Source organism: Burkholderia sp. Ac-20365 (genome assembly GCF_017104715.1).
Taxonomy (GTDB): domain Bacteria; phylum Pseudomonadota; class Gammaproteobacteria; order Burkholderiales; family Burkholderiaceae; genus Paraburkholderia.
This window is the reverse complement of the sequence record NZ_JAAGPI010000039.1, coordinates 1-55674: the sequence shown is the minus strand read 5'-3', so window position 1 is coordinate 55674 and position 55674 is coordinate 1. Positions and strand designations below refer to the sequence as shown.

The following is a 55674-nucleotide window of genomic DNA, read 5'->3' as shown; positions in this document are numbered from 1 at the left end:
AATGCGCCGCACGGCGGGGTCGCCGGATCGTGTGCCTGTTTCATTCGTGCTCAGTGTGGTTCGTCTCGCGCGGCACCCGGATTGCGACGTTGTGCGGGCCTGGTTTCGTCGAATGTAGCGGGCAGTTGTGGCGCTGGTATAGCACGAAGGCGACATCGGCATGGCATAAAACGACTTTCTTGCGTGCTGGTCGCTCTGCGCGATCTCCACGACGGCGCTACCATGAGCGCTCGCTGTGCGTTGAAGCGGCGCCCAGGCCGCGTAATGATCGCCCGTCAAAGGAGCCGCCGGTCATGCTGAAGCACGTGAGCACCGAACTGCTGGACATCGCCTACGAAGAATCCGGTCACGCTGACGGTTGGCCCGTCGTGCTGATGCACGGCTTTCCCTACGACATCCATGCGTACGACGAGGTATCGCCGTTACTCGCCGCGCAGGGCGCGCGCGTGATCGTGCCGTATCTGCGAGGGTACGGGCCGACGCGCTTCCTGTCGGCGGACACCGTGCGCTCCGGCCAGCAGGCCGCGCTCGGCGCCGATCTGCTCGCGCTGCTCGACGCGTTGAAGATCGAAAGCGCGCTGCTTGGGGGCTACGACTGGGGCGGGCGCGCGGCGTGCATCGTCGCGGCGCTTTATCCACAGCGCGTGCAAGGGCTCGTCACGGTCAACGGCTACAACATCCAGAACATCGCCGCGTCCGGCAAACCTGCGTTGCCGGAAAACGAAATGCGTCACTGGTATCAATACTATTTTCACGGCGAGCGCGGGCGCGCGGGCCTCACGGAAAACCGCCGCGCACTGTGCCGTCTGCTCTGGACGCTGTGGTCGCCCACATGGCGTTTCGATGACGCGTGCTATGCGCAGACCGCAGCCTCGTTCGATCACCCCGATTTCGTCGATGTCGTCATTCATTCGTACCGGCATCGCTATGCGCTGGTGGACGGCGACCCGCGTTACGACGCGATGGAACGGCAACTCGCAGCGCAACCGCCCATCACCGTGCCGACGATTGCGCTCGACGGAAGCGCCGACGGTGTGATGGGTATCGATGGGACGGCCCATCATGCGCCGCATTTCACCGGGCCTTATGAATTTCGTGTGATCGACAACGCGGGACACAATCTGCCGCAGGAAGCGCCTGCCGCGTTCGCCGATGCTTTGCTCGCAGTGCGATCGCGCGCATGACTAACATGCCTGTGCTTTCTGCGGTCTTCGATCCAGGCGCGCGCAGCGTGTGGTAACTTTTGACGCTTCGATTACCGACAGAAGAGCGTTGCTTATGAAAGTCGCCGTGATGGGCGCGGGCGCGGTGGGCTGCTATTACGGCGGCATGCTGGCGCGCGCGGGACATGAAGTCGTGTTGATCGGACGCCCGCAACACGTCGAGGCGATTGCGCGCCACGGCTTGCGCCTTGAAACTCAATCGTTCGACGAACACATTCCCCTCGCCGCGAGCACGCAGGCGAGCGCGGTGCAGGGCGCGCATGTCGTGCTGTTCTGCGTGAAGTCGACGGATACGGAAAGCGCGGCGCTGGAAATCAAACCGTTTCTTGCGCCGGATGCGCTCGTGCTGTCGTTGCAGAACGGCGTCGAAAACGCGGACGAAGTACGGAAGGTCGTGTCGCAGCCGGTGGCGGCTGCCGTCGTCTACGTCGCAACGGAGATGGCCGGGCCGGGACATGTGCGGCATCACGGGCGCGGCGAGCTGGTGATCGAGCCGTCGAAAGCGAGCGCCGAAGTTGCGCAGACGCTGATCGCAGCGGGCGTGCCCACCGAAATCTCCGACAACGTGCGCGGCGCGTTATGGGCGAAGCTGATCCTGAACTGCGCATACAACGCGTTGTCGGCGATCACGCAGTTGCCGTATGGCCGGCTCGTGCAAGGCGAAGGCGTGACGACCGTGATGCGCGATATCGTCGACGAGTGTCTTGCCGTCGCGAAGGCGGATGGTGTGACGATTCCCGGCGACGTCGACCAGGCCGTGCGCATGATTGCCGAAACGATGCCGGGACAGTATTCGTCGACCGCGCAGGATCTGTCGCGCGGCAAGCGCAGTGAAATCGATCACCTGAATGGCCTGATCGTGCGACGTGGCGAAGCACTTGGCGTCGCCACGCCGTCCAACCGTTTGCTGCATACGCTCGTCAAGCTGATCGAAAGCAAATAGCGCGGGCTGCTGTCAGAGCTATCCGGCATTCGCCAGATAGTCGAACGCGACCTCACCGATATCGAGCGTGAGATTGGCGACGACCTGGCGCGCGCCGACCACGCGCCGCACGGGTAGATCCGCAACGGGCGCGAGCGCGTGATGCCGCAATTCGAGCGCGGCGGGCCCCGCCCACGCGCCGAGTACGGTCACGTCGCGCAGAAAGAAACGCACCAGTTCGCACACGCGCGCCGTGCCGTCCACGTGCGGTATCACCTTCAGCAGATAGTTCGGCGTGTCGGCGAGTTTGGCGCGCTCGGTTTCCATATCGAGCGTCCAGTGCTTGTAGCCCATCGTGCCCGTTGCGATGCGCTGCGTGCCGTAATCGAGCGTGCCGAGCAGCGTGTCGTTGCCGTCCACGCTGATATGCGGACGGGCGAGTTTCTTCGGAAAGCCCCATATTTCGCGGCCCGCCGCGATTGGCCCTTCGTCGTCGAGATACATCGAATGCGTGTAGTTGCCCAGGCGGCCCTCTGCGTCGCGCACGGAAATGACCTGGCCGCTTTCGGTGTAATCGCCGAATCCGGATGAGTCGGGCATGCGGATGAACTCGTAATGCACCAGCGCGTTTTCCGGCTTGAGCGGTGCCGGCACGGCGGCGGCGATCGCGTCAGGATCGGATTCGTACGAAATAATGAAGTACTCGCGATTCACAAATCGAAACGGCGGACGCGGAAAAGCGGGATTGTGTACGGGCATCGCAAACGCATTCTTGCGGATCGAATCCAGGTCCATGGACGTTCTCCCGGTAGGCAGCGCACACTGCGCGCGTCAATAGTAAAGCGATTGTGCGCGCAGTGGTGTTTCCATTCGATGGCAATGTGAGTGCGCCCGTTTCTGGTGCTTCGGCGCTACGAAAAGGTCGATTTTTAGCGATGCGCGAGAATGTTGACGAGCTTGCCGAACGGATCGCGGACATAGAAGCGCCGCACACCCCAGGGCTCGTCGATGGGGCCGTATTCGATCGCAAAGCCCGCAGCTTTCATCGCGTCATGCATGGCGTCCACGTCGTCCACTTCGATCGAAAGATCCGGAACGGGCGTGCCGGAGCCACCTTCCCGCGCGAAGCTGATTTGTACGGTCATTGGTTCGGTGGAGCCGTAAGTGCGAATCCAGCCGTGATCCATCAGCAGATCGAGGCCGAGGATCTCCTGATAGAAGCGCTGTGCCTGTGCCGTGTCGTGCACTTCGATGTTCGAGACGATCCGCTTGACCTTCATCGTTGCTACCTCGCGTGATCCGTTATTGAAGCGCCTGTTCTTCTCGATAGAGCGCGATCTCTTCCGCTAATGCCATTGCGACGTGCGGACGCTGCACGATGCGATGGTAGTACGCATCGACAGCGGGCCATTGCGAAAGATCGACGTCGCAGTACTTTGCCCAATTCAGCACAGTTGTCAGGTACGCGTCGGCTACCGTGAAGCTGTCGACCAGATACTCGTGCGTCGACAGATGCGTCTGCAGGTAGTCGAGGCGGCGCGCAACCTTTTGACGCGTGTAATCATGCGGCGCGGTGGGATCGAGTAACGGCACGAAGATCGCCTTGTGCAGTTCCGTGCTGATAAAACCGAGCCATTGCTGAAGCTGTGCGCGCTGCGGCGTGCCTGCCGGAGGCGCCAGATTCGCTGCCGGAAACTGGTCGGCGACATAGGGCAGGATAGCGGTGTTCTCGGTCAACAGCCAGCCTTCGTCGGTGCGCAGCACGGGTACCTGGCCGAGCGCATTGATCGGGTAGAAATCCGAGCCGTCGCGCAGCTTTTTCTTTTTCGTATCCACCTGAATGAAGCCGGCCTGCGCGCCGGCTTCGTACAACGTAATGCGTGTGGCGAGCGAGCACGCGAGCGGCGAGAAGTACAGATCCATGATGATTGTCTCCCGGTCTACCGATTGTTTTTGTACTATAGTGAACAAAAATCGACAGTGTCAAATATTTATATGCGAGACAGTATAAAAATCGAGAAGCGAGCGCGCGGAAGGCCGCGTGCATATGATGCGGACGACGCGCTCGGCCACGCAACCGATGCGTTCTGGCTGGGCGGTTATTCAGGCACGTCGCTGGATGCATTGAGCGATGCGACGGGCATGAACCGTCCCAGCCTGTATGCCGCATTCGGCGACAAGCACGCGCTGTATCTGAGTACGCTGGAGCGTTATGTCGAAGCAGGCGTGCAGGGGATGCAGCTTGCGCTGCGCGACGATATCCCGCTCGCGCAAGCTTTACAACGCGTCTACGACGCGGCGCTCGCACTCTATCTGCCCGCGGGTGAGGCGCCGCGCGGATGCTTTCTGATTGGCACGGCTGTGGTCGAATCGAAAGTGGACGACGAGGTGCGCACCAGATTGGCGCAAGGTCTCAAAGCCTTCGATCGTGCGTTCGAAAAGCGCATCCGACGCGCGCAGGCAGACGGCGAGCTTTCAGCCGATGCAGACGCCACAGTGCTTGCGCGCGTTGCATCGGCGATATTGCATAGCCTTGCATTGCGCTCGCGAGCGGGCGACTCGCGGGCATCGCTGCGAGCCATGGCGGCGCAAGGTATTGCACTGATTTGTGGTACGCGCAAGCAGTTGCAGAAATAATCGACTAGTGAGCCTTTCATGAAGTTGTCGGGTACAGCGTTTGCGGTATTAAGCGCGTACTACCTACTTCATGGAGGAAGTCATGAAACTGCTCAAGCAAGCTGCCATTCTGGGTGCCGTTATGGGTATGTCTGCCACGGCTTTCGCGCAAACCACCGTTGAGCCGAATCAGCCGGCCACGCGCGCCGAGGTGAGGCAGGATCTGATGAACGTCGAAAGCGAGGGCTACAGGCCGGGTGATGGCGATCGCACGAATTACCCTGCTAATGCGCAGGCTGCAGAGCGTCGTCTTTCTGATCAGCAGGGTCAGGGAGAGAGTTATGGCGGTGTGGTGAGTGGAACCGCAGCATCCGGTATGCCGATGGGGCGTGCCAATGATGGCACTAAGGGTGTGTATTTTGGGCAGTAGGTTTTTTGCTGTTTGCTTTTGGTTTGGTTGTTGTCGTTTTTGTCGCTGGCATCCGCGGTTTGTTATCGGTTCTTCAAGCGTCGCCCCTGTGCGGGGCGGCACCTACTTTTCTTTGCCGCGGCAAAGAAAAGTAGGCAAAAGAAAGCCGCTGAACACCGCCAATTCTTGACCTTTGCCCACGGGCCCCCAACGGCCCCGTCCCGTCCCCGACAGCATTCTTCTCGACGCCTGCTGCCAACGCTTCGGCTAAGCGCCTCACCCGCTTCACACTCCCCCGTCGCCACATGCGCGATCGCATCGCCCACGTTCTATGGCGGCAAACTGTGTGTCGGCTGTCGCGGCTTGTGCGCTTCACTCCAGACTGAAAAGCAAGGTCGGTGTCGTAGAAACGCTGACGTGTGAAGCACTACGACCTACACACAGTTTGCCACCTGGGCGGCATTAACCAGTCGCTGCCGCTGTCTGCACTCCGAGTGATTGAAGCGGGTGAGGCGCTTAGCCGAAGCAGCTGGCAACGGGCGGTGAATGAGAAGTTGCCGTGCGAAGGAGAGGACCCGTTGGGGGCCCTCAGGCAAGAACAAGCGCTTGCGGTGTTAGCCCGCTTTCTTTGCTTACTTTCTTTGCGGCGGCAAAGAAAGTAAGTGCCGCCCCGCACAGGGGCAACGCGTGAACAAGGCAAAACAAAACGCGGATGCCAGCGCAAAGCCATAAAAACCAAACCAGCGTCGCAAGACAAATCAAGGTCACTACCGCCACGCGGATGCCAGCGAAAGCAAAGGCCAAAAGGCAAAAAACCAAAAACCAAAAACCAAAAAGCAAAAGCAAAAGCAAAAGCGAAAACCAAAAAAAAAGCCCGCTCGAAAGCGGGCCGAACATGCGCCTGACGCGGGGACCGCGTCCGGTTTCCTACACTGTCTGTCGCGCGTCGCCTAAGTTATCGAATCAGGCAGCGTGCGAGCCATTCGCCACACTTCGCGTCATCACATTCACATTACTTTCGGCCGTATCAACGGCCTGCTGCACGGTCTTCCAGACGCTTTCATAGAACGCGTTCGCCGCCGTAATGGCAGAGTTCATCGCCGTCACCGCGACCTCTGCACCGGCAGGCGCACGCTGCGCAGCATCGCTCAGATCGGCCTGAACGGTGCTGACCTGCGCTTCGTATTGCGCTGTCGCGTGCCTGACAATGGCCGCCTGCGTACTCGCGACGATATCGAACACCTGACGGTTATAAAGCGCCGTGCGTTCGATCACGGATAGATCGCCGCGTCGCACGCTCGCCGCACCCGGCAACTCGCCGTTGGCGAGCGCATCCATCGCGCGCTGCGTACCATCACGCAACACGCCAAAGTTCAATTGAACGAGCTTCTCGATGCCGCTCACAACCTCGTTCGTCATGTTGAAGAAGGTCTGAACCCCGGCTCTCTGTGCAGCGGTGATGTCGTCGATGGTCGTGAGCATCGAATAGCCTCGCAAGGTTGAATGCACGAACAGAACAGCCGGCATCGATCGATGCGTAGATCGACCCCGCCCGTCAAATGGGAAGCAGCTGGTTATCTGTGTTTCGTCTGAGCCTGATTGGACTGCGTCATATGGGCGCGCCGAGCCGCGCAAGCAGCGCATGTCCGCGTTCGGTAAGGCGCGGAGGCATACTGGCATGCGACAAGCCGATAGTGATGAACTCGCGGTCGGCGAGCGCAATCAGATCGGCCTGGTCGAAATCGGACTGAGTGGTCGCGTCCTTTATCAGCATGAGCGTCGCAAATTCGTGTGGGCTCAGCACGTGGTTCTCCTTAGGGCGCAGCATCATCGCTTGCGGCATTAATGACCTGCAAATGCTTTCGCAAGCGGTAAATATATTATGGAAGTCTCCAGCCCGTTCAATGCTTATGGCATCGACGGGGCTCTCATCCTAATGCCGCGATTTTGAAAATTCAATCGGAATTAACAGCGCGTTGCAAAGTATTTTTGTCTTATGGATAAGCGGCAACTATTGCGTGCCGGTTTCAGGCGTTCCGGAAAACGGTGCCGGCCCGCGAAGCAAAGTTGGCCATCAGACGCTAATCCTTTGCCGACAAAGGAAGAACCGGTGCTGTACCGCACTGGCCAGGCGCTAATGAACGTACGATCATGCTTTAAAACGTTTTAATGCGGGGCAGCTCAAATCTGAATCACAGATAAAACCATGCTTTAAAGATGAACGGCGTTTGAGCATGCAGGGAATAATAATATTAATCATACGTGGCAGGCTATTGATTGATCGAAGTCAGTAAATGGTCACAGTTTGACCGGTTCATCAGCGCGCATTTTTATTGCGCGCGGGGCGGGCGGGTGCGTGGCGATTCAGGTCCGATCGACCGCTAAAGCCCCGCCGTTCGCGCCCCTTCTCGCCCAAATCGATTTTCTCCGTGCTATTTTTCTACCCGTCAGGCCGCGCGGGAGAGGCGGCCGGCTGTCGGAACGCGCTTCGCGCGGTTCCGACGACTGGGCAACGTCTGCCGCTGCAGACGGTTTTGCCGCCAAACAATGACAGGGCACAGGAAATGGATCGCTTCGAGGCAATGGAGATCTTCACTCGCGTGGTGGACGCGAACAGTTTCTCAAAGGTGTCGGAATCGCTCGACTTGCCGCGCGCAAAGGTGAGCCGGACAATTCAGGCGCTGGAAGAGCATGTCGGCGTGCGTCTGCTGAACCGTTCGACGCGTCAGGTGAGCGTCACGGAAGACGGCGCGCTGTTTTATGAGCGATGCGTGCGCATCCTCGCGGAAGTGGCCGACGCGGAATCGTCGCTGTCGAACAAGCGCGAGAGCCCGGCGGGCACGATTCGCGTCGATACGTCGGGCACGCTTGCGCGCGCGCTGCTGCTGCCATCGCTCGATGATTTCTATCAGCGCTTCCCCGAAATCGACGTGCGCCTTGGCCTCGCGGATCGCAACATCGATCTGATTCAGGACGGCGTCGATTGCGTGATCCGCATGGGCATGCTCGAAGAGTCGAGTCTGGTGGCAAAGCGCATCGGTAGTGCGCGCATCGTCACGTGCGCATCGCCCGCCTATCTGGAGCGGCACGGCACGCCGAAGACGCTCGAAGAACTCGCCACGCATCAGGCCGTGAATTACGTGTCGGCACGTTCGGGCAGAACGTTTCCGTTCGAATACAACGTCGGCGACGAAGTCGTGAAGGTGCAGATGAAGAGCGTGCTCGCCGTCAACGACGGCTCGGTCTATATCAACGCGGCTGCATTGGGCCACGGCATCATCCAGCCGTCGCGCTTCATGGTGGCCGAGCAGATCAAACAGGGCGCGCTGCGCGAGATCCTCACCGACTACAACAGCCCGTCCACGCCGCTTTCGATCGTCTATCCGCATCGCCGCAATCTCAGCTCGCGGCTGCGCGCGTTCGTCGACTGGGTGTCGGAGGTCGCGCACAAGAACCCCGACCTGCGCATCAAGGACAAGGACTGACGCGCGCGTTGGCCTGCTGCGCGGTGAGCGCAGCAGGCAGGCCGGATCAAACGTTTTTCATGGGTTCAGCGGGGCGCGGCGCGTCTTCATACGCGCCCCAGATCGACTGATCGAAGTTGACGACCGAGCCCGTCATCAAGCCCGATTCATCGCTTGCGAGAAATGCGACCGCGCGTGCAGCTTCGGCGGGATCGATCAGACGGCCGAACGGCTGCGCAGCGGCCGCCTGTTGTAGCCAGTCATCGGCGGCACCGTGAAATTCGCGCTGGATGCGGTCTTCTCCGTCCGATGCCATCCAGCCCAGATTCAACTGGTTCACGCGAATGCGATTGCGCAACAGCGCATACGCGGTGTTTTGCGTGAGCGTCCCAAGCGCGCCCTTCGACGCGCAATACGCGGAGATAAACGGTTGCCCCGCCATCGCCGACATCGAGCCGATGTTGACGATCGCGCCTTCCGTGCGCTCACGCAGCATCACGCGCAACGTCTCCTGCATCAGAAAGAACGGTGCGCGCACATTGGTCGCGAACATGCGGTCGAACAGCGCGGGATCGGTATCGAGAATCGTGCCGCGATCGGTGAGCGCGGCGGCATTCACGAGCACGTCGATGCGCCCGAATTGCTCGTCAGCGGTCGCGACCACCTTGCGGCAGTCGTCGACATTCGACAGATCCGCCTGTGCGAACACGACCTTGGCGCCGTGCGCTTCGCCAATGCGGGTCAACTCGCGCGCTTTCGCTTCGCCTTTCTCTTTGGCCCGTCCGCAAATCACGACGCCGCGCGCGCCGCGTTCGATGAACAGTGCGGCAATGGCCGCGCCGAGTCCTTGCGATCCACCCGTGACGATCGCGATCTTCGAATCGAATTGCGCCATGCATTGTCTCCTTCAGAGGTGTGTTGCGATGGATAGTGGATACCGCGTCTTGCTGCGCGCGCGGCGTCGATGCGATCATTGCGCGTATCACGATCACAATGAAACCGACCATGTCCGAGACGCGCCGCCGCAAGACGAGCATGACTGACATCGCCCGCGCAGCGGGTGTCAGCGAGGCGACAGTCGATCGGGTATTGAACGGGCGTGGCGGCGTATCGCGCGACAAGGAAACGCGCGTGCTCGAATGGGCGCGCAAGCTGAAGATCGATCGCGCGCTGGAGTCTGTGTCCGTGCGCTGGCTGCGCATCGCGATCCTGTTGCAGCAGCCCGTTGCGCAGTACTACGTGCATCTGAAGCAGGGCTTCGAACTTGCGCAGAAGACCTTCGAAACGCAGCGCGTGATATGCGCCGTCACCTACTTCGACAGTCTCGAGCCGCAAGCCGTGGTCGAAACGATCGAACGCGCAAGTCGCAAGGCCGATGCGCTGGTGATCGTCGCGTACGAGCACCCGGACATCACGGCCGCGCTGCGTCATGTGAGTCATAGAATGCCCGTCGTCACGCTTGCAAGCGATCTGCCGGGCACGGGACGGCTCGCATATGTAGGCATCGACAATCGCTGCGCGGGGCGCGTGGCGGGCGAACTGATGGGCCGCTTTCTCGGCGACACGGGCGGCAAGGTGCTCGTGATGACGGGCATGCATGACTTCCTCGGCCATGAGGAGCGCGAAAGCGGTTTTCGTTCGGTGTTGCGCCGGCGCTTTCCGAATTGCGACATCGTCGAAACGGTCGAGAGCCGCGAGCAATCGTCGATGACGGAAAGTCTCGCGCGCGACGCGTTCCGCCGCTATCCGGACCTGCGCGGCATCTACAACATCTCCGTCGGCGATGAAGGCATCGGCAACGCGCTGCGTGCGCTCGACCGCGTGCACAAGACCGTGCTGATCGGGCATGAACTCAACGACACGTCGCGGCGCCTTCTGATCGAAGGCGTGCTCGATGCCGTGCTCGACCAGAATCCCGTCGGCGAAGCGCTGCACTCGATCAGTGTGATCCTGCGTCACTATCATCGCGATCCCGGCGTGACGTTGGCGCAGCAGATTCCCGTGACGGTGCTGTTGCGCGAGAACCTGCCGATTACGGACTAGCTTGCGTCGAGCGCGGCTGTTTGGTCCTGCACGACTTCATTCCATAGATCGCGTATCCAGTCGTGCATCAAGAGCGATTCGGCCCAGCGGTCCGTCGTATCGTTGCCGTCGCGTCCGATGATCGCGTAAGGCTTCGGCCCCAGTTCGCAGGTGAAGACGAGTGTGTCATCAGGGCCGGCGCGCTTGCGCCATGATGCAAAACCATCGCGCCACCAGCGCAAAAACAGATCGACCCACATGCGGTGCGGCTCGAACGAGATTTCGATCTGCACCTGTTCGCGGCTCGCGACGCGCCCATGAAACGCCCACGAATGCGCGATGATCCGCTGCATCGCCGCTTCGTTTTCTTCGTTCACGGGCCATGCGAATTCACGGCCGACGAGGTAATGCGACAGATCGCCGAGCAAACGCAGATTGGGCCGCTCATCGAGCAGATCGAGCATGAAATGCAGGTCCGTCGTCATGCGGTCGCGATGCGTTTCGATGTAGACGGGAATGTCCACCTGTTCCGCGAGCCGTTGCCAGCCGTCGATCAATACGAGTGCATCGGCAAGACGGCGCGGCCGCGCGTCAGGTTGCAAGTCGATGTGATGCGCGCCGAACTCGACAGCGATTTCGAGTATCGGCTTCAGGTCATCGACAGTGCGCGGAAAGCATTGCGCCTCGGCTTGCAGACCATGTTGCGCGAGTACTTGCGAAAGACGTCGTGCATTTTCGCGTGATCCAAACGATGTGCTCACACCTTCGAAACCCGCTTGCGCGATCATCGCGAGGTTCTCTTCGAGCGAGCGCTCGAAGCCGTCGGTATGACGCCGCTCCATCGCCCATAACGACTGATACACGGCGAGCCGTTGCGTCATGCTGCCTCCGCGGCGACGAGTCCTTTGAGCTTTACGTTGCGGTCTTCGAGCAATGCAGGCTCGATGCACGCACGTTGCCCGATCAAGGTCTGTGCGATGCGCACGTCGCGCGCGATCTCGCTGACCTTGCCGACACCGCTTGCGCCAACCAGTACGCCATCGCGATCGAGTGCGAAGAAAATGCGCGACGTGTCGCCCGTTTCGCGCACGACGCTTTGCACGCCGAACGCGGGCATGCCGGCAATCTGGATCGTCATGTCGTATTGATTCGACCAGAACCACGGCACTTCGGAGTAGGTTTCGCCGCGCTCCAGCATGTTGCGCGCGACGATGCGTGCGTGATCCTCGGCGTTCTTCCAGCATTCCAGCCGCATGCGTCGCCTGAAGAGGCGGTGCGGAAACGAGCACACGTCGCCGGCTGCGAAGATGTGCGGGTCATTAGTGCGCAAGGTGTCGTCGACAGCGATCCCATCCGCGACGTCGATGCCTGCCGCCTCCGCCAGTTCCGTGCGCGGTTTTACGCCGATGCCGACCACGACGCAATCGCAATCGATCTGCGTGCCGTCCTTGAGCTTGACGCCTGTCACACGCGTGCTGCCCAGCAGTCGATCGATCTGCGCGCCGAAGTGGATCTTTACGCCCATCTCGCGATGCTTGTCGATCAGATAGCCCGCGACGATTTCCGGCACAGCACGCATCAACGCACGCGCGCCCGCTTCGATCACCGTCACGTCGCAACCCCGCGCCACCGCCGATGCCGCGACTTCGAGACCGATGAAACCCGCGCCGACGATCACGATGCGCTGTGCAGGCTGCAAGGCTTCGGCAAGCGTATTCGCGTCGCTTGCCGTGCGCAGAAGGTGAACGCCCGCGAGATTCGCACCTTGCACGTCGAGCCGTCTTGGTTCGGCGCCTGTTGCAATCAGCAGGCGTTGGTAGTCGATCGTGCGTCCATCGTGCAACACGACCTTGCGCGCCGCGCGGTCGATCTGCTGCACGCCTGCGTCGATGCGCAAGTCGATGCGCTTGTCCAGATAGAAGGCGTCGTCGTAGAACGCGCATTGCGCCGTGCTGCGCTCGCCGAGCAACACCGCTTTCGACAATGGTGGCCGGTCATATGGCGCGGCACCTTCATTGCCGAGCAGCGTGATCTCGCCGTCCCAGCCGTTCTCGCGCAATGCGGCGGCCGTGCGTACGCCGCATTGGCCGGCACCGATAATCACCATCGCGGCTTGCGTGCTCATGATGCATCCTGCGCGGGCAGGCCAAGCAGCACTTCGCCATTCTCGACACGCACCGGATACGTTTTCAGATGCACGCACACGGGTGCGCTCTTTGCCTTGCCACTGGGAATGTCGAAACGCCCCTGATGCAGCGGACATTCGATCTCGCGATTCACGACGAAGCCATCGGCAAGATGCGCATGCTCATGCGTGCACCAGCCATCCGATGCGTAAAAGCCCTCTGCGATCCGATACACGGCGTAGCTCGCGCCAGCGTGATCGAAACGCATCACGTCTTCTTCGTCGATATCGTCGGGTGCGCCGGCGGCAATCCAGTGGACCTTTGCGTTCGTTTCGACGCTCATCGCTGTCTCCTTGAATGTTCTGTTTCTGTCTCTATCGATCACACAGTCGGAACGATCCGCTCGATCACATGCGTTGGATCGGTACGTTGTTTCCATAGCGCGGGCAGCATCTCGCGATACGCGGCATAGACGCTCGGATACGCGGGCGGCAACTGGTCCTTGATCGCTTCATGAAGACGCGGCAGCGCATGAAACGGCACCATCGGCAGCAGATGATGTTCGAGGTGATAGTTCATGTTCAGATAAAGAAAGCGGAACACGAAGTTGGTATGGATGGTGCGCGTGTTGAGCCGGTGATCCTTCACATTGACGGCGAGTCCCGCATGCTGCGTAAGACCAAGCAGTTGATGCAGCCAGCCGCCGTAGAAGCGTGGAGTCCACACGAACATCAGCGGCAGGAAGCTGTGCATCGCGATAGCGAGTGCAATCGTTGCGATCACGACGGCCAGATAGATGCGGCACGACCAGATCATCTTGGGTTTTTCGCTGGCGGGCAGAAACGCGTCGGTCGCGGCATCGACGCGGCCGAATGCGTGGCGCACGACCTTTTTGATTTCCAGCGTACAGCCGACCAGCCCGAGAAAGTCCGCGATGATGGGCAGCACCTGCGTCGGACGCGTCACCTGGATTTCAGGGTCGCGTGTCTGGAAGTACGTATGCGTGTGATGCCGCGCATGACTCCAGCGCCACCAGTAGCCTTCGCGGATCGTCATGAATGAGGACAGGTGATAAAACGCGTCGTTGATCCAGCGCGTCTTGAACGGCGTGCCGTGCGACAGTTCGTGCCAGCGCGCGTCGCTCGATGAATAGATCGTGCCGTACACGAAGAACGCGGGCACGGCCCACCACGTTCCCCATGTGAACGCCGCGAGCGCGCCGGACGCGACGAGCAGCACGAACCACGGAATGAAATTGCGCAGACCCGCTGCGTCGTCGCGCTTCATCAGTTCCTTGAGCACCGCGCGCGGAATGCGCGGCTGGTACCACTGCTCTGCGATGCGTGCGTCGAAAGCGGGATCGGTAAGGCGAGGGGCAGAAGTGCTGTCGACGGCCGAGGGCGAGGACATAAAGCGTCTCCTGATCTTGGTGTGTTTGCGGGATTTCCCTCAGCTAGAAGCTTCGGGAACACATTCCGTTTGCACAAAGATAGTTGAAGGAGACAGAAGCCTCACGCCGAAAAATGATGGGTTTCCATCAAGTCGCGCCGAGCAGGCGCGGGCGCTGAGAAATAGGGGACTTACGGGCGCAGCAGATCATACCCGCCGAACACGACGACTCCGCTCAATGCAATGAGCGCAACCGAGTGCTGGCCAAAATAAAGGAGTGCGGCGGCGGACCACGTGGTCAGACAAAAGGCGGCAATGCGTTTCATGCTGGTACTACTCGACTGAAGATAAACAACTGCAATTTACGGGTTTTCCCTGTATATCACAGTTGAGCCGAATACATGCCTCGCGCCGCCCCGAATGAAAAAGGGCGGCATGGCCTTTGAAGCCATGTCGCCCTCCAATGGCAATCGCGCGCCATCAAGCACGCGCATCGCCTTCAAATCAGAAGATGTTGCGAATACCCACCGACACGCCCGTCTGGTTCGACGTGCCCGGCAGTTCCACCGTCGCCGCGCCCGTGACCTTGTTGAAGTCGACGGTGCCGTACACTTCCGTGCGCTTTGACAGCGCATATTCCGCCACGGCCACGCCCGTGTAGCGGTTGCCGCTGCCCACCGCGCCGCCGCCGATCGCAGCGTTCTTCATGTGGTCGTAGTAGAACGCGCCCGTCAGCAGCAGTGCGGGCGTGGCTTGCCACGTCACGCCTGCGAACGGACCGTCGTCCTTGCGGCCCGAGCCCTTCAGGATATCGACACCGAGCGTCAGGTCGCGCTGCGACAGGGTGCTGTCGACAAAGCCCGTGTCGTCCTTCGAATGGATATAGCCGACGTAGAACCTGGTCGTGCTGAACGCGTAGACGGCATTCGCGTTATAGATGGTCTGCTTGTGATTCGAGTTGTCGCTGTTTTGCTGCACGCCTGCGCCGATGCTCAGCGAACCAAACGAGTACGAAGCCGTGAAGCCGTACATGTTGCCCGCGCCGAGGTGCCCGGGGATCTGGCCGGAGAAGCCGTCCGCGCCCGTGGACGTCGAGTTGGTGCCGAACGAGTACATGGCCTTCACGTTCAGGCCGCCGAACTTGCCGTCGTACTTCACGGCGTTATCCGCATAGAGACCCGCGCCGAGCGCGACGGGCAGCCATGCGTTTTCGAAGTAGTTACCGACTGTCAGAGGATCGTAGGTATCGCCGAGCAGATCGAACAGCGGCGTCTTCTGACGACCGAGCGTGAGCGTGCCGTAGTTGCTCGACAGGCCGACATAGGCCGCGCGATTGAACAGGCGCTTGCTATCCGATTGCGCACCGCTTTGCAGATCGATGCCGCTTTCCAGCTGGAAGATCGCCTTCAGGCCATTGCCGAGATCTTCCGAGCCTTTAATGCCGAAACGGCTATTCGTGATGGCGCCGTTGGTCATGAAGAGCTTGCCGTCGTTATTCGCATTCGAATGCGTGAGATAGCGAATGCCGACATCCGCGACGCCATACAGCGTCACCGAGCTTTGCGCGAATGCGCTTTGGCATGCGAGAGCGAGGGTGGTCGCGCCTAACGCCGCAACTGTCCGATTGATTTGCCTGGTCATGGGTATTGTCTTTTCATGTGTTGAGAACCCTGCACGAGCGAATTGTTGTTATGCGCTGCGGGTGGCGGAAATGCATGGCATCTATGGATGTCTTATGGCTCCGCGCGCACCTTGTCTCATACAGGCCCGCGGACTTTTATCACATCGATTTCGGCGACGCTCTGAACGTGACAGGAGTGTTGCATTCATGCCGAAAGTGCACGTCACCGGATTGCAAACAACAAAAAGGGCGGCCCGAAGGCCGCCCTTTTGACAACTTCTCTAATCGGTCGGGTCGCTTATGCGCGATCGATCGAGTACTTTCCCGGACCCGTCACGAACAACAGCAGCAAACCGCCGATGATGCTGATGTTCTTGTAGAAGTTGATCATGTTGATGTATTGCTCCATACCCGTCTGCGTCCAGAAGTGATGGCCAATGAACGCAGTGGCGAGTGTGTACGCCGCAAGCAGCAGCGCAAGCACGCGCGTCTTGAAGCCAACAGCAATCACGATACCGACTGCAAGCTCCATCACGATCGCGATCACTGCGGCCAGCGCTGGAACGGGTGCACCCGTCGATGCCATGTACTGCTCGGTGCCCGAGAAACCCGTGAGCTTGCTCCAGCCGAATAGCACGAAAAGCACCACGAGCAGCACGCGTGCGACGAGCAGCAGTGCATCCTTGCGTTGTTCGATAAACGTGTTCATGTTCAATCCTCTTTCATTTAGCCGGGTCCAGGCGTTCGCCGCTCAGGACCACAATTCCGATACTTCGTTGTTGCGCAGGTCGAATACGAGTACTTCCGCGTCGTGGCCTTCCGTGAATTCCAGGCGGCGTTCATTGCGAATACGCGCACCGTCGCCTTCATTCAGTTCGACGCCATTCAGCTTCACACTGCCGCGTGCCACATGCACATACGCATAGCGATCCGCAGCGATATCGACGCCTGCCGTTTCATTGCCATCGAACAGACCGGCATACACACGTGCGTCCTGGCGCAATTCGAGCGAACCGTCCGTGCCTTCCGGCGACAACACCAGCCGCAGCGTGCCGCGCTTGTCCTGCGCCGAAAAGTTCTGCTGCTGATAACGCGGCGTTGCGTTCTTCACCGACGGCGCGATCCAGATTTGCAGGAAGTGCACGGAGTCGCTGGCCGAGTGATTGAACTCGCTGTGTGCGACGCCCGTGCCTGCGCTCATCAGTTGCACGTCGCCGGGGACGATCACCGAACCCGTGCCCATCGAATCCTTGTGCTCGAGCGCGCCTTCCAGCACGTACGAGAAGATTTCCATGTCGCGGTGCGGATGCTTGCCGAAGCCGCGGCCGGGTGCGACGCGGTCGTCGTTGATCACCAGCAGATCGGAGAAGCCGATCTGCTTCGGATCGTAGTAGTTCGCAAAAGAAAACGTATGACGCGAGCTGAGCCAGCCGTGTTCGGCGCGGCCGCGTTCATTGGCGTGTCTGATGTCGATCATTTTCCTTCTCCGTTATCTGATTGGCTTTTGCCTCTCGCGACACCGGCGGTGCCGTTGTCTGAAGCAGTGATGAAAGTGTAGGTCAATCAGAGTGGCTATAATCGACGTCAAACGGGAATCACTGTCCTATTTGAGTTGACAAAAAGGGTGCCAGGCCAATGCAGCTGGACGATCTGAAGATCTTCGTCGCCACCGTCGACGCGCGCAATTTCACAGCGGCCGCCATCCGCCTGCATCTGTCGAAGCAGTTCGTCAGCCGCCGTGTGATGGCGCTGGAGGCGAGCCTCGGCGTGCGGCTGCTGGTGCGCAACACGCGCAAGCTCGCGGTGACGGACCTCGGCTACGAGTTCTATCAGCGGGCCACGCGCATCCTCGGTGAAGTCGAGGACGCCGAGCAGGCGATGACATCGGGTCGTTCGGACCCGCGCGGCCTGCTGCGCGTCAGCGCGCCGATGTCGTTCGGAATGATCCATCTGTCGCCGCTCGTCGCGGCCTTCCTGCGCGCAAATGCCGACGTGCGCATCGACCTGGAACTGAGCGACCGGGTCGTCGATGTAGTTGGAGAGGGTTTCGACATGGCGCTGCGTATCGGCACGCTCGCGGACTCGACGCTGATCGCGCAGAAGCTCGCCGAGATGCGCATGGTCGCGTGTTGCAGCCCCGCGTATCGCAAGGCGCGGCGCCCGCCCGCAACGCCCGACGATCTCGCGCGTCACGCGTGCCTGCTGTATGGGCAGGAAGCGCGCAGCGGCTGGGAGTACATCGTCGATGGCGCGAGCAAGACTATTGAAGTGCACGGCCCGCTGCGCGTGAACAACGGCGAGGTGATCCGCGATGCCGCAATTGCAGGGCTCGGCATTGCGCGTCTGCCGGAGTTCATCGTGTGCGAAGCGTTGGCGAGCGGCAAGCTGGTCGAAGTACTCAGCGATTTTGTCTCGCCGCCGTTGACGTTATATGCGGTCTATCCGCAGCATCGCCAGGCATCGGTGACGATTCGTGCATTTACGCAATATCTGCGCGAGCGTTTCGGCAAAGCCACACGTAAATAACTCGTTGCTTTAAAGCTGATTGAAAGCTTTGCGCGCATTGAATAACCGCTCGTTACGCTGCAAGCAACAATAAAGGTTTTCACAGATAATGCGCGTACCTTTGCGGGCGCGTGCAACAGGCGTGCGTGAAATGGGCGGCTCGTGTGAATCCACGTCCACACATATTGTTCGGGCGCACCAGCAAAGCGGATTCAATCAGATAGACCAAAGAGGGACATACGTGGAACCTACCGAACCGGCCGGCCGTTCTTGGCTCTGGCTCATCTTGCTGATCCCCTATATCGCGCTGTTGTGGCTGCCTTTCTATAACGACACACGCCCTTCATTCGCTGGCTTTCCTTTCTTCTACTGGTATCAGTTCCTGTGGGTTCCGCTCACGTCGCTGCTGATCTACGTCGTGTACCGGGGCATTAAAAAATGAGTGAATTGAACCCTGTGAACCCGGTCGCGATGACCGTCTTCATCGCATTCTTTCTTCTCGTCACCGTCCTCGGTTTCGTGGCCGCGCGCTGGAAAGCGGGCGATCTCACGCAATTGCACGAGTGGGGTCTGGGCGGCCGTCAATTCGGCACGATCATTTCGTGGTTCCTGGTAGGCGGCGATTTCTATACGGCCTATACGGTGATCGCGGTTCCCGCACTGGTCTATTCGGTTGGCGCGTATGGCTTCTTCGCGCTGCCTTATACGATCATCGTGTATCCGTTCGTGTTCGCGGTGATGCCCAAGTTGTGGAAGATCGCGCACGCGAAAAACCACATCACGGCAGCCGACTATGTGCACGGCGAGTACGGCGGCAAGTGGTTTCCGGCGGCTGTCGCGCTGACGGGTATCGTCGCAACGATGCCTTATATCGCGCTGCAACTGGTCGGCATGCAGGTCGTCATCAAGGGTCTCGGCATTTCGGGTGAAGCGCCGCTCGTGATCGCGTTCATCATCCTCGCGCTCTATACGTATACCAGCGGCCTGCGTGCGCCGGCGATGATCGCGTTCGTCAAGGACATCATGATCTATATCGTCGTGATCGCGGCGGTGTGGCTGATTCCCGTGAAGCTCGGCGGCTATGGCCATGTGTTCGACGCGGCAGATACCTACTTCAAGGCGAAGGGCGGCGCGACGGGCATCATCCTGAAGCCGACGCAGTTCACCGCGTATGCATCGCTTGCGCTCGGCTCGGCACTGGCTGCGTTCATGTATCCGCACACCATGACGGCGGTTCTGTCGTCTTCGTCGATGCAGACCGTGCGCAAGAACGCGATCTTTCTGCCCGCGTACACGCTGCTGCTCGGCCTGATTGCGCTGCTCGGCTATATGGCAATTGCAGCAGGCATTCACGTGAAGTCGGCGTCCGACATCGTCCCGACACTGTTCGGCACGCTGTTCCCGGCGTGGTTCGTCGGTTTTGCAGCGGCGGCGATTGCGATCAGCGCGCTGGTGCCAGCGGCCATCATGTCGATCGGCGCGGCGAACCTGTTCACGCGTAACCTGTGGCGTCCGCTGGTGTCGCCGGACATGGCACCCGCGCAGGAAGCATCGACGGCGAAGATCGTGTCGCTGGTCGTGAAGTTTGGCGCGCTGCTGTTCATCGTGTTCCTGCCGACGCAATACGCAATCGACCTGCAACTGCTCGGCGGCGTGTGGATTCTGCAGATCTTCCCGGCCATCGTGTTCTCGCTGTACACGCGCCGTCTCAACACGCCGGGCCTGTTCCTCGGCTGGCTGGTGGGCATCGTCGTCGGCACGGGGCTCGCGATTTCGCAGGGTCTCAAGCCGGTGTTCGCGCTGCATGTCGGCGATTCGACGTGGCCGCTTTATATCGGCCTGATCGCGCTGGTCGTGAATGTGATCGTGACGTTCGTGGTTTCGATGGTCACGCCGAAGCGCGCGCCCGTCTGATTTCAAGCTTTAGCTGAACGCATCGGCCGAACCTGCCCGCGCAAGCGGCGCGGTTCGGCCGATGTCTTTTCCAGCGCCAGGCGTCACAGCGCGCGCTGCCAATTCTTGCAAAACGTCAGGACGTCCGCGCTGTTTTGGTAGGATGCAGCCTTTTCTGCCGATGGTGCGTTAGCGTGAGACAGTCGATACTGTCGTTTCTCCGGGAAATATCCGTCTGGGCTTGGGCCCTTGCCAAACCGCCCGTCATGCGCGTGGTGCAACGTTTGCGCCACCCGACGTGGCGCGGCGTGGGTTTGACGGCCGTCGCGGTTCCCGCGCTCGTTCTGCTGTATGTACTGATCCTGATTCCGTTCACGCCAGGCATCGGCGATATTCGCAAGGCGAAAATCGAGCAGCCCGCGCAGATCTATTCGGCCGACGGCAAGCTGCTTGCCGAGTTCAAGCCGACCAACCGCGTGTGGATGAAGCTCTCCGACATCTCGCCGCACGTCGTCGATGCACTAATCTCCACCGAAGACCACCGCTTCTACGAGCACCACGGCATCGACTTCAAACGCACGGCGGGCGCGGCCCTGCACACGTTTTCGGGCGACCGCCAGGGTGGCTCGACGATTACGCAGCAGCTGGCACGCAATCTCTATCCCGACGATATCGGCCGCGCGCCGACGCTCACGCGCAAGATCAAGGAAGCAATCACCGCCTTCAAGATCGAAGCCGTCTATACGAAGAGCGAGATTCTCGAAACGTATCTGAATACGGTGCCGTTCCTGTACAACGCGTACGGCATCGAAATGGCGGCGCGCACCTATTTCGACAAATCCGCCGACAATCTCACCGTGCTCGAAAGCGCGACGCTGATCGGCATGCTGAAGGGCAACAGTTACTACAACCCGGTGATCAATCCCGAGCGTGCGCTGGACCGGCGCAATACCGTGCTTGGGCAAATGGTGAAATACGGGCGCCTCACGCAAGTGCAATTCAATTCGCTCAAGGCGCGGCCGCTGCGCGTCGATTTCGAGCGTCAGATGGAGCCGCCCGGCCCCGCGCCGCATTTCGCGCAGCAATTGAAGAAGTGGCTGATCGCGTGGGCCGATGCGAACGACTACAACATCTATTCCGACGGCCTCGTCGTACGCACGACCATCGATGCGCGCCTGCAAACGATGGCGACCCAGGCGCTGACCTTCCAGGGCAACCAGTTGCAGTCGATTGCAAATGCAGCGTGGAATGCGCGCGGCGGATGCACCGGTCACAAGGATGTGTTCGACGCGTTCATCCGTGAGACGCCTGAGTATCACAGCGCAAAAGACTCCGGCATGAGCGATGAAGATGCGCTCAAGCATCTGTCGGCGGATCGCGCGTTCATGAAGGCGCTGTGCGACAGCAAGACGCGTGTGCAGGCTGCGTTCGTTGCGATGGACCCGCGTACGGGCGAGATCAAGGCGTGGGTCGGCAGCCGCGACTTTACGCAGGATCAGTACGATCACGTGTCGCAGGCGCGCCGTCAGCCGGGCTCGACGTTCAAGCCTTTTGTATATGGCGCAGCCTTCGAGCAAGGCGCGAAGCCCGAGGACACTTACCCCGATCAGGCGGTCGAAATCCCGCTGGCAGGCGGCGAAATCTGGCGTCCGAGCGACGAAGACGCGCCGAGCGGCCGTCCGATCACGTTGCGCGACGGCCTCGCGTATTCGCGCAACCGCATCACCGCGCAACTGATGGAATCGGTCGGACCCGCAAAGGTCGCGCGGCTTGCGCGCGCGATGGGCGTGCGCGAAAGCCAGCTCGACGCCGTGCCTTCGCTCGCGTTGGGCACGAGCCCTGTCTCGCTGAAGGAAATGGTGTCGTCGTACGGCACGATCGCGAACGAAGGCGCGTATGTCGCGCCGATGCTCGTCACGCGTATCGAAGACCGCAAGGGCGAAGTGCTCGCCGAATTCCAGCCGTCGCGCCCCGATCGCGTGATGCCGATTGCCAGCGCGCAAACGCTGCTCGATGTGATGCGTTCGGTGGTCAACAAGGGTACGGGTTCGGCCATTCGCACGCGCTTCGGCATTCGCGCCGACGTCGCGGGCAAGACGGGCACGACGCAGGACAATGCGGACGGCTGGTTCATCCTGATGCATCCGCAACTCGTCGCGGGCGCGTGGGTCGGTTTCAACGACAGCCGCGTCACGCTGCGCAGCGACTACTGGGGGCAGGGCGCGCATAGCGCGTTGCCGATCGTCGGCGACTTCTTCCAGCGTTCGCTGCGCTCGCGCATCGTTGATCCGCGTGTGAAGTTCGCGGAAGAGCCGCCGCCGGGCATGTTCGATACGTTGCGTATGAAGCTGCGCGCGTGGATGGCGTACCTGTTCCCGTCGTCGGCGAAGACGGAGACGCCGGCGCCTGCACCGCGGCCGAAGCCGCGTCCAGTGCCCGCGGCGCCCGTGGTGGAGAGCGCGTCGCCCGTTGCAGAGGCTTCGGCACCGACGGATGCCGAGCCGCCGCAGATCATTGCGCCCGCATCGCAGCCGCCCATTCTGCCGTCGCCGGGTGACGCAAGTGCAGCGGCTGCGGCGAGCGCGCCTGCAGCCGTCAATGGCGGCGTGCAAGCGCCTGCGTTTGCCTCGGCACCCGCCGCAAGCCCCGCCAGCGCGCCCGCTTCACAGCCTTGAACTGAAGCTTATTTCTTCGATTTGCGCTTCGGCGCGGGTGCCGCAGGCGCAGGCGCGGACGGTTCGACGATCGGGTACGTGTGCGGCGTGTAATAGCGCCCTATCGGCTCGCGTCCGTTGAACTTCTCGAAGTACTCGTGCCAGTAATTCGTCGCCGCCCAGATCGCTTCGGGGCACGACGCCCGCGATTCGAGCCCAGGCGTCAGATCGAAATTCGCAGCCGCACAAACGGTTTCGATCATGCATGTCGACGGCAAGCCGTAGTTGTCGTGCAGTGGATTCGGCGTGCGCGCCGCGCCCCACGCATAGGCAAGCCAGCGCAGCACGTGTTCGAGCGCATCGAGCGTCGCGCGCGACTGCTCGAAGTCCGCTACCTTCGCGACGACCTTGTCCTGCGCAACGGGCAACGCGATGACCGCGATGTTCGGATAGCGCGCCGTATCGTCGAAGTCCGTCAACGGACGTGCGACCACACCATTCACGCGCGCCGCAAACGCGGGCCCTTCAGGCTGATGTAGCGGAACGTGCAATGCTTGCGCCTTCCTGAGCGTCGCGCCCGAGAGGCGCACGAGAATCGATTCGGACCAGAACGACGGCAACATGTCGTGCCGCAAGTGAGATTGCGCGACGCGCACGCGAAACGCCAGCGTATCGCTGCCGCCGAGCAGCACGACATAGGTCCACTCATCGGGGCCGCCCGCGTTCATGTCGAGCACCGCGCGTTCGCCCCATTCGGTATTGCTCTCGCCGTCCTTGCGCTCGAACTGGGCGAACTGCGGATTCGACTGTGTGGTCGTCGACCGTACGATCTTCAGCATGTGCTTGCCTCGTCTTTTTTAGTTAACGCGCGCGCAGTTCGAAGCGCGTCGTGGATACCGATTGTGAAAGTGCCTTGTCGCTGGAAATGCCGTAGTACGTCACCTGCATATCGACGCCGCTGCCCACGCGCGTGAACGACAGAATCGCAACCTGATCGCCGCGCTGGCCGAATTCCTGCTTGAGCGCGAAGCGGTGATTTACTCCGAAGCGGTCGGGCACATCTTCAGGATCGGCATGGCGCGGCCATGCAGTGCCGCCACCAAAGATGCCTTTGACCGAATTGGCCGTTTCTTTTGCGGTGTCGAGAAAGGGCGTGCGTATCAGTCGCGACGGCGATGCAATGACTTCATAGAGCGTGGTGTCCGTCTGCAGATCGTGGCCCGATGCGACGCGCCCCCAATGCACGTCGCCCGTCATGTAGGCGATGGGAATGCCGTTATCGGCGAGACGGCCGAGCGTGGCCTGCAGCACGTCGAATTGCGCGTAGTTCGGCATTTCGGCGTCGAAGGTTTTCTTGCGCCAGTTGCTTTCGGGCGGATCGATGAAAAGCGCCTGGCCAGAGGCGAGCAGGCCGACCACGGGTTGCCCTGCAGCGTGCGCGTTGACGAGATCCTGTTCCCATGTCTGCATCGCGGCGACGGCTTTGGGACCCATCAGCGATTTGAACGTGCTGTCGCGGTCGCAGCGCATATCGACGAACAGCATCTTCAACGGCTCGACGTCGAGCCGGATTGCGCCGCCTGCGCCGCCCGGCGCGCCGCCGATCTGGTAGTCCTCGTACAGTGCGCGCGCCGTGTCGCCGAGCAAGTGGCGCGACGCGTCCGTCCACGTATCGGGCAACTGCTTTTGCGCGAACGGGTAGTTGTTCCAGAACTCGTGATCGTCGGGAATGCACACGACGGGCGCGCGCTCCAGCACCGATTGCAACCCCGGCACGCGCAGCGCAGCCGAGAGCCAGTTGAGGTAGTACTTGTTGGCCAGCAGCCGCGCGCGGTCGGGGTTCTGATCGGGCACGCGCTGCGTGAGAGGGAGATCGAGGTACACCTGATCGCCCGCAAGCACGGTCAGATGCGGTTGCACCTTGATCTGCGAGACGATCGTGCCGAGCAGCCCGTCCATATCTTCCGGCTGCGAATAGCACGACGACAGCAGGATGTTGAAGCTGCCGTCCATCAGCGTCGGCACTTCTTTGGGTAATGACGTGCTCGCGAATTCGAACTGCTCGCCGCCCGCGTCGATACGAATCTGACGCGGACGCGATTCTTCCGGCACCGCAAAGCGCAGCACGCATTGATGATTGATCGCCTGGCCGGCGTCGTCGACGCTGAAATCGCGGATAGGAAAGAACGCGGGCGGATCGAGCGGCACGGCCGCCTGCCGGTCGATGGAAACCTGCGGCACGGGCGGCGCAGCCACGCCGAATATGCCAACCCACAATTGCAACAGGCCCGGCTTGCTGGCCTGCACATAAGCCGTCAGTAGCATCGATGTCCCTCGTCTTTTTCGTCTTATGAAAGCTATTTGTTGGGTTTGAATAAGACGAGGCTAGTCGATGCAAACTGAATTGCAAAAGGAAATTGCTTTAGTGGATTGCCCGTTTAACGATTGGCGACACGACGGCTTTACGCAAAGCGCTCTTGCTGAAGTATGCGGATCATTGAATGCGCGTTGCGTTGTGCGGCGTCTTCAAAGCAGTTGTTGAAGATCACATGCGTGCGGCCCGCGCGTTTCGCGATCTCGCGCACCGGTGCCGCAATCTCTTCCAGCTCGCGTTCCGTGTAGTCGTAATTAAAACGGCCGGCTGCCGTCGTGCTGCCGCTCCAGGTCTGCGCATTGCGCCCGTGCAGCCGCACGATCGCGAGTTCGGGCGAGGTCGCTTCCCAAACGGTGTGCGCGCGGTTCGGTACGCCTTCGGGGGCATCCATGATCACGTGCACGAGGCCGTGCTCGCGTTCGAATGCGAGCGTCGATTCGCGGTGCCTGTCGTCAAGCCAGCTGGCATTGCGGAATTCGAATGCCGTCAGATACGGCGACATCCGGTCCGCGCAATGCCGCACGTGCGCGATGTCGCGCGGCGCGGTCGAGATCCACGGGGCGAACTGGAACAGCACCGCGCCGAGCTTGCCTGCTACGCGCAGTGGTTCGAGCGCTTCGAAGAAGCGCCGCCACATTTCGTCGACGATATCGGGCGGTACGTCGCGGTAGTACAGGTTGCGTTTGTCGTTCTGCGGAAGCAGCGCCTGAATGTCGGACGGAAAGAACTTGCGCTCGGTCTGATGCCCGGTGAAGAGCCGGAATGCCTTGACGTTGAACGTGAAGTGCTGCGGCGTGCGCTCGGCCCATTGCGCGCTCGTCGCGGCATTGGGCATCGCGTAGTAAGACGCGTCGACTTCGACCATCGGAAACTGGCTCGAATAGAAACGCAGGCGCGCTTCGGCGCTCGTGCAGCCCTTCGGATAAAAGCGGCCGGATTTGATGAGCGTGGCGTCCGTCCATGACGCCGTCCCGACTTCGATCGACATGGTGTGTCTTCCGTGCAGGTCAGTGCGGCCATCGTACTGCATGTGCATGCACCGCATAGACGGGCGGCGCGGGCCGATGTGTGCGCCGCGCCGCATTGGTGCAAACCCGCGTTAAGAAGAATTTGCGCACGACCGTTATAGAAAGTGGAAGCCATTCGAAGATGCAGTCATTCCACGCACTGTGGCTGTCACGCGGCGGTCGGCGCCGCAGAGTACATCCGGGCAGTTGCCGTGCAGCGGAGCACTGGCCTTCGAATGGGTCCATCCGCGATTCATTGCGGTTTCGGCTAGCGGTTTTCCGTGCGCATTCGCGTCCGCGCCGATGTTACGCGTGCGCTTCGTGTAACCAGACATAAGTGCTACGATGCCTGGGTGACGACGATGGAGGTGGAAATGGCAACCTATGCTATCGATGCCGTACGCATTAACCCTACGACTGACCGCGTCACCCACGTCCGTTGGGCTCTCGTCAATCCAAAAACGAATGAATGGCTTTCGCCGCACGAGATCGTCGACGTCGCCGACGTCGTGACGGCTATTCACGCGGGCAATGCCGTGTGGTCGCTCTTCACGCTGGGCGGCATGAATCTGCTGGGCCCCAAGATCAAGACGGTTTCTCACACCGACGGTCACGACGGAATCGATACCGACGTGCCGGACGGCCACATCGAAAAATTCATCGACGATCTGCCGCGCGTCTGAGCCTTCAGGCGCGATGTTCTAAGGGCGTTGCCCGATATCCGTTTGCGCGCGCGTGCCGCGTTCGACGCGGTTGCCGCGCTTTGCGACGCGCTTCGTTCAGCGTTCCATGTTGCGGTGCGGCTTCGCACAAATAATTTCACGTTCCGGCACTACATTCCATTGCGCTCGCCGCGCTCTGGATCAAGGTGCATCACCCATTTCCAGAAAATAATTCAATCGACGCATCCACACGCTCTGGAGGAGACACAGCCATGACGCATATGTATGAAGCGGGGCTCGCGCGCCGCGAGGCTAATTACGTTCCGCTCACGCCAATCGATTTCATCGCGCGGGCGGCCGACGTTTATGGCGACCGGCTCGCCGTCGTGCATGGCGACATTCGCCGCACGTGGCGCGAAACATACGAACGCGCGCGGCGCCTTGCGAGCGCGCTGCAACGCGTGGGCGTTGCGAGCGGCGATACCGTCGCGGCGCTTCTGCCCAACATCCCGCCGATGATCGAAGCGCATTTCGGCGTACCGATGGCGGGTGCCGTGCTCAATACGCTGAATACGCGGCTGGATATCGCGTCGATCCTGTACATGCTGCGTCATGGCGAGGCGAGAGTGCTGATCGTCGACAGCGAATACGGCGAGCTGGCGCTGCGCGCCGCGCGCGAATTGCCGCAGCTGCGCATTGTCAGCGTCAGCGATGCGCTACCCGCCGAGCAACATCATTTCCCGAACGCAACTGACTACGAAGCGTTCCTGCAGGAAGGCGATCCGCAATTCGCGTGGGTGGCGCCCGCCGACGAGTGGGACGCCATCGCGCTCAACTACACGTCGGGCACGACGGGCGAGCCGAAGGGTGTGGTCTATCACCATCGCGGCGCGTATCTGAATGCGCTCAGCAATATCCTCGAATGGGATATGCCGAAGCATGCGGTGTATCTGTGGACACTGCCGCTTTTCCACTGCAATGGCTGGTGTTTTCCGTGGACGGTCGCGGCGCGCGCGGGCGTCAACGTGTGTCTGCGCAAATTCGATCCGAAGCTGGTGTTCGATCTGATTCGCAGCGAACGCATCACGCATTATTGCGGCGCGCCGATCGTGCAAAGCGCCTTGGCGAATGCGCCCGCCGAATGGCGCGAGGGCATCGATCACCGCGTGTCGACGATGGTCGCGGGCGCGGCGCCGTCGCCGGCCGTCATTGCGCGCATGAAGTCGATTGGTTTCGATCTGACGCACGTGTACGGATTGACCGAGGTGTACGGACCCGCTTCCGTCTGCGCAAAGCAGGACGCGTGGGACGCGCTCGACGACGACGAACGCGCGCGGCTCAATGCGCGACAGGGCGTGCGTTATCACCTGCAGGCAGCTGTCGACGTGCGCGATCCCGATACGCTGGAACCCGTGCCGCGTGACGGCGAAACGATCGGCGAACTGATGTTTCGCGGCAATATCTGCATGAAGGGTTATCTGAAGAACGAGCGCGCCACGGAAGCCGCATTTCGAGGCGGCTGGTTCCATACGGGCGACCTCGGCGTCATTACCGAAGACGGCTACGTGCGCATCAAGGACCGCAGCAAGGACATCATTATTTCCGGCGGCGAGAACATATCGAGTATCGAGATCGAGGACGCGCTGTACCGGCATCCCGCTGTGTCGGTTGCGGCCGTGGTGGCGATGCCCGATCCGAAATGGGGCGAAGTGCCATGCGCATTCGTCGAACTGAAGGAAGGCATGGAAGCAAGCGCGGATGACATCATTGCGCATTGCCGGCAATTGCTCGCCGCATTCAAATTGCCTAAAGCGGTCTTCTTCGGCGAATTACCAAAAACGTCGACAGGCAAGATCCAGAAATTCGAATTGCGTGCGCGCGTGAAGTCGTCGAGTGCGATCGATCAGGAACAGCACAAAACCTAGCATGCTTATGATGTGATCGTCGCAAACGTAGAGCCAGTGCCGCTTTCCGTACATAACGAAGTGAGGCGTCTGCCGCGCGAATGCGGGAATGGATGCTAGAATCAATATAAATCAGGGAAGCGACCTCTCAAGGTTCATGGCGAAATTCCAGTACGCGCCGTACGGGTTTTCGCCGCACTCAATCTGTCGAATCGCGCTGACTCCTTCTGTCGGCAGAAATTGGTGGGTTCGTATTTAGGCTTCGCTGCAACTGCGAAGCCTTTAATCTATTTAACGCGCGCTTATTGGCACTTATAGGCCGCGTAATTCGATACGCTATCGGCACGTTATGAAAGAGCGAGAGGAACATCGGACGCTCGACCTCGATGGTCAAGCGCGTGAGCGGCTGATCTTGTGGATCCGTCGCCGTATGGACGAATTCGGCATTACGCTTGAAGCGCTCGAAGAAGCGCTGATCGCCGACGCCGCCACGCCAAAATACCGCGACGCTTTTGGGCATGAATGGGATGGCACGGGCGACCGCCCGGACTGGCTCACGCGCGCCATCAACGCCGGTCAGGACATCGAGCACTTCCGCGTCTGAGCGCCGCATTCGCGGGCGCTTTCATTGGTTTTTGCCGTTTGCTTTTCCGCTTTCCATTCAGGCGCAGCGCGACTGTTTTCATGGAGACATCGCCATGTCGGAGACGACCTCGCAACAGGCTGGATACCGCAGTGAAGAATGGGCGACGCGCTGCGAACTGGCTGCGCTGTATCGGCTGGTCGCGCATTTCCGCATGACCGATCTGATCGATACGCATATCACCGCGCGCGTGCCCGGCCCCGAGCATCACTTTCTGATCAATCGCTATGGCGTGCTCTTTCACGAGATGCGCGCATCGGATCTCGTGAAGATCGATCGCGATGGGCGCGTCGTTGAAGATGCGCAAAAGGTTGCCGCGGATCCGAAGCGTTATCGCGTGAACGCGGCGGGCTTTACGATTCATTCTGCCGTGCATACCGCGCGCCCCGATATGCGCTTTGTGATTCATACGCATACGTCGGCGGGTTCGGCTGTGTCCGCGCAAAAGCAGGGCTTGCTGCCCATCAGCCAGCATGCGCTGAAGTTCTACGGCGTGCTCGCGTATCACGACTACGAAGGCATTGCGCTCGATCTCGGCGAGCGTGAGCGGCTCGTGGCCGATCTCGGCACGTGCAATGCGATGATTCTGCGCAATCACGGTCTGCTGGCGGGCGGGAAATCGGCGGCAACGGCGTTTCAGGAAATCTACTTTCTCGAGCGTGCCTGCCAGATCCAGATCCATGCACTCGCGGGCAATGCGGAATTGACGCTGCCGTCCGAGCGCGTGCGCGAACTCACGGCGAGCCAGTTTGCGCGCGATGACGAAGAGGGCATCGCGGAGCTTGCATGGGAATCGGCCTTGCGGCTGATCGACAATACGGTTTCCGATTACCGCAGCTAATCAGAAGGCCGCGCGGGCAACACGAAGACGAAAAAAAGCCCGCGTCGAAGCGGGCCTCTAAAACTGCTCGGAGTTTCGTTGCGCGATTTGACTCGCGCAACGCATCCTAACGTTCATTTGTGAACGGGCGATGAATCTTGCATGGAATACATGCAGGATTCTCTCGCCGCGCATCCCATCACAGGTCGAAGAACACCGTTTCGTTCGGACCTTGCATGCGGATGTCGAAGCGGTACACAGCCTTGCCGCCTTGCGATTCACGCTTTGCCACCAGCGTCGCACGGCGTTCGGCGGGCACGCTTGCCAGCACGGGGTCTTTGTCGTTCGCCGCTGATTCGTCGTCGAAATAGACGCGCGTGAACGTATGCAGCAGCATGCCGCGCATCGTCACGATCACGTTCAGATGCGGCGCTTCATCGGGCGATGCACGGCCCGGCTTCACCGTTTCGATGATGAAGCGCTTCTGCGGATCCGTGCCCGTGCCGAAGCGCGCAAAACCGCGAAAGCCTGTCTTCGCCACTTCTTCACGCGATTGCGGATAGCGGCCTTCGCTGTCCACCTGCTGCACTTCGATCATCGCGTCGCCGATCACTGCACCGTCGCCGTCGAACACCTGGCCGATCAGCGTGATGTGCTCGCCCGCTGCCTCACGGTCCGCGATGACGTTTGTGAAAAGACTCTTCAGGTCGAAGTTGTACTGCTCGGGGCACAGGCCGTAGGCGAAGTACGGTCCGACCGTCTGCGAAGGGGTTTGCTTAAGCGTCGTCATGATCAGCGCTCCATCGGGGTTTCGTTCGGGCCGCGCAGCACGATGTCGAACTCATAGCCGAGCGCGTAGTTTTCTTGCGTCACGTCGAGCGTAAAGCGCGAGATCAGGCGGTCGCGGGCGCCTTCCGGCGTGCCCTGGAAGATCGGGTCGTACTGGAGCAGCGGATCGCCGGGGAAGTACATCTGCGTGACCAGACGCGAGCCGAAATAGTCGCCGAACAGCGAGAAGTGGATGTGGTTCGGGCGCCATGCGTTCGGGTGATTGCCCCACGGATACGCGCCCGGCTTGATCGTCATGAAGCGATAGCGGCCCTCGTTGTCGGTCAGGCAGCGGCCCGCGCCGAGGAAGTTCGGATCGAGCGGTGCGTCGTGCTGGTCGTTCTTGTGCACGTAGCGGCCGGCGGCGTTCGCCTGCCACACTTCGACGAGCGTGTTGCGCACCGGGCGGCCGCCTTCGTCGAGCACGCGGCCCGTGACGATGATGCGTTCGCCGAGCGGCTCGCCGTTTTTCACGGCATTGCGCGTCAGGTCGTTATCGAGCGCGCCGAGGTCTTCCGCGCCGTAGACGGGCACGCGCTGGTCGCGCAGGCGTTCCTTCAGCGGAATCAGCGGACGCGTCGGGCCACGCTTGACGGACGAACCGTACGGCGAATGGACATAGGCGGGATGCGAGGGGAAGTCGCGCGGACTCAGAATGGAATCGTCCATCAGATGTCTCCTTGGGGGATTCGATTTTGGATAGTGGATGACGTGACTTTATAGAAGCCAAGAAGTTATGCAAAATGACGTTTTTTCCCATCTCGTATAACGATCCGTTATGCAACGCAGCCTCGCGGACAGTCGCGTCAAATTCCGGCATCTGCAGTGCTTTCTGGCCGTCGCGCAGTTCGGCGGCGTGCAGAAGGCGGCGGAGAGCCTGTCGATCACGCAGCCAGCCGTGTCGAAAACGGTGGCCGAGCTGGAGGAAATACTCGGCGTGCGCCTGTTCGAGCGCGGCCGGCATGGCGCGGTGACCACGCGCGAAGGGCAGCTTTTCATGCCGCATGCGAGCGCCTGCGTGAGCGCGCTGCGGCAGGGCGTCGATCTGCTCGCGCGCGCAGAGGGCGAGGCGTCCGCGACGCTCGATATCGGCGTGCTGCCGACCGTCGCCACGTCGCTCGTGCCGCCCGTGATGCGCCTGTTCAGCGAGCAATGGCCGAATGCGATCGTCCGGTTCAAGACGGGTTCGAATACCGAACTGCTGGAGCAGCTGAAAGCGGGCGCGATCGAGTTCGCCGTCGGCCGGCTGGCCGATCCCGAGCGGATGGTGGGACTGACGTTCGAACAGTTGTATAGCGAGCCGCTGATCGCCGTCGTGTGCGCGGGGCATGCGCTGGCGTCGGGCGCGTTGTCGTCGGCGACTCGGCTGCTGGAGTTTCCCGTTGTCGTGCCGCCGTATGGCACGCTGATACGGCAGTCGGCGGAGAGCCTGTTGCGCGCGTGGGCGGTGCCGCCGTTGTCGTCGTTTGTCGAGGTGCTGTCGGTGTCGGTGGGGCGCGCGCTCGCGCTGGAAAACGATGCCGTCTGGTTCGTGCCGCGCAGCGCGATCGAATACGAACTGGCGCATGGTTTGCTGGTTCCGTTACCGTTGCCCGTAGCGGGCACGGAAGAGCCGGTGGGGTTGATCCTGCGCTCGGACACGCAACCGACACCCGTTGGCCGCGCCTTGATCGAGGCCGTGCGCAAGGTGGCGCGCGAGCGGCTTGCGCGTGACATGCAGGCGCGCGGGGACGCCGGCGAGAGTGGCGCGACGGCGAAAAGCCGCGCGAAGCGTGCTGGCGGCAGCGGTGCAGGCGCCGATACGAAGCCTCGCGGCCGCAAAGCGTCAGCCAGTCCACGCCGGAAGAGCCCTGTTTGAACCGGTTGGTACAAAATCAAGGTTGCAAGAGAGGTGTGGTGCGGTGTAAAACACGGGGCGCGGCGCCGCGATCCGGACGCCAGCCGAGTTGAACCAGCCCGATTCATGGAGATGCACATGCCCAGCGACCTGCCGACCCCTGCCGACGCGCTCAAGGCCGTCGCGGACCCGGAGCACAATCCGCTCGGCACAGCCGGCATCGAATTTGTCGAGTTTGCCGCGCGCCATCCGCAGGTGCTCGCCGATACCTTCGTGAAGCTCGGCTTCAAGCCGATTGCGCGCCACATCAGCAAGGACGTGACGCTATTCCGCCAGGCTGACATGAATTTCCTGCTCAACGCCGAGCCGGATTCGTTCGCCGAACGATACGCGGAAGAATATGGCGTGGGCATCTGCGCGATCGGCATTCGCGTCGCCGATGCGCAGCGTGCTTATGATCGCGCGACTGAACTTGGCGCGTGGTCGTTCGAAGGCGAGCGTATCGGCACGGGCGAACTGACGATTCCCGCGATTCAGGGCATTGGCGATTCGCACATCTATTTCGTCGACCGCTGGCGCGGACGTGGCGGCCAGAAGGGCGGCCTTGGCGACATCTCGATCTTCGATATCGACTTTCGTCCCATCGAACCGAGCACGGCGCAGGCCGATTTGAGTCATGCCGGCACGGGTCTTATCGCCGTCGATCATCTGACGCAAACGGTCGGCGCGGGGCGCATGCAGGAATGGATCGACTTCTATCGCGAGCTGCTGAATTTCCGCGAGATTCACGAGTTGCATGCGAACTGGCATGTATCGGCGGAATCGCGGGTGATGGTGTCGCCGTGTGGCGCGATCCGTATTCCGTTGTATGAGGAAGGTACGCGGCGTACCAGCCTGATGCATGAATATCTGCCCGATCATCCGGGCGAAGGTGTGCAGCATATTGCGCTTGCTACCGATGATATTTTTGCTTGTGTCGAGCAGTTGCTAGCCAATGGGATTGAACTGGTCGAGCCGCCGCCTGCTTATTACGATCAGATCGATGCTCGGTTGCCGGGGCATGGGCTTGATATCGAGCGCCTGCGGCGCGGGCGGATTCTTGTTGATGGCGAGATTGGTGCCGATGGTGTGCCGCTGCTGTTCTTTCAGACTTTCGTGCGGCGGCGTGAAGGGGATATCTTCTTCGAGATCGTGCAGAGGAAGGGGCACCATGGGTTTGGTGAGGGGAATCTTGGGGCGCTTGCGCAGGCGCGGGCGGGGTGAGTTTTTGGTTTTTGCTTTTGTTTTTGTTTTTGCTTTTGTTTTTGCCTTTGCTTCTGCGCTGGCATCCGCGATTTGTTTTGCCTGCCTCAAGCGTCGCCCCTGTGCGGGGCGGCACCTACTTTTCTTTGCCGCGGCAAAGAAAAGTAGGCAAAAGAAAGCCGCTGAACACCGCCAATTCTTCTTCTTGCCCACGGGCCCCCAACGGCCCCGTCCTGTCCCCGCCAGCGCTCTTCTTGATGCCCGCTGCCAACGCTTCGAATTGGCTCATCACCCGCTTTACACTCCCGCGTCTCGGCGAGCGCGATCAGATTGCCCACGTTCTATAGCGGCAAACTGTGTGTCGGCTATCGCGGCGGATGCGCTTCACTCCGGATTAAAAAGCACGATCGGTGTCGTAAGAGCGCTGAGGTATGGAGTACTACGACCTACACACAGTTTGCCACCTGGGCGGCATTAACCATTCGCTGCCGCTGGTTGCGCTACGGGTGATTGAAGCGGGTGAGGCGCCGGTTCGAAGCGCTGGCAACGGGCATTGAGTGGGCAGAACGCCGTTTGAAGCGGAGGACCCGTTGGGGGCCCTCAGGCGGAGGTCAAGAACGGGCGGTGTTAGCCCGCTTTCTTTGCTTACTTTCTTTGCGGCGGCAAAGAAAGTAAGTGCCGCCCCGCACAGGGGCAACGCGTGAAGCACGAAGGCAAATCGCGGATGCCAGCGACAGGAAAACCAAAACCAAAACCAAACACAGGCCCCGCCCAAAGGCAAAAACAACCACTACTTCCCAGCAGCACCCTTGCTGCCCAAATCAGCGCTAGTCGCCATCCACAAGACTTCTGCATCTTCCTCGCTAGTAGAAACAGCGGCATGCCCAGTCCGGCTATCGAAGTAAAGACTATCCCCGGCATTCAGATGCGTCGGCGCATACAACTCGGAATACAGACACACACTACCGCTGATCACATACAGAAACTCTTCGCCTTCATGGCGACCCCAATCATCGAACGCATCGAGCGTATGCGCGGTGATCCGGATACGAAACGGCAGCATTGCCTTATGCGCAAGATCCGTCGCCAGCAGTTCCATCTGATAACCGCGATACGCATGACGCTGCCCCGCGTCCTTGCGCGTGAGCGCGCGCCGGCCGCTCGCGTTGACCTTCGGCGTCGAACCGAACAGTTCGCCCAGATCGATCTTCAAACCCACGACGATCTTCTGCAGCACGTCGAAGGTAGGCGACATCAAGCCGTTTTCGACCTTCGATAGCGTCGAGCGCGACACGCCGCACAGGCGGCTGGCCGTCTCCAGCGTCAGGTCGTGAGCGAGCCGCGCAGCGCGCACGCGCCGGCCGAGGTCCGACGTCGAGTTTTCGTTCGACTTGGTAAGCGAGGTATCCATGGGCGTGAACGACAAAGCGGTGATGCTTTCAAGTGTTTCCGATCATAACATTCGCCGATTCAAGGTCAGCCGCGCCAACCGCCGTGGGCACGGTGCCTGTCGACAGATTTCCGATCTGAAACGCACTCGCGAAGTGTGCATGATGATGCGTCGCGCTGAGAAGCATTGCGTGCAAAATCAAGGGAAAACCCTCATTTTTCCCTGTTTTTAGCGTACGGTCAGATCATGCAAATTCATGACGCAGCGCCGCTTGTCGCCATAAATCACGGCGTGTATAGTTTCCGAACTTACTTTTGTTTCGTATCGGAAATCAAGGGAATCCAGATGAACGCATCGAGCATCCTTGCCGACCTCGGCATTGCAGAAGCAGCGCAAGCGGGCGACATCGCCGTCCATTCGCCCATCACGGGCGAGCTGATCGGCCGTGTGGCCAGCCAGTCGGCGGCAGAAGTCGATGCCGTGCTTGCCAACGCAAAGCAGGCCTTCGAGCAATGGCGCAACGTGCCCGCGCCGCGCCGTGGCGAACTCGTGCGTCTGCTGGGTCAGCGCCTGCGCGAGAAGAAGCAGGCGCTCGGCAGCATCATCACGCTGGAGACGGGCAAGATCCTGCAGGAAGGTCTCGGCGAAGTGCAGGAAATGATCGATATCTGCGACTTCGCGGTCGGCCTGTCGCGTCAGTTGTACGGCCTGACGATCGCTTCGGAGCGCCCGGGCCACCGGATGGCCGAATCGTGGCATCCGCTCGGCACCTGCGTGGTGATCTCGGCGTTCAATTTTCCGGCGGCCGTGTGGTCGTGGAATGCGGCGCTCGCGCTCGTGTGCGGCAATGCCGTGGTGTGGAAGCCGTCCGAGAAAACGCCGCTGACGGCGCTCGCCGTCAACCAGATCCTCAACGAAGCACTGAAGGAATTCGGCGATGCGCCCGCAGGCCTCACGGCCGTCGTCAACGGCGGGCGCGACGTCGGCGCGAAGCTGGTCGCGGACCCGCGCGCGTCGATCGTTAGCGCGACGGGCAGCACGGAAATGGGCCGCACGGTCGGCGTCGAAGTGGCGAAGCGCTTCGGCCGCTCGCTGCTCGAGCTCGGCGGCAACAATGCGGGCATCGTTGCGCAGACGGCAGACCAGGAACTCGCGCTGCGCGGCATCCTGTTCTCGGCGGTCGGCACGGCGGGTCAGCGCTGCACGACGCTGCGCCGGCTGTTCGTGCACGAGAGCGTGTATGAGCAAACAGTCGAGCGTCTGAAGCAGCTTTACGCGAAGGTGCCGATCGGCAATCCGCTCGAAAAGGGCACGCTGATGGGACCGCTGATAGACAAGCAGTCGTTCGCGCGCATGCAGGAATCGCTGCAACAGGCTGCGGCCGAAGGCGGCAAGGTGTTCGGCGGCGAGCGTGTCGAAGTGAGGGGTTATGAAGGCGGCTACTACGTGCGCCCGGCGCTCGTCGAAATGCCGTCGCAAACGGCCGTCGTGCTGAAGGAAACCTTCGCGCCGATTCTCTACGTGCTGCGCTACAAGGACTTCGACGATGCGATCGCTGCGAACAACGCAGCGCATCACGGCCTGTCGTCGTGCGTGTTCACGACCGACCTGCGCGAAGCCGAGCGCTTCACGTCGGACTCGGGCAGCGATTGCGGTATCGCGAACGTGAACATCGGGCCGAGCGGCGCCGAAATCGGCGGCGCGTTTGGCGGCGAGAAGGAAACGGGCGGTGGGCGCGAGTCGGGCTCGGACGCGTGGAAGGCGTACATGCGCCGCGCGACGAACACCGTCAACTACTCGTCGGCGCTGCCGCTGGCGCAAGGCATCGACTTCAACATCGGTTGATGCTTCGGCGCGGCGCGATCACACGCCGCGCTTTCCTCGATCAAACTGCTTCATAACGTTTCCAACTAACCTGTCGCGGGCATCCGATGCCCGCTGACCCGCTTCGTCTGGAGTGGCCTGTGAGTTCGAAAGTCGTCATTGTCGGTGGAGGCGTGATCGGCAGTTCGATCGCGTATTTCTTGCGTCAGTCGGACCCGACGGTCAGCGTGACCGTGATCGAGCGTGATCCGACTTATGCGCGGTCGTCGTCGGCGTTGTCGGCGGCGTCGATCCGGCAGCAGTTCTCTACGCCGCTTTCCATTCAGATGTCGCTGTTCGGCATCGACTTTCTGCGCACGATCGGCGAGCGTTTGCAGATCGACGGTGCGAAGCCTTCTATCGACCTGCACGAAGGCGGTTACCTCTTTCTCGCGACGCCTTCAGGCGAAGCGACGTTGCGTGAGAATCACGCGCTGCAAAAGAGCCTTGGCGCCGATATCACGTTGCTCGACAAGACAAATCTGGGCGTGCGCTTCCCGTGGCTGAACACCGAGGACCTGACAGCAGGCGCATTCGGCGAGACGGGCGAGGGCTGGTTCGACGGCTATGGGCTGGTGCAGGCGCTGCGCAAGAAAGCGCAATCGCTTGGCGCGCGTTATGTCGCCGACGATGTGACATCGCTGCATCGCGAAGGCCGCCGCATCACGCATGTGACGACTTCGCGCGGCGAGACCTTTGCGTGCGATGTCGTCGTGAATGCGGCGGGCGCGTGGGCGCGGCGGGTCGCGCAGATGGCGGATATCGAACTGCCGGTTTTCGCGCGGCGCCGCAGTATCTTCAACGTCAGTTCGCCGGCGAAGCTCGAACATTGCCCGCTGTTGATCGACCCGACGGGTGTTTACTTTCGTCCCGAGGGCACGTCGTTCATTTGCGGCACGTCGCCAACGCCAGAGAACGATCCCGACGATCTGCCGCTCGATGAAGTCGACCACGCGCTATTCGATGACGTGATCTGGCCGACGCTTGCGCATCGCGTGCCGCAGTTCGAGGCGCTGCGTGTCGAGCATTGCTGGTCCGGCTACTACGAGTACAACGTGCTGGATCAGAACGCGATCATCGGTCATCACCCGGATGTCGATAACTGCATTTTCGCCAATGGCTTCAGCGGTCACGGCTTGCAGCAAGGTCCGGCCACGGGGCGCGGCGTCAGCGAACTCATCCTGCACGGCCGCTATGTGACGCTCGATCTTTCGTCGCTCAGCTTTGCGCGCGTGCTGGAAAACCGGCCGATCGTCGAGAAGAACGTCGTCTGAGCGAGAACTGGGTCTAGCGCCTCAGTTTCCGGCGCGCTCCTTTTGCGCGGCCTGGCGTCCGTCTGCGTGCGCACGGGCAATGTCGCGTTGCCCGGCAGTCCAGAACTCGGTGCGCACGCCAATCTGTTCCGACACGAACGGCCCGCCGCGCGTCTCGCGATAATGCGCAAGCGCCTTGTAGACGAGGCGTTGTCCGATCAGCACGATCGGCACGTTGAGCAACACCATCACGATGTTCATCAGATCGGACAGCGCCCAGAGATTGGGCAGTTCGAGCCCAGCCAGCACAGTGAGCGCGCCGAACGGCACGAACACCAGCGAACCCACCACACGAATACCCGTGATGAACGCGCGGCTGCGCGAGATGAAGTTCGCCGAAATCTCGGCGAACGAGATCATGCCGAGCAATGTGGTGAACGCGAACAGGCCATAGCACACGCACATCACGATCTTGACGGCCTGCGCCACCGATGCCGGCACGAGCGTCTGCACGGAAGCCAGATAGACCGTGATCTTCGACGCGCGCACCGACTCCCACGCCTGTCCGTCGACCGTGCCTGTCCACACGTGCGCCATTACGACGATGAAGCCGGTCATCGTGCAGATCACCATCGTGTCGAAGAACACGCCGAGGCTCTGCACGAAACCCTGCTCGCACGGATGGTCGTTATCGGCGATAGCGGCGGCCATCGTGATCGTGCCTTGTCCTGCTTCGTTTGACATCAGCCCGCGCTTGACGCCTTGCGCGAGCGCGGTGCCGATCGCGCCGCCGAACAGCGCATGCGGCGCGAATGCTCCGACGATCACCTCATGGAAGAAGTACGGAATAAGCGGCAGGTTGATCAGGATGATCACGAGCGACATCAGGCAGAACAGTGCGGCCTTGATGGGCACGAGCACGTCGGTATAGGCGGTCACGCGACGAATGCCGCCCATGATGATGAACGAGCACGCGACGACCAGGCACGCCGCGATCACGTAATACACGGTCGACTGCCGCGCGAGGTGTGCGCCCGTGACGGTATCGACGATTGTGCCGATCGCGGTGAAGACGTTGAAGGTCTGCGGCGGCACGTTGAATAGCGCGTAGACGATGAACACCAGCGACAGAAACGTGCCGACAATACGCCTGTCGCCGAGAATACGCCGCCCATAGAAGGGCAGCCCGCCGACGAACTCGTCGTGCTTCTTTTCCTTGAAGAGTTGTGCGAGGGTCGATTCCATGAAGGCCGTCGCCATGCCAAAGAACGCGGCGACCCACATCCAGAAAAGCGCGCCCGGCCCGCCGACGGAAATCGCGCCCGTAATGCCGACGATATTGCCCGGCCCTGCGCGCATCGCGAGCCCGAGCATGAAGGACGCGAGCGCGCTGACGCCCGTATTCGACGACTGCCGGCGCAGCATGATGCGCACGATCTTGCCGACGTTCATCGTCTGGATAAAGCGTGTGCGAATCGAGAAGTGAATGCCGACGCCGACCAGCAGCAGGATCGCGAACGGAAATTGCCCGAGCACAGGAATCTGCGCATAGGCCTTGAAGTTGGTGGGAAAGTCCCAGAGGAAATCCGAGATGGGGGCGATGAAGGCAAAGAATGCGTTCACGGATCGGAAAAGATTTTCCACTCGGCTATCCTCTCAGGCTTCGGCCTGTCTTGAGCAGGCGTTCGGAATTCATGGGGTGCGGGGACGGCGCGGCAATTTCTATTGCCTGTGCTGCCGTCGTGGGTCGCCATTATACGGATCTGTGGCACTCCTACGGACGTGTAGTCGGATAGCTATCAGTTGTGTTGCAACAGCGCGGCGATCCGATGACCGTTGCCGTTCAGATTGTTAAAGCAGTTGTCTCAACAACGTCAAAGGCGTTGCGCCAGGCATCCAGACATGGGACAGAACGAACCACGCGCCTACCCAGGACGCAGCGACAACGATCAGATCGCAATGCCCGCTGTTCCAGAGATTCAGTGAATGGCGCCCCACAATCCACGGCACGCCGAGCGGGTTTGGCCAGTCGGCCAGCAGATGCATCACGCCGCCGCATGCGAAGCCGAACGCGATCGCGGCGGCCGGATGATGCGTCATCGCTTGCCATGAGAAGAACAGTGCCGCGAGCCAGCCGATGCCCCAATGGGTCGCCGTGCGATGCGTGATCCAGAGACGCTTCTTGCGCGACCACCACGCTACTTCGAGCCAGTCCGGTGCGGTCGCGCCCGCGACGCCTGCAGCAAAAGCGAGCCACGCCCACATGTGAAACGGACCTTGCCATCCGTGACGTGAAGCCAATGCCGCCGCGATGACGCCCGCCGCCCAGCCTGTTGCGTGATGTGCCTTGCTTGATGCCATTGAAGTCGCGCGTCGATGAACGGCGCGTAAAACACGGGGCGGCCATCTTCGCAGAAGCCCATGCAAAAAAATAGCCCGCGACATGCGCGGGCTCTGGCTTCTGGGCGTGCTGTTACGAAGACTTACACATCAGGTCGTGCAGCGCGCGATAGCGAAGCGCATTTCTTCTTCGGGCGGATCATCGCCCGTGCCGCGCACGGCCTTCACGACCGTGCCGCCATTGGAGGGCGTCAGCGTAACGAAGTACGAACCGTTAGACGATGAGCCGATGGTCAGATCGGTCACGCCATTGTTCTTCGAGACATGCACGCGCGACAGACGGCTGTTGAGACAGCGCGCGATATCCGATGCGGGCCGTGCCGACGATGCATAGACAATCGGTTCGGCCGATGCGCTGGCATCGGGGCCACGCGATGAACCACACGCGGCGAGAATGGCAATGGGAGCGAGGAGGATGAGTCGTTTCATATTGTGTCGTCGGCGTCTGCGTGCTGCGGGAAACGTGGGCGCAAGCGAAGCGCAAGGCTTCGCGACGAAACCGCTTGCGCCGCAACGCGCATTCGTCGCGTGAACGTCGAATGAAATGTTAACGACTGCAAAAACGGCTCAGGCGAAGTATACCGACGCGGGCCGCGTACGGATGTGCAACGTGTGAGAAATTGATTCGAAACGCAACGTGGCGAGCCTCGGCTAGAAGCGATTCGTGTAGGCGAGGCCGATCGTGGTGCTGCGCGCGGTCCGGTTGTACGTGATGACCCAGTGCGTCAGTACCGAGCCTGTCAGTGCGCCGAGCGCGTCGGCTGCAAGGTCTTTGTAGGAGAAGCCGTCGGTGCTGCAGGTGCCGTCGAAGATTTCCTTCGCAAGTCCCGGTACTGTGCCGATCAGCGTCCCATAGACGACCGGATGTTCGGTGTCGCGCGTCAGATAGGCGCCCAGCGCGCCGAACGGCGCCGATACGGCAAAGTGCGTGAGCTTGTCGGTGCCTGTCCAGCTATCCGAGGTCTGCATCCGCCAGCCGCCACGCGAGCCGCTGCAGTCGAGTCCTGCGTGCGCAGCCGAACTGGCCGCCAGCATCAGGGCCAGCACGCCCGCCTGTTTGAATGTTGCCGTCATATGCTCTCCGATGTTTTTGTTGGATCGCGCACGTTCTGTCAGAAACATCCTGCGCGTGTAAGCATTTAACGACAGACAGTTTCAAATCATTAGTAAACCGAAAGAAAAGTGTCAACGAATGTGTCGTGACATGCTTGGCCAGGAGAGTGTTCGCACAACAGGTATAAAAAAACGCGCGCGTCAGACAGCACGCGCGCGTTTTTTTTCGAAGACGGAAGCAGCCGGTACGGATCGTCATCCGATCCGGCCACCTGGGTCGTCGTGGAACAGCTTAGAAGCGGTGACGCAGGCCGACAGCAACAGCCGTCTGGTTTTGCGTCGACGAGGGCGTCAGCGTGTTGATCGCTGCGACGTTTTCGCCGAAGTTGCCGAGGTTACCCGAAGCGTGCTGGTACACGCCTTCCAGGTAGACGTCGGTGCGCTTGCTCAGCGAGTAGTCGCCTTGCAGCGACACCGTGTGCCACTTCGGCGAGCCGTCGCCGTTCGATCCCGACACCTTGCCGTCCGTGAACGTGTACGCAGCAGCCAGCGCCAGAGCCGGCGTCAGCGCATAGCGACCGTTGATTTCGTAGTTGTCCAGGTGCAGGTTCGTGCCCGAAATGCCGTTGATGAACGTGCCGCCAACGTTCGCGCTCTGCAGGTTGTCCAGCTGCGAGTGCGTGTACAGCAGGCCGACAGTCGCGGGGCCGTACGTGTAGTTCGCGCCGACGCCATACGTGCGTTGCGTTTGCGCTGCGAGTTGCGCTGCGCCGCCTGCGCCCGACGAGATCGCGCCGTTCGTGTTGTTGCTGCCTGCGTTGTTCAGTTGCAGGTAAGCAGCCGCGACGTTCAACGGACCGTTCTTGTACGAAGCGCCTGCGCTCCATGCCCGGTTGTCCGCGAAGCCGTTCGCTTCGTTCGAGAAGCCATACAGGCCGCCGAATTGCAGGCCTGCGTAGTTCGCGCTCGTGTACTTGACCGCGTTCTTGATCGAGAACGAGTTGTCGAGGTTGTCGTTGTCGAACGGGTGGCCGGCCAGGTTGTTGCCGTAGCCCGAGCCCGCCGCCGACAGCGGCGCGAGGTAATCGACGACGGAATCATACTGACGGCCGAGCGTGACCGTGCCGAACTTGTCGCTTTGCAGACCGACGTAAGCCTGACGGTTGAACAGCGTGTTGTTTTCCTTGAGGCTGCCGTTGTTCAGGTTGAAGCCGTTCTCCAACGTGAAGATCGCGTGCAGGCCGTTACCGAGGTCTTCGCTGCCGCGCAGGCCGAAGTACGTGTCGGACACCGTGCCGCTGCCTTGCTGCCAGTTGCTGTGGCCAGCCTGGTTGTTGGTGTACACGAGGCCGGCGTCGAGCGTGCCGTACAGGGTCACGCTGCTTTGCGCGTTAGCCGATGCTGCGAATGCGCCGAGAATGCCTGCGACGAGAAGGGTTTTTTTCATGCTTTATGACTCCGAGACTTTGCGTGGAGATCGTATATACGGAACACGCACTGCAACACGTGCCGTCGATCCGGAGCGAAGTGTATTACTGATATTCATCCGCTTACTTTCGTCTGGCGCAACAATGCTTTCCAGAATCCGGAATAGACGGATTAATGCCGCTAAGTATTTTGGTTTTAAAGGTTTTTTTGAAATCGGCGTGAAGAGGGCAGGGTGTTGTCAATTGTCGCATTGTTGCAGTAGCGCGACGCTGACAGCCTAAAGTCAGCCGGGTTAACCCGTTGGAAACCGTTTCCGTGGGCTTTTGCAAGCCTCGATTGGTGCGATTTTTGGAAAGGTACTGTTCCAGTCCTTGGGGTCGTTTTCACCCGATAGTGCTTATAGAATTCGTCTCACCCCTTGACCAAGGGTTGTCTTTTTCATCTGTTTTTATGCGGCCTTCGGGCCGCTTTTTTTTGCCTTTTTTCAAATTCGAACGATTTTTTTGAATAACAGGCAATAGATTGTTTCGTTAATCGATGTGAAATCGGATTGAACTTTTTATTTGCTCGTTGAATCGCTCTTTCTGTTGTCCATTCGTTATAGGTGTGCGCCTGGCGGGTTTTGCCTCTGCGGGTCCTGGTAAAATGCTGGTTTTCGCGCCGCACGCTCCGCAGTTTTGCGGCGGCGCCCGACGAACCCGAACTACCCCTGCAATGACCGATACGCAACTCAGCGAACCCGACGCCGGCGACGCGTCCGAAGCTCTGCACGAAGACCGGCTGTGGCGCGACAACGGCTGGACCGCACGCGTCATCAAGAACGAAGACGACGACGGCTGGGCTGTCGAGATGATCAAGGACGGCGAGGCCGAGCCCGCGCTGGTCGGCCCGTGGACGATGGGCCGCGACAAGAAGAATCCGAAGCCGCTGGATGTCAACGCCTTCAATACGCTCGTGAAGACGGCTGCCGAAGTGTTGCGCCGCCATGAGCAGCAACTGCATGCGCAACTGCACAAGCGGATGACGGTGGAATCGGGCGACGACACCCTCGAGATCACGCTCGACATCATCCCCGACGAGGACGACCCCTACGCGCTGCTCAGCGCGTTCGATAGCTTCGGCGAGCAGCTCGCGCAGGTGAAGGTCGCGCCGAATTTCAAGCTCAGCAGGGCGAGCGCGGCGTCGTGGGTCGAGAACGAATTCCGTCGGCCGGGCTGACGCCCTTCACATTTTTATCTGGCTAGTGGTTCAGGCGGACGCCGGTTTGTCCAGTTCCGCCTTGATGCGCTCGGCCAGCGCACGCAGCTCGTCGAGATCGGCGCGTTCCGCTGCGTGGATCTTCAACGGAATGCCGTCGTGACGCGGAATCACGTGGAAGTGCACGTGCGGCACGGTCTGGCCCGACGCGGCACCGTTCAGTTGCGCGATCATCATGCCGGGCGGGTTGAGCGTGGCCTTTACGGCGAGCGCGACCTTGCGCGTCGTGCGGATCGCGGCGGCTGCCGCGTCTTCCGAGAGTTCGAACAGTTCGGCGGCGGGCTCTTTCGGCAGAACCAGCACGTGGCCTTCGGCCTGCGGCATGATGTCCATCAACGCGACGGTGTGCTCGTCTTCATAGATACGGATGGACGGCAGTTCGTCACGCAGGATGCGGGCAAACGGATTCTGCTGATCGTAGGGCATGAAAGGCTCCGGTGGTCAGGCGCATTGGCCTTCGTGAGAAGGCGGTGCATGAATGGTCCGGGGATTTTAGCCGACGTGCTTTCATGCGATGTGCCGTGCACGCGTTAGCGTCATTTGCATCGAACGGTGACGCGGTTCGAACTTCCTTTTGCGGCAAGCACTTGCGCGCGGTGTGCTCAGCTTGTCCACATCCTTATCAAGAAAATCTGTGGACAAATGCGCACGCGTTTGTCTGCTGCTGGCCCGATGTGCCCGTTACGGCGGTGCATGCAGCGCGATCAATTCCAGTTGGATCAAGCACTTACCGATGTCCTGCTCAGGATACTCACAGGCTTGTCACCAGAAACTGTGGACAACTGCGCGATCAATCCACCTGCACGAGAAGCATCAGTGCGTGACGCGAGGCTGATGCAGCGTGCGCAATCTGAATCGCATCAATGACTTGCGCGAGTCGTGCGCAGGTTACTCACAGGCTTGCCAACAAAAATTGTGGACAACAACACGGGTTGGAGCTGGGAAGAAACGCCCGGTGAACGGAAGAACGCGCGCCCTGATGCACGACACGCATTGTGAGCCGCATCAATGACTTGGCGTATCCATGCGCAGGATACTCACAGCCTTACCCACGAAAACTGTTGATAAGTTGTGAGCACAGAAGATGGACTCAGCTGCGCTTGCAGAAGATCGCCGTCACATGCGGCGCGACGTGATGAACGATGGCCGTGCTGCCCGCAGCCGTCACTGCCTTCTGCACCTTTTCATCGCTACCCCAAACCACCGCGCCATACGCCGACTTCGCGAGCGGCTCGCCGCTGCCGACGCGAAAGATCGGGTCGTCCTGCTCGTAGCCGACCACTGCGAACACGCTGAAGCCATATGCATCGAGATTCGCGCCTCGCACTGGCCGGAACGCGTTGATCGAATTGCTTTCGACGCGCATTGGCTTCGGATCGATCAGTTGCTGCGCGGCGAGGTCGGCGATGAACTTGTGCGCCGATTCGTCGCAGGCGAGCGCGGCATCGAGCGATGCGGCGCGCGCAGCGAATGGCAGCGCTGAGAGCAGGACGGCAACGAGGGCGGAGCGGACAAAAAACTGTTTCATGTTTTGGAAGGAGAACCGCGATGATCGGCGACAAACGGACGGCGATAGCGGCGGGAAGACTCGGTAACATCGGCGCAGCAGACGCGCACTCTACCTGCGTTCGGAAAAACGTGCTGTCAGGTCAACCACGACTAGGTCATTGAAAAGCAACAGAATTGTGTCCGACTAAGGCAAGAAATCGCGATCCCGTATATATTTCCGGGTTATGACTTCGCAATCGACCCCTCCCCGGAACGTTCCGCCGCCCAGAATGTGGGACGCCCGGCTTGCCCGGCGGCTCATCATGCCGCTCGTGGATACACCCGTTACGCCGAACCATCTGACGACCGTGCGCCTGCTGATCGGTCTCGCCGGCGGCCTGGCGCTGGCGCGCGGCGGTTTCGCGTGGACCAACATCGGCGCGCTCCTGATCGTGCTGTCCAACTTCGTCGACCATACCGATGGCGAGCTCGCGCGCGTCAGCGGCAAGACGAGCCGTATCGGTCATTTTTACGACCTCGCATGCGACGCGCTCGTGACGGTGCTGCTGTTCGGCGGCATGGGTTATGGCATGACGTCGGCGCAGGTCAACGGCCTGATCGGGCTGCATGTGTCGCCGTTCCTGCTCGGCACGATCGCGGGCATCGCGGTTGCGCTGATCTTCTTCCTGCGTATGCGCATCGAGGAGATGGCGGGCAAGGCGGGCACGAAGCAGGCGTCCGTCGGCGGCTTCGAAACCGAAGATGTGCTGTATCTGTTGCCTCTCGTCACGCTGACGGGCGGCGTTGCGCCGTTTCTCGTTGCAGCGTCGATTGGCGCGCCTTTATTTGCTGCGTATGTGGTGATCGACTATCGGCGCGTCGTGCGTCGCACTCGCCCGGCGCAAGATGACAGTCAAGCGTTGGTGAGTTGATGAGCGTACCCGCAGAAGAACACGTGATTACACCCAATTCGATGGAAACCGCTGCCGGCCTCGCGCCGGCTTCTGCCGTTTCTGGAGCGGCATCTGCTTCGAACGGCGCGCCCGATCCGGACCGCGCTGTCGCCAGCCGCGTGCGCACCTTCGACAACGCGCAACTGCGCAAGGACTACGACGACCAGAGCGCCTTCCTGTACATGGAAGACTTCCTCGCGCCCGAAGTGACGGCGCAACTGGTCGCGGCGGCGCGCGGGCTGCTGCCCGAAGTGAACCGCAACTATCTGCCGGGTCACAAGCAGGGCGGTAGCGTGAGCCGTCACACGATCGACCGGCTGGCGCCGTTCATCGCGCAGCTGTATCGCTCGAAAGAGCTGATCGGCTTTCTCGAGCATCTGACGGGTGACAAGCTGCTGCTCTCGCCTGCCGACGATCCTCACGCGTACGCGCTCTACTACTACACGAAGCCGGGCGATCACATCGGCTGGCATTACGACACGTCCTACTACGACGGCCGCCGCTACACGCTGCTGCTCGGCGTGATCGACGAATCGTCGTGCCGTCTCGACTACGAACTGCATACGAAGAATCCGGAGAAAACCGACGAGCCCGGTTCGGTACAGATCCCGCCGGGCGGCCTGGTGTTCTTCGACGGCGACAAGCTGCGCCATCGCATCACGCCGGCGCTCGAAAACGAAATGCGCGTCTCGCTGACGTTCGAATACGTGACCGATCCGAACATGCGCCCGTGGCGCCGCGTGATTTCGAACTTCAAGGACGCGATTGCGTACTTCGGTTTCCGTCAGGTGTTCAGCCAGTTCGCGCGCCGCAATGCCAAGGGAGAAGGCGTGTGACGCGTGCTGCCATGATCCTGCTGACGATCGGCGGCGGGCTGTTCGTCGCGCTGCTCGCATGGCAGGGCTTCGGTTCGGTCGTGTCGACGCTGATGGCGGCGGGCTGGGGACTTGCGATCGTCGCGGCGTTCCATCTGCTGCCGCTCGTGCTCGACGCGGCCGCGATCTCCGTGATGTTCGACCGCAAGCAGAAGGAAGTCACCGAGCGTGATGCGATTTTCGCGCGCTGGATCGGCGAATCGGTGAACAGCCTGTTACCGGCTGGTCAGATCGGCGGCCCCGTGATGATGGTTCGCCAGTTGTCGCAACGCGGCTTGCGCATGCGCGACGCCGCTGCCGCGATCACTGTGAGTACGACGTTGCAGGCGCTCGCGCAGATTGTCTTCGCGATGCTCGGTTTGCTGCTGTTCGGCGCGTCTGCTGCGCATGGCGCGATGCAGGACCTGCAGACGGCGGCGCTGATCGCCACGGGCGTGCTCGCGGCGATGATCGTCGGCTTTTATATGGCGCAGCGACGCGGCCTGTTCGGCAAGGCGCTGCGCGTGGTGTCGAAAGTATTCGGCAAGCGCGACTGGTCGGCATTGACGACGCGCGCCGATGCCGTCGACGTTGCCGTGCGCGAACTGTACGACCAGCGCGGCAAGGTGGCGGCGAGCTTTGCACTGAGTCTTGCGGGCTGGGTCGTCGGCACGGTGGAAGTGTGGCTCGCGTTGCACTTCCTTGGTCATCCCGTCAGCTGGGTCGATGCGCTGCTGCTCGAAAGCATCGGCCAGGCGATCCGCGGTGCGGCTTTCGCGATTCCCGGCTCGCTCGGCGTACAGGAGGGCGGGTATCTGCTGCTTGCGCCGCTGGTCGGTTTGCCGCCTGAAGCGGCGCTGGCGTTGTCGCTGGTGAAGCGTGCGCGCGAGTTGCTGCTCGGTCTGCCGGGTCTGCTTTATCTGCATTTCAGCGAACGTAGCTGGCAGCGTCGTCAGGCAACACGCCTGCCCGCTGTCGATTGATTTTTTTAGAAAGGACCGCGAATGCGCGCCATCATTCTTGCTGCAGGTCTTGGCCTGCGTCTCCAGCAACCTGTTGGAGAACAGTTTCCCAAATGCCTGCTGAGTTTCGACGGCGTGACCTTGCTCGAGCGTCATCTGCAGATGCTCGACGCTGCGGGTGTCACGGAGGTCGTGCTGGCGCTCGGCTTTCAGCCGGAACTGGTCGAAGCCGAATTGCAGCGAATCGAGTGGCCGCACAAGGTTGAAATCAGGCTGAATCCGCGTTTCGATCTGGGCAGTGTGTTGACGGTGCATACCGTTGCTGATGCGCTGACGCGCGGTGGCGATGTGCTGCTGATGGATGCGGATGTGCTGTATGACGAGCGCATTTTGAGCGCGCTGGTCGCGGGCGAGCATGCCAATCGTCTGTTGATCGACCGCGATTTCGAAGCGGGCGACGAGCCTGTGAAGCTGTGTCTCAAGGATGGTGTGCCGGTTGAATTGCGCAAGCAACTGGCTGTTGGGCTGGAGTACGACACGATTGGTGAGTCGGTTGGATTCTTCCGTTTGCGTGAAGAGACGGCAAAGCGCTTTGCGGGGATCGTTGCGGGTTATGTCGATAGCGGGCGCGCGAATATGCCTCATGAAGAGGCTGTGCGGGATCTGCTGCTCGAGCGGAGCTTTTCGTTCGATACCGCCGATGTCACGGGCGCGCCGTGGATTGAGATCGATTTTCCGAATGATGTGAAGCGCGCGGCGGCTGAGATTTTGCCGTTGTTGCAGCCGATGGTTGGGGCTGCGCGGTAAGTTTTTTTTGCTGGCATCCGCGTGATGTTAGTGGTTTATTAGCGTTGCCCCTGTGCGGGGCGGCACCTACTTTTCTTTGCCGCGGCAAAGAAAAGTAGGCAAAAGAAAGCCGCTGAACACCGCCAGTTCTTGACGTTTGCCCACGGGCCCGCAACGGCCCCGTCCTGTCCGCGGCAACGCTCTTCTCGATGCCCGCTGCCAACGCTTCGAATCAGTGCCTCATCCGCTTCACAATCACGCGTCGTCACACGCGCAATCAAATTGCCCAAGTTCTATCGTGGCAAACTATGTGTAGGCTGTCGCGACGTATGTGCTTCACTCCGGACTGAATAGCAGGGTCGGTGTCGTAAGAGCGATGATGCGTGAAGCACTACGACCTACACACAGTTTGCCACTTGGGCGACCGCAACCAATCGCTGCCGTTTGCCGCGCTACGAGTGATTGAAGTGGGTGAGGCGCTTGGTCGAAGCGTCGGCAGCGAGCATTGAATGGCAGAACGCCGTGTAAAGCGGAAGAACTGTTGGGGGCCCTCAGGCGGTGGTCAAGAACGGGCGGTGTTAGCCCGCTTTCTTTGCTTACTTTCTTTGCGGCGGCAAAGAAAGTAAGTGCCGCCCCGCACAGGGGCAACGCATGCGCTGTGTAGGCGCCACGCGGATGCCAGCGAAAACAAAAGCAGACCAACCCCAGCATCACAAGACAAACCAGAGCCCAAAAACCTGATATGCCCTTGGCAATAGGCACTTTCATAGTGCCCCTAATCGTCGCATGCGCGATGTTCATGGAAAACGTCGATGCGACGGTCCTCGTCACGTCTCTACCCGTTCTGGCCAGGGATCTTGGCCACGATCCCATCACGCTGAAGCTCGCCATCACTGCCTACGTGATCGGTCTGGGCGTCTTCATCCCCGTCTGCGGCTGGGTAGCCGACCGCTACGGCCCACGCTCCGTATTCCGCACGGCCATCGGCATCTTCATGGCGGGCTCGCTAATGGCCGCGGTATCGACGAATCTGCCCTTCTTCGTCGCCGCGCGTTTCGTGCAGGGCATCGGCGGCGCAATGATGGTGCCCGTCGGACGCATCATTATTTTCCGGTCGGTGCCGAAGTCGGACTTCATTCGCGCCGTCAACTATCTGACCGTGCCCGCGCTGCTCGGCCCCGTGGTCGGGCCGCCACTCGGCGGCTTCATTACGACGTATCTGCACTGGCGTCTGATCTTCATCGTCAACATTCCAATCGGTCTGTTCGGCATCTGGCTCACCAACCGGCACATCGCGAACTCGCGCGAGGCGCATCCAGGGCCACTCGACTGGACAGGCTTCGCGTTGTCGGCAAGCGGCGCATCGCTGTTCATGCTCGGCTTGTCGCTGGTTGGCGGGGAACTCGTGTCGAACCGCATATCGACGACGATGTGTGTGCTCGGTGCCGTGCTATTGCTGATCTACTGGCGCTACGCAAGCCGTGTCGAACGGCCGGTGCTCGATCTGAAGCTGCTGCGCATTCCCAGCTTTCACGCCAGCGTGGCAGGCGGTTCGCTGTTTCGCATTGGCCTTGGCGCGGTGCCTTTTCTGTTGCCGCTCGCGCTGCAGGAAGGACTCGGCATGACACCGTTCGCTGCGGGCACGATCACCTGCGCGTCGGCATTCGGCTCGATTTTCATGAAGACGATTGCGTCGTCGGTACTCGCGCGTTTCGGCTTTCGACGCGTGCTGATGTTCAACGCGATGCTTGCCGGATGCGCGATTGCGAGTTATGGACTCTTCGGTCCCGAAACGCCGCGAGCGCTGATCTGGTTCGTCGTGCTGTTCGGCGGTGTGTTTCCGTCGTTGCAGTTCACTTCGCTCAATTCGCTTGCGTATGCGGATATTCCTAGTGCCGACGTCGGGCGCGCGACGAGCGTCGCGAGCGTGGTTCAACAGATGTCGCTCGGTCTTGGCGTGACGATCGCGGGTATCGTGCTGCAGCTTTCACACAAGCTGCAAGGACATTCGACGATCGTCTGGACCGACTTCTGGCCTGCGTTCCTCGCAGTCGGTCTGTTCTCGATCGCGTCGATTCCCGTGACTGCGAAGCTGCCGCACAACAGTGGCGAAGAGCTTGCGCGTGGTGGAAGAGGGCAGGCGTGACGTATGTCGCGCGATCACATCGGATGGTCGAACTGCACGCAGAATTGCGGTGACTGCTTTTGCTCATCGATCCTGGCTTGAAAGTAAAAGTTAAGCACACGTCATTCCCGAATTCGATCGCATTGCGTTTGCATTGCACCAAATGATTCGAATGAATGCGGCCTTATGCTATGGGCATAAGGCCGCATTCGCAAATGCGTGCATTGCATGTTATAAGCCCAAGACAGTCTTTTGATTTCGTCGTCGAATAAACGTCTTTGGAGACATGCATTGAAAGCAATCGATAAAGCGAAATTCTCAGCAACGACATTGGCCATCGCAGGTCTTCTGGCCACGTCCGCGGGCTTTCTCGAGTCCGCACCCGCCTACGCGAAAGCACCCCCTCCGCAGCAACCCGTATTGACGGCATCGGCCGTGGCCGTCGCGGACAAATACAGCGCCGATGCTGCGGAGCAGATCTTCAAGGAAGGCGGCAATGCCGTCGATGCCGCAGTCGCTATCGCGTTCACGCTGGCCGTCACGTATCCCGAAGCGGGCAATATTGGCGGTGGCGGTTTCATGACGCTTTATGTGAATGGCAAGCCCTATTTCATCGACTATCGCGAACGCGCGCCACTGGCTGCGACACGCAATATGTTTCTCGACGATCAGGGCAACGTGATCAAGGGTAAAAGCCTGTTCGGCTATTACGCCGCAGGCGTGCCCGGCACGGTTGCCGGCATGTGGGAGGCGCAGCACCGCTTCGGCAAGCTGAAATGGAAACAGGTTCTCGCGCCGGCTATCAAGTACGCGCGTGACGGCTTCGAAGTCGACGAGCAGCTTGCCAAACGCCGCGAAGATGCCGAAAAGGACTTCAATGGTAAAACGAATTTCGACACCTATTTCGGCAATCTGAAAGCGGGCGTCAACTTCAAACAGCCGGATCTTGCGGCGGTACTCACGCGCATTGCGAATCAGGGCGCACGCGAGTTCTACAACGGCAAGACGGCTGATCTGATTGCTGCATCGATGAAGGGGCACGGCCTTATCACGAAGCGCGATCTGCAGGAATACAAGGCTGTGTGGCGTCAGCCCATTCAGGCGGACTGGAACGGCTATCACGTGATTACGGCGCCGCCCCCGAGCTCGGGCGGCATTGGCCTCGTGCAATTGCTGAAGATGAAGGCGGACCTGAAGACCGACTTTACCAATGTCGATCTGAATTCGCCGCAGTACATTCACCTCATTTCGGAAATCGAGAAGCGCGTATTCGCAGACCGCGCGCAATACCTCGGCGATCCGGACTTCTATAAAGTACCCGTCGCGCAACTGACGGACGATGCCTACATCGCGAAACGTGCAGCCGAAGTGAATCCGAACACACCGTCGGACACGAAGAGCGTGCAGCCGGGCCTCGGTACGTCGATGCCGGAGAAAGCAGAAACCACACACTTCTCTGTGGTCGACAAATGGGGTAACGCTGTTTCGAACACGTACACGATCAACGGCTATTTCGGTTCCGGCGTCATCGCGGAAGGCACGGGTATCGTGCTGAACGACGAGATGGATGACTTCGCTTCGAAGCCCGGTGTGCCGAACATGTTCGGCGTAGTGGGCAGCGATGCAAACTCGATCGAACCGAAGAAGCGTCCGCTGTCGTCGATGACACCGACCATTCTGACCAGGGACGGCAGGGTGTCGCTGGTGATCGGCACGCCAGGCGGATCGCGGATTTTCACGTCGATCTTCCAGGTGGTGAACAACGTGTACGACTTCAACATGCCGTTGAAGGATGCCGTCGGCGCGATGCGTTTCCACCATCAGCTGTTGCCGCCGAATACGATCTTCTGGGAGCCGTATGCACCCATCACCGGCGAGCTTGCAAAACAGGTTGAAGCGAAGGGCTATAACCTGAAGGCGCAAGACTTCAACGGCGACATTCAGGCGATCAAGATCAACGGTGAAACGCCTCAGGCCGTATCCGATCCGCGCGGCCGGGGCGTGTCGCGTGTGATACCGTAATCGCGCGGCGATCCGCGCGAACTCTGGTTGGTTCGTTTTGCAGCGGGCATCGCCGGTTGGCGGTGTCCGCTGTTTTCACTTTCAGAGGTGGGGAGCAAGCGATGAATCATCCGCAATCACAGGGTAGTGCAAAAGAGCCGCGATTCGAACGGTTGAGCGCCGTTACGCTTGCGACGCACGACATGGAACGCGCCGTCGCGTTTTACCTCGCGCTCGGCTTTCCGCTTTCATATGGCGGTCCGTCCGAAGCATTCACGTCGTTTGAATTTGGCGGCACGTATCTGAACCTGATTCTCGACATGCGAGGCCCCGTGTTGTGGTGGGGACGCGTAATCGTTCACGTGTCCGACGTGGACGCCGTGTATCGCAAGGCAGTGGCAGCAGGGTACACACCGGAGGCCGAGCCCGCCGATGCATCATGGGGCGAGCGCTATTTCCATATCTGCGACCCGGACGGTCACGAGATCAGCATCGCAAGGCGGCTTTGAAAAACCTGCGTGCATTGCGAAAGAGTAATATGACTGACACCGACAAAACCCACAATCACAAGAGCCCATGCGCAGCGTATACCCTTTCCGCGCAACGGAAAAAACAGGAGCCACTGTGATGAAGGAATCCGAGCAGGAACTTGACGCCGCGTCGCTCGCCGAACGGCAGCGCCGCTTCGAAGAAGACCTCGTCGACGCTTACGACGAGGAACTCGAAATGGAGGTCGACGACCGCATTCTCGACGGCTCGGAGGGCTTTTCGCCCGAAGCACGCGAACTGCGCAAGCAGTATTTCCGCGAGCTGTTCCGTCTGCAAGGCGAACTCGTCAAGCTGCAGGACTGGATCGTCAAGACGGGGCATCGCCTCGTCGTGATCTTCGAAGGCCGTGATGCGGCCGGCAAGGGTGGCGCGATCAAGCGCATCACCCAACGCCTGAATCCGCGCGTATGCCGCGTTGCGGCGCTGCCTGCGCCGAATAACCGCGAACGCACGCAATGGTACTTCCAGCGCTATGTCAGCCATCTGCCCGCAGGCGGCGAAATGGTGCTGTTCGATCGCAGCTGGTACAACCGCGCGGGCGTCGAACGCGTGATGGGTTTCTGTACCGACGACGAGTACGACGAGTTCTTCCGCTCGGTGCCCGAGTTTGAAAAGATGCTTGTTCGCAGCGGTGTTCAGATTCTCAAGTACTGGTTCTCGATCACCGATGAAGAGCAGGAGATTCGCTTTCAGGCTCGCATCAACGATCCGCTGAAGCAGTGGAAGCTGAGCCCGATGGATCTTGAAAGCCGCCGGCGCTGGGAGTTGTATACGCAAGCGAAGGAAGTGATGCTGCAGCGCTCCCATATTCCTGAAGCGCCGTGGTGGGTTGTGCAGGCTGTTGACAAGAAACGTGCGCGGTTGAACTGCATTCAGCATTTGCTGAGTCAGGTGCCATATCATGAGATCGAGCATCCGGCGATTGTGTTGCCCGAGCGTGTCTTTCATGAGGACTATATTCGGCATCCTGTGCCGGATTCTATGATTGTGCCTGACGTTTTTTGATGTTTTGGTTTTTGGGGGGTTTCGCTGGCATCCGCGTTTTGTTACTGGTGCTTCAGGCGTTGCCCCTGTGCGGGGCGGCACTTACTTTCTTTGCCGCCGCAAAGAAAGTAAGCAAAGAAAGCGGGCTAACACCGCCCGTGCTTGAC

Annotated in this window: 58 protein-coding genes (1 of these 58 only partly in view); 28 read left to right on the top strand and 30 right to left on the bottom strand. The window is 60.6% G+C overall.

What is annotated here, in order from left to right; all coding sequences use genetic code 11:
- Positions 1–44, bottom strand: the beginning of a protein-coding gene (locus G3O01_RS37495; protein ID WP_205812078.1) for an MFS transporter. Its footprint begins 1294 nt before the window's first position; only the first 44 of its 1338 coding nucleotides appear in the window; its start codon is at positions 42–44; its stop codon lies beyond the left edge, outside the window.
- Between the two features lie 249 nt (positions 45–293).
- On the opposite strand from G3O01_RS37495, the gene G3O01_RS37490 reads away from it, so the two are divergent.
- Together G3O01_RS37490 and G3O01_RS37485 are read left to right on the top strand one after the other, a co-directional pair.
- Positions 294–1184 carry an alpha/beta hydrolase gene (locus G3O01_RS37490; protein ID WP_205812076.1) on the top strand — a complete coding sequence of 297 codons (891 nt, stop codon included), beginning with the start codon at positions 294–296 and terminating at the stop codon, positions 1182–1184.
- Positions 1185–1278: 94 nt separating this feature from the next.
- Complete coding sequence (locus G3O01_RS37485; protein ID WP_205812074.1) at positions 1279–2166, top strand: 2-dehydropantoate 2-reductase; 888 nt, start codon at positions 1279–1281, stop codon at positions 2164–2166.
- Between the two features lie 18 nt (positions 2167–2184).
- Here the strand turns inward: G3O01_RS37485 and G3O01_RS37480 are convergent, their stop codons facing one another.
- The 3 genes from G3O01_RS37480 to G3O01_RS37470 form a co-directional block, all read right to left on the bottom strand.
- A complete protein-coding gene (locus tag G3O01_RS37480; RefSeq protein ID WP_205812072.1) occupies positions 2185–2940 on the bottom strand; it encodes an acetoacetate decarboxylase in 756 nt (251 codons plus the stop codon).
- A gap of 134 nt (positions 2941–3074) precedes the next feature.
- Positions 3075–3425 (bottom strand): glyoxalase superfamily protein, encoded by a 351-nt coding sequence (locus G3O01_RS37475; protein ID WP_205812070.1) that lies wholly within the window; start codon positions 3423–3425, stop codon positions 3075–3077.
- Between the two features lie 22 nt (positions 3426–3447).
- Positions 3448–4068, bottom strand: a complete 621-nt coding sequence (locus G3O01_RS37470) for a glutathione binding-like protein (RefSeq protein WP_205812068.1) — start codon at positions 4066–4068, stop codon at positions 3448–3450.
- Between the two features lie 72 nt (positions 4069–4140).
- Here G3O01_RS37470 and G3O01_RS37465 point away from each other — a divergent pair, with 72 nt between their 5' ends.
- Together G3O01_RS37465 and G3O01_RS37460 are read left to right on the top strand one after the other, a co-directional pair.
- Positions 4141–4782: a TetR/AcrR family transcriptional regulator gene (locus tag G3O01_RS37465; RefSeq protein ID WP_205812066.1), complete on the top strand. Its 642-nt coding sequence runs from the start codon at positions 4141–4143 to the stop codon at positions 4780–4782.
- A gap of 82 nt (positions 4783–4864) precedes the next feature.
- Positions 4865–5191, top strand: a complete 327-nt coding sequence (locus G3O01_RS37460; protein ID WP_205812064.1) for a DUF4148 domain-containing protein — start codon at positions 4865–4867, stop codon at positions 5189–5191.
- 567 nt (positions 5192–5758) lie between these two features.
- Here G3O01_RS37460 and G3O01_RS37455 read toward each other — a convergent pair.
- The 3 genes from G3O01_RS37455 to G3O01_RS37445 form a co-directional block, all read right to left on the bottom strand.
- A complete protein-coding gene (locus G3O01_RS37455; RefSeq protein ID WP_205812062.1) occupies positions 5759–6067 on the bottom strand; it encodes a hypothetical protein in 309 nt (102 codons plus the stop codon).
- A 66-nt stretch (positions 6068–6133) separates the two neighbouring features.
- A complete protein-coding gene (locus tag G3O01_RS37450) occupies positions 6134–6697 on the bottom strand; it encodes a phasin family protein (RefSeq protein WP_241024609.1) in 564 nt (187 codons plus the stop codon).
- A gap of 82 nt (positions 6698–6779) precedes the next feature.
- Complete coding sequence (locus G3O01_RS37445) at positions 6780–7013, bottom strand: hypothetical protein (RefSeq protein ID WP_241024608.1); 234 nt, start codon at positions 7011–7013, stop codon at positions 6780–6782.
- Between the two features lie 721 nt (positions 7014–7734).
- Between G3O01_RS37445 and G3O01_RS37440 the strand changes: the two genes are divergently transcribed.
- Positions 7735–8655, top strand: coding sequence for a LysR family transcriptional regulator (locus G3O01_RS37440; RefSeq protein ID WP_205812060.1), 921 nt, complete (start codon positions 7735–7737; stop codon positions 8653–8655).
- Positions 8656–8701: 46 nt separating this feature from the next.
- On the opposite strand, the gene G3O01_RS37435 is transcribed toward G3O01_RS37440, so the two are convergent.
- Positions 8702–9529, bottom strand: coding sequence for an SDR family oxidoreductase (locus G3O01_RS37435; protein WP_205812058.1), 828 nt, complete (start codon positions 9527–9529; stop codon positions 8702–8704).
- 110 nt (positions 9530–9639) lie between these two features.
- Between G3O01_RS37435 and G3O01_RS37430 the strand changes: the two genes are divergently transcribed.
- Complete coding sequence (locus tag G3O01_RS37430) at positions 9640–10677, top strand: LacI family DNA-binding transcriptional regulator (protein WP_205812056.1); 1038 nt, start codon at positions 9640–9642, stop codon at positions 10675–10677.
- On the opposite strand, the gene G3O01_RS37425 is transcribed toward G3O01_RS37430, so the two are convergent.
- The 8 genes from G3O01_RS37425 to G3O01_RS37395 all read right to left on the bottom strand — a co-directional run bounded on the left by G3O01_RS37425 (position 10674) and on the right by G3O01_RS37395 (position 17269).
- Positions 10674–11537 carry a TIM barrel protein gene (locus G3O01_RS37425; RefSeq protein WP_205812054.1) on the bottom strand — a complete coding sequence of 288 codons (864 nt, stop codon included), beginning with the start codon at positions 11535–11537 and terminating at the stop codon, positions 10674–10676. The two genes, G3O01_RS37430 and G3O01_RS37425, sit on opposite strands and share 4 nt — an antisense overlap.
- The gene (locus G3O01_RS37420; protein WP_205812052.1) at positions 11534–12781 is read right to left on the bottom strand and encodes an FAD-dependent oxidoreductase; all 1248 of its coding nucleotides are present in this window, start codon (positions 12779–12781) and stop codon (positions 11534–11536) included. Before G3O01_RS37420 ends, G3O01_RS37425 begins: the two co-directional genes overlap by 4 nt.
- A complete protein-coding gene (locus G3O01_RS37415) occupies positions 12778–13125 on the bottom strand; it encodes a non-heme iron oxygenase ferredoxin subunit (RefSeq protein WP_205812050.1) in 348 nt (115 codons plus the stop codon). Before G3O01_RS37415 ends, G3O01_RS37420 begins: the two co-directional genes overlap by 4 nt.
- Positions 13126–13163: 38 nt before the next feature.
- On the bottom strand, positions 13164–14192 hold the full coding sequence (locus G3O01_RS37410) for a fatty acid desaturase (protein ID WP_205812048.1): 1029 nt from the start codon (positions 14190–14192) through the stop codon (positions 13164–13166).
- Positions 14193–14362: 170 nt separating this feature from the next.
- On the bottom strand, positions 14363–14497 hold the full coding sequence (locus G3O01_RS45650) for a hypothetical protein (protein WP_007731897.1): 135 nt from the start codon (positions 14495–14497) through the stop codon (positions 14363–14365).
- Between the two features lie 178 nt (positions 14498–14675).
- Entirely contained in the window at positions 14676–15812 is a 1137-nt protein-coding gene (locus G3O01_RS37405; protein WP_205812046.1) for a porin, read from the bottom strand.
- A 278-nt stretch (positions 15813–16090) separates the two neighbouring features.
- Positions 16091–16501 carry a DoxX family protein gene (locus G3O01_RS37400; RefSeq protein ID WP_205812044.1) on the bottom strand — a complete coding sequence of 137 codons (411 nt, stop codon included), beginning with the start codon at positions 16499–16501 and terminating at the stop codon, positions 16091–16093.
- Positions 16502–16543: 42 nt separating this feature from the next.
- A complete protein-coding gene (locus tag G3O01_RS37395; RefSeq protein ID WP_205812042.1) occupies positions 16544–17269 on the bottom strand; it encodes a pirin family protein in 726 nt (241 codons plus the stop codon).
- 158 nt (positions 17270–17427) lie between these two features.
- Between G3O01_RS37395 and G3O01_RS37390 the strand changes: the two genes are divergently transcribed.
- The 4 genes from G3O01_RS37390 to G3O01_RS37375 all read left to right on the top strand — a co-directional run bounded on the left by G3O01_RS37390 (position 17428) and on the right by G3O01_RS37375 (position 22865).
- The gene (locus tag G3O01_RS37390; protein ID WP_205812041.1) at positions 17428–18318 is read left to right on the top strand and encodes a LysR family transcriptional regulator; all 891 of its coding nucleotides are present in this window, start codon (positions 17428–17430) and stop codon (positions 18316–18318) included.
- A gap of 220 nt (positions 18319–18538) precedes the next feature.
- A complete protein-coding gene (locus G3O01_RS37385) occupies positions 18539–18739 on the top strand; it encodes a DUF3311 domain-containing protein (protein WP_109480797.1) in 201 nt (66 codons plus the stop codon).
- Entirely contained in the window at positions 18736–20211 is a 1476-nt protein-coding gene (locus tag G3O01_RS37380; RefSeq protein WP_205812040.1) for a sodium:solute symporter, read from the top strand. The genes G3O01_RS37385 and G3O01_RS37380 overlap by 4 nt, the downstream gene beginning before the upstream one ends.
- 245 nt (positions 20212–20456) lie before the next feature.
- Positions 20457–22865, top strand: a complete 2409-nt coding sequence (locus G3O01_RS37375) for a transglycosylase domain-containing protein (RefSeq protein ID WP_241024615.1) — start codon at positions 20457–20459, stop codon at positions 22863–22865.
- Between the two features lie 8 nt (positions 22866–22873).
- On the opposite strand, the gene G3O01_RS37370 is transcribed toward G3O01_RS37375, so the two are convergent.
- The 3 genes from G3O01_RS37370 to G3O01_RS37360 form a co-directional block, all read right to left on the bottom strand.
- Positions 22874–23683, bottom strand: a complete 810-nt coding sequence (locus G3O01_RS37370) for a hypothetical protein (protein ID WP_205812038.1) — start codon at positions 23681–23683, stop codon at positions 22874–22876.
- 22 nt (positions 23684–23705) lie between these two features.
- Positions 23706–25169 (bottom strand): hypothetical protein, encoded by a 1464-nt coding sequence (locus G3O01_RS37365; protein ID WP_205812037.1) that lies wholly within the window; start codon positions 25167–25169, stop codon positions 23706–23708.
- Between the two features lie 137 nt (positions 25170–25306).
- Positions 25307–26206, bottom strand: coding sequence for a DUF72 domain-containing protein (locus G3O01_RS37360; protein WP_205812036.1), 900 nt, complete (start codon positions 26204–26206; stop codon positions 25307–25309).
- Between the two features lie 393 nt (positions 26207–26599).
- On the opposite strand from G3O01_RS37360, the gene G3O01_RS37355 reads away from it, so the two are divergent.
- The 4 genes from G3O01_RS37355 to G3O01_RS37340 all read left to right on the top strand — a co-directional run bounded on the left by G3O01_RS37355 (position 26600) and on the right by G3O01_RS37340 (position 30275).
- On the top strand, positions 26600–26908 hold the full coding sequence (locus G3O01_RS37355; RefSeq protein ID WP_205812035.1) for a hypothetical protein: 309 nt from the start codon (positions 26600–26602) through the stop codon (positions 26906–26908).
- Between the two features lie 251 nt (positions 26909–27159).
- Positions 27160–28812: an acyl-CoA synthetase gene (locus tag G3O01_RS37350; RefSeq protein WP_205812034.1), complete on the top strand. Its 1653-nt coding sequence runs from the start codon at positions 27160–27162 to the stop codon at positions 28810–28812.
- A gap of 328 nt (positions 28813–29140) precedes the next feature.
- Positions 29141–29395 carry an H-NS family nucleoid-associated regulatory protein gene (locus tag G3O01_RS37345; RefSeq protein WP_205812033.1) on the top strand — a complete coding sequence of 85 codons (255 nt, stop codon included), beginning with the start codon at positions 29141–29143 and terminating at the stop codon, positions 29393–29395.
- A 94-nt stretch (positions 29396–29489) separates the two neighbouring features.
- Complete coding sequence (locus G3O01_RS37340; RefSeq protein ID WP_205812032.1) at positions 29490–30275, top strand: class II aldolase/adducin family protein; 786 nt, start codon at positions 29490–29492, stop codon at positions 30273–30275.
- A gap of 178 nt (positions 30276–30453) precedes the next feature.
- Here G3O01_RS37340 and pcaG read toward each other — a convergent pair whose 3' ends face one another.
- Both pcaG and pcaH read right to left on the bottom strand, forming a co-directional pair.
- Positions 30454–31044, bottom strand: coding sequence for a protocatechuate 3,4-dioxygenase subunit alpha (gene pcaG, locus G3O01_RS37335; protein WP_205812031.1), 591 nt, complete (start codon positions 31042–31044; stop codon positions 30454–30456).
- A 2-nt stretch (positions 31045–31046) separates the two neighbouring features.
- Positions 31047–31751, bottom strand: coding sequence for a protocatechuate 3,4-dioxygenase subunit beta (pcaH, locus tag G3O01_RS37330; RefSeq protein WP_205812030.1), 705 nt, complete (start codon positions 31749–31751; stop codon positions 31047–31049).
- 109 nt (positions 31752–31860) lie between these two features.
- Between pcaH and pcaQ the strand changes: the two genes are divergently transcribed.
- Entirely contained in the window at positions 31861–32940 is a 1080-nt protein-coding gene (pcaQ, locus tag G3O01_RS37325; protein ID WP_205812029.1) for a pca operon transcription factor PcaQ, read from the top strand.
- A gap of 117 nt (positions 32941–33057) precedes the next feature.
- Entirely contained in the window at positions 33058–34182 is a 1125-nt protein-coding gene (locus G3O01_RS37320; RefSeq protein WP_205812028.1) for a VOC family protein, read from the top strand.
- Between the two features lie 115 nt (positions 34183–34297).
- Here the strand turns inward: G3O01_RS37320 and G3O01_RS37315 are convergent, their stop codons facing one another.
- Positions 34298–34450: a hypothetical protein gene (locus G3O01_RS37315; protein ID WP_205812027.1), complete on the bottom strand. Its 153-nt coding sequence runs from the start codon at positions 34448–34450 to the stop codon at positions 34298–34300.
- A gap of 501 nt (positions 34451–34951) precedes the next feature.
- The gene (locus tag G3O01_RS37310; RefSeq protein ID WP_205812026.1) at positions 34952–35572 is read right to left on the bottom strand and encodes an XRE family transcriptional regulator; all 621 of its coding nucleotides are present in this window, start codon (positions 35570–35572) and stop codon (positions 34952–34954) included.
- Here G3O01_RS37310 and G3O01_RS37305 point away from each other — a divergent pair.
- The 3 genes from G3O01_RS37305 to G3O01_RS37295 all read left to right on the top strand — a co-directional run bounded on the left by G3O01_RS37305 (position 35571) and on the right by G3O01_RS37295 (position 38688).
- A complete protein-coding gene (locus G3O01_RS37305) occupies positions 35571–35783 on the top strand; it encodes a hypothetical protein (protein WP_205812025.1) in 213 nt (70 codons plus the stop codon). The genes G3O01_RS37310 and G3O01_RS37305 overlap by 2 nt on opposite strands.
- Before the next feature lie 113 nt (positions 35784–35896).
- Positions 35897–37396 (top strand): aldehyde dehydrogenase family protein, encoded by a 1500-nt coding sequence (locus G3O01_RS37300; RefSeq protein ID WP_205812024.1) that lies wholly within the window; start codon positions 35897–35899, stop codon positions 37394–37396.
- Between the two features lie 119 nt (positions 37397–37515).
- A complete protein-coding gene (locus G3O01_RS37295; RefSeq protein WP_205812023.1) occupies positions 37516–38688 on the top strand; it encodes an FAD-binding oxidoreductase in 1173 nt (390 codons plus the stop codon).
- A 21-nt stretch (positions 38689–38709) separates the two neighbouring features.
- Here G3O01_RS37295 and G3O01_RS37290 read toward each other — a convergent pair whose 3' ends face one another.
- From G3O01_RS37290 to G3O01_RS37270, 5 genes are all read right to left on the bottom strand, one after another.
- Entirely contained in the window at positions 38710–40311 is a 1602-nt protein-coding gene (locus tag G3O01_RS37290) for an amino acid carrier protein (protein WP_205812022.1), read from the bottom strand.
- A gap of 207 nt (positions 40312–40518) precedes the next feature.
- Positions 40519–41028: a metal-dependent hydrolase gene (locus G3O01_RS37285; RefSeq protein WP_205812021.1), complete on the bottom strand. Its 510-nt coding sequence runs from the start codon at positions 41026–41028 to the stop codon at positions 40519–40521.
- Positions 41029–41157: 129 nt separating this feature from the next.
- Positions 41158–41496, bottom strand: coding sequence for a sugar ABC transporter ATPase (locus G3O01_RS37280; RefSeq protein WP_205812020.1), 339 nt, complete (start codon positions 41494–41496; stop codon positions 41158–41160).
- Between the two features lie 222 nt (positions 41497–41718).
- Positions 41719–42141 (bottom strand): hypothetical protein, encoded by a 423-nt coding sequence (locus G3O01_RS37275; RefSeq protein ID WP_205812019.1) that lies wholly within the window; start codon positions 42139–42141, stop codon positions 41719–41721.
- Positions 42142–42412: 271 nt separating this feature from the next.
- Entirely contained in the window at positions 42413–43567 is a 1155-nt protein-coding gene (locus G3O01_RS37270; RefSeq protein ID WP_205812018.1) for a porin, read from the bottom strand.
- 695 nt (positions 43568–44262) lie between these two features.
- On the opposite strand from G3O01_RS37270, the gene G3O01_RS37265 reads away from it, so the two are divergent.
- On the top strand, positions 44263–44766 hold the full coding sequence (locus G3O01_RS37265) for a hypothetical protein (RefSeq protein WP_205812017.1): 504 nt from the start codon (positions 44263–44265) through the stop codon (positions 44764–44766).
- A gap of 30 nt (positions 44767–44796) precedes the next feature.
- On the opposite strand, the gene G3O01_RS37260 is transcribed toward G3O01_RS37265, so the two are convergent.
- Both G3O01_RS37260 and G3O01_RS37255 read right to left on the bottom strand, forming a co-directional pair.
- The gene (locus G3O01_RS37260; protein ID WP_205812016.1) at positions 44797–45231 is read right to left on the bottom strand and encodes an HIT family protein; all 435 of its coding nucleotides are present in this window, start codon (positions 45229–45231) and stop codon (positions 44797–44799) included.
- 664 nt (positions 45232–45895) lie between these two features.
- A complete protein-coding gene (locus G3O01_RS37255) occupies positions 45896–46333 on the bottom strand; it encodes a hypothetical protein (protein WP_205812015.1) in 438 nt (145 codons plus the stop codon).
- 205 nt (positions 46334–46538) lie between these two features.
- On the opposite strand from G3O01_RS37255, the gene G3O01_RS37250 reads away from it, so the two are divergent.
- From G3O01_RS37250 to ppk2, 8 genes are all read left to right on the top strand, one after another.
- Positions 46539–47225 (top strand): CDP-alcohol phosphatidyltransferase family protein, encoded by a 687-nt coding sequence (locus tag G3O01_RS37250; protein ID WP_205812014.1) that lies wholly within the window; start codon positions 46539–46541, stop codon positions 47223–47225.
- Entirely contained in the window at positions 47225–48082 is an 858-nt protein-coding gene (locus tag G3O01_RS37245) for a 2OG-Fe(II) oxygenase (protein WP_205812013.1), read from the top strand. Before G3O01_RS37250 ends, G3O01_RS37245 begins: the two co-directional genes overlap by 1 nt.
- Positions 48079–49083, top strand: a complete 1005-nt coding sequence (locus tag G3O01_RS37240; RefSeq protein ID WP_205812012.1) for a flippase-like domain-containing protein — start codon at positions 48079–48081, stop codon at positions 49081–49083. Before G3O01_RS37245 ends, G3O01_RS37240 begins: the two co-directional genes overlap by 4 nt.
- Before the next feature lie 21 nt (positions 49084–49104).
- A complete protein-coding gene (locus tag G3O01_RS37235) occupies positions 49105–49869 on the top strand; it encodes a phosphocholine cytidylyltransferase family protein (RefSeq protein WP_205812011.1) in 765 nt (254 codons plus the stop codon).
- A gap of 721 nt (positions 49870–50590) precedes the next feature.
- Positions 50591–51994 carry an MFS transporter gene (locus G3O01_RS37230; protein ID WP_205812010.1) on the top strand — a complete coding sequence of 468 codons (1404 nt, stop codon included), beginning with the start codon at positions 50591–50593 and terminating at the stop codon, positions 51992–51994.
- A 270-nt stretch (positions 51995–52264) separates the two neighbouring features.
- Positions 52265–53995, top strand: coding sequence for a gamma-glutamyltransferase (gene ggt, locus G3O01_RS37225; RefSeq protein WP_205812009.1), 1731 nt, complete (start codon positions 52265–52267; stop codon positions 53993–53995).
- A 101-nt stretch (positions 53996–54096) separates the two neighbouring features.
- Positions 54097–54483, top strand: coding sequence for a VOC family protein (locus G3O01_RS37220; protein ID WP_205812008.1), 387 nt, complete (start codon positions 54097–54099; stop codon positions 54481–54483).
- A 118-nt stretch (positions 54484–54601) separates the two neighbouring features.
- Positions 54602–55528, top strand: coding sequence for a polyphosphate kinase 2 (ppk2, locus tag G3O01_RS37215; protein WP_205812007.1), 927 nt, complete (start codon positions 54602–54604; stop codon positions 55526–55528).
- The last annotated feature ends 146 nt before the right edge of the window (positions 55529–55674 follow it).

Excerpts from the sequence above, each read along its gene's own strand:
- G3O01_RS37490 (WP_205812076.1), top strand. The coding sequence starts at position 294 with ATGCTGAAGCACGTGAGCACCGAACTGCTGGACATCGCCTACGAAGAA.
- G3O01_RS37485 (WP_205812074.1), top strand. The coding sequence starts at position 1,279 with ATGAAAGTCGCCGTGATGGGCGCGGGCGCGGTGGGCTGCTATTACGGC.
- G3O01_RS37480 (WP_205812072.1), bottom strand. The coding sequence starts at position 2,940 with ATGGACCTGGATTCGATCCGCAAGAATGCGTTTGCGATGCCCGTACAC.
- G3O01_RS37475 (WP_205812070.1), bottom strand. The coding sequence starts at position 3,425 with ATGAAGGTCAAGCGGATCGTCTCGAACATCGAAGTGCACGACACGGCA.
- G3O01_RS37470 (WP_205812068.1), bottom strand. The coding sequence starts at position 4,068 with ATGGATCTGTACTTCTCGCCGCTCGCGTGCTCGCTCGCCACACGCATT.
- G3O01_RS37465 (WP_205812066.1), top strand. The coding sequence starts at position 4,141 with ATGCGAGACAGTATAAAAATCGAGAAGCGAGCGCGCGGAAGGCCGCGT.
- G3O01_RS37460 (WP_205812064.1), top strand. The coding sequence starts at position 4,865 with ATGAAACTGCTCAAGCAAGCTGCCATTCTGGGTGCCGTTATGGGTATG.
- G3O01_RS37455 (WP_205812062.1), bottom strand. The coding sequence starts at position 6,067 with ATGTTCGGCCCGCTTTCGAGCGGGCTTTTTTTTTGGTTTTCGCTTTTG.
- G3O01_RS37450 (WP_241024609.1), bottom strand. The coding sequence starts at position 6,697 with ATGCCGGCTGTTCTGTTCGTGCATTCAACCTTGCGAGGCTATTCGATG.
- G3O01_RS37445 (WP_241024608.1), bottom strand. The coding sequence starts at position 7,013 with ATGCCGCAAGCGATGATGCTGCGCCCTAAGGAGAACCACGTGCTGAGC.
- G3O01_RS37440 (WP_205812060.1), top strand. The coding sequence starts at position 7,735 with ATGGATCGCTTCGAGGCAATGGAGATCTTCACTCGCGTGGTGGACGCG.
- G3O01_RS37435 (WP_205812058.1), bottom strand. The coding sequence starts at position 9,529 with ATGGCGCAATTCGATTCGAAGATCGCGATCGTCACGGGTGGATCGCAA.
- G3O01_RS37430 (WP_205812056.1), top strand. The coding sequence starts at position 9,640 with ATGTCCGAGACGCGCCGCCGCAAGACGAGCATGACTGACATCGCCCGC.
- G3O01_RS37425 (WP_205812054.1), bottom strand. The coding sequence starts at position 11,537 with ATGACGCAACGGCTCGCCGTGTATCAGTCGTTATGGGCGATGGAGCGG.
- G3O01_RS37420 (WP_205812052.1), bottom strand. The coding sequence starts at position 12,781 with ATGAGCACGCAAGCCGCGATGGTGATTATCGGTGCCGGCCAATGCGGC.
- G3O01_RS37415 (WP_205812050.1), bottom strand. The coding sequence starts at position 13,125 with ATGAGCGTCGAAACGAACGCAAAGGTCCACTGGATTGCCGCCGGCGCA.
- G3O01_RS37410 (WP_205812048.1), bottom strand. The coding sequence starts at position 14,192 with ATGTCCTCGCCCTCGGCCGTCGACAGCACTTCTGCCCCTCGCCTTACC.
- G3O01_RS45650 (WP_007731897.1), bottom strand. The coding sequence starts at position 14,497 with ATGAAACGCATTGCCGCCTTTTGTCTGACCACGTGGTCCGCCGCCGCA.
- G3O01_RS37405 (WP_205812046.1), bottom strand. The coding sequence starts at position 15,812 with ATGACCAGGCAAATCAATCGGACAGTTGCGGCGTTAGGCGCGACCACC.
- G3O01_RS37400 (WP_205812044.1), bottom strand. The coding sequence starts at position 16,501 with ATGAACACGTTTATCGAACAACGCAAGGATGCACTGCTGCTCGTCGCA.
- G3O01_RS37395 (WP_205812042.1), bottom strand. The coding sequence starts at position 17,269 with ATGATCGACATCAGACACGCCAATGAACGCGGCCGCGCCGAACACGGC.
- G3O01_RS37390 (WP_205812041.1), top strand. The coding sequence starts at position 17,428 with ATGCAGCTGGACGATCTGAAGATCTTCGTCGCCACCGTCGACGCGCGC.
- G3O01_RS37380 (WP_205812040.1), top strand. The coding sequence starts at position 18,736 with ATGAGTGAATTGAACCCTGTGAACCCGGTCGCGATGACCGTCTTCATC.
- G3O01_RS37375 (WP_241024615.1), top strand. The coding sequence starts at position 20,457 with ATGCGCGTGGTGCAACGTTTGCGCCACCCGACGTGGCGCGGCGTGGGT.
- G3O01_RS37370 (WP_205812038.1), bottom strand. The coding sequence starts at position 23,683 with ATGCTGAAGATCGTACGGTCGACGACCACACAGTCGAATCCGCAGTTC.
- G3O01_RS37365 (WP_205812037.1), bottom strand. The coding sequence starts at position 25,169 with ATGCTACTGACGGCTTATGTGCAGGCCAGCAAGCCGGGCCTGTTGCAA.
- G3O01_RS37360 (WP_205812036.1), bottom strand. The coding sequence starts at position 26,206 with ATGTCGATCGAAGTCGGGACGGCGTCATGGACGGACGCCACGCTCATC.
- G3O01_RS37355 (WP_205812035.1), top strand. The coding sequence starts at position 26,600 with ATGGCAACCTATGCTATCGATGCCGTACGCATTAACCCTACGACTGAC.
- G3O01_RS37350 (WP_205812034.1), top strand. The coding sequence starts at position 27,160 with ATGACGCATATGTATGAAGCGGGGCTCGCGCGCCGCGAGGCTAATTAC.
- G3O01_RS37345 (WP_205812033.1), top strand. The coding sequence starts at position 29,141 with ATGAAAGAGCGAGAGGAACATCGGACGCTCGACCTCGATGGTCAAGCG.
- G3O01_RS37340 (WP_205812032.1), top strand. The coding sequence starts at position 29,490 with ATGTCGGAGACGACCTCGCAACAGGCTGGATACCGCAGTGAAGAATGG.
- pcaG (WP_205812031.1), bottom strand. The coding sequence starts at position 31,044 with ATGACGACGCTTAAGCAAACCCCTTCGCAGACGGTCGGACCGTACTTC.
- pcaH (WP_205812030.1), bottom strand. The coding sequence starts at position 31,751 with ATGGACGATTCCATTCTGAGTCCGCGCGACTTCCCCTCGCATCCCGCC.
- pcaQ (WP_205812029.1), top strand. The coding sequence starts at position 31,861 with ATGCAACGCAGCCTCGCGGACAGTCGCGTCAAATTCCGGCATCTGCAG.
- G3O01_RS37320 (WP_205812028.1), top strand. The coding sequence starts at position 33,058 with ATGCCCAGCGACCTGCCGACCCCTGCCGACGCGCTCAAGGCCGTCGCG.
- G3O01_RS37315 (WP_205812027.1), bottom strand. The coding sequence starts at position 34,450 with ATGAGCCAATTCGAAGCGTTGGCAGCGGGCATCAAGAAGAGCGCTGGC.
- G3O01_RS37305 (WP_205812025.1), top strand. The coding sequence starts at position 35,571 with ATGGGCGTGAACGACAAAGCGGTGATGCTTTCAAGTGTTTCCGATCAT.
- G3O01_RS37310 (WP_205812026.1), bottom strand. The coding sequence starts at position 35,572 with ATGGATACCTCGCTTACCAAGTCGAACGAAAACTCGACGTCGGACCTC.
- G3O01_RS37300 (WP_205812024.1), top strand. The coding sequence starts at position 35,897 with ATGAACGCATCGAGCATCCTTGCCGACCTCGGCATTGCAGAAGCAGCG.
- G3O01_RS37285 (WP_205812021.1), bottom strand. The coding sequence starts at position 41,028 with ATGGCATCAAGCAAGGCACATCACGCAACAGGCTGGGCGGCGGGCGTC.
- G3O01_RS37280 (WP_205812020.1), bottom strand. The coding sequence starts at position 41,496 with ATGAAACGACTCATCCTCCTCGCTCCCATTGCCATTCTCGCCGCGTGT.
- G3O01_RS37275 (WP_205812019.1), bottom strand. The coding sequence starts at position 42,141 with ATGACGGCAACATTCAAACAGGCGGGCGTGCTGGCCCTGATGCTGGCG.
- G3O01_RS37270 (WP_205812018.1), bottom strand. The coding sequence starts at position 43,567 with ATGAAAAAAACCCTTCTCGTCGCAGGCATTCTCGGCGCATTCGCAGCA.
- G3O01_RS37265 (WP_205812017.1), top strand. The coding sequence starts at position 44,263 with ATGACCGATACGCAACTCAGCGAACCCGACGCCGGCGACGCGTCCGAA.
- G3O01_RS37260 (WP_205812016.1), bottom strand. The coding sequence starts at position 45,231 with ATGCCCTACGATCAGCAGAATCCGTTTGCCCGCATCCTGCGTGACGAA.
- G3O01_RS37255 (WP_205812015.1), bottom strand. The coding sequence starts at position 46,333 with ATGAAACAGTTTTTTGTCCGCTCCGCCCTCGTTGCCGTCCTGCTCTCA.
- G3O01_RS37250 (WP_205812014.1), top strand. The coding sequence starts at position 46,539 with ATGACTTCGCAATCGACCCCTCCCCGGAACGTTCCGCCGCCCAGAATG.
- G3O01_RS37245 (WP_205812013.1), top strand. The coding sequence starts at position 47,225 with ATGAGCGTACCCGCAGAAGAACACGTGATTACACCCAATTCGATGGAA.
- G3O01_RS37235 (WP_205812011.1), top strand. The coding sequence starts at position 49,105 with ATGCGCGCCATCATTCTTGCTGCAGGTCTTGGCCTGCGTCTCCAGCAA.
- G3O01_RS37230 (WP_205812010.1), top strand. The coding sequence starts at position 50,591 with ATGCCCTTGGCAATAGGCACTTTCATAGTGCCCCTAATCGTCGCATGC.
- G3O01_RS37220 (WP_205812008.1), top strand. The coding sequence starts at position 54,097 with ATGAATCATCCGCAATCACAGGGTAGTGCAAAAGAGCCGCGATTCGAA.
- ppk2 (WP_205812007.1), top strand. The coding sequence starts at position 54,602 with ATGAAGGAATCCGAGCAGGAACTTGACGCCGCGTCGCTCGCCGAACGG.